This window comes from Acinetobacter thutiue (assembly GCF_030385805.1).
In the GTDB taxonomy this organism is placed as follows: domain Bacteria; phylum Pseudomonadota; class Gammaproteobacteria; order Pseudomonadales; family Moraxellaceae; genus Acinetobacter; species Acinetobacter corruptisaponis.
Genome location: NZ_JAUDZE010000011.1, coordinates 1 through 57,671 on the forward strand (window position 1 = coordinate 1; position 57,671 = coordinate 57,671).

The 57,671-nt window shown below is 42.9% G+C and carries 46 protein-coding genes, 2 tRNA genes and 1 pseudogene (1 of these 49 running past the window's edge); 19 read left to right on the forward strand and 30 right to left on the reverse strand.

Annotated elements, in window-relative coordinates; translation table 11 throughout:
* Both QTA56_RS16220 and QTA56_RS16225 read left to right on the forward strand, forming a co-directional pair.
* Nucleotides 1-110: pseudogene (locus QTA56_RS16220) on the forward strand (IS982 family transposase); the annotation flags it as partial.
* A 206-nt stretch (nt 111-316) separates the two neighbouring features.
* Nucleotides 317-508: a hypothetical protein gene (locus QTA56_RS16225; RefSeq protein ID WP_267982028.1), complete on the forward strand. Its 192-nt coding sequence runs from the start codon at nt 317-319 to the stop codon at nt 506-508.
* Nucleotides 509-953: 445 nt separating this feature from the next.
* On the opposite strand, the gene modA is transcribed toward QTA56_RS16225, so the two are convergent.
* Entirely contained in the window at nt 954-1,676 is a 723-nt protein-coding gene (gene modA / locus QTA56_RS16230) for a molybdate ABC transporter substrate-binding protein (RefSeq protein ID WP_267982105.1), read from the reverse strand.
* Between the two features lie 685 nt (nt 1,677-2,361).
* Between modA and QTA56_RS16235 the strand changes: the two genes are divergently transcribed.
* The gene (locus tag QTA56_RS16235; protein ID WP_267982029.1) at nt 2,362-7,035 is read left to right on the forward strand and encodes a molybdopterin-dependent oxidoreductase; all 4,674 of its coding nucleotides are present in this window, start codon (nt 2,362-2,364) and stop codon (nt 7,033-7,035) included.
* A 61-nt stretch (nt 7,036-7,096) separates the two neighbouring features.
* On the opposite strand, the gene QTA56_RS16240 is transcribed toward QTA56_RS16235, so the two are convergent.
* The 6 genes from QTA56_RS16240 to QTA56_RS16265 all read right to left on the reverse strand — a co-directional run bounded on the left by QTA56_RS16240 (nt 7,097) and on the right by QTA56_RS16265 (nt 14,307).
* On the reverse strand, nt 7,097-7,606 hold the full coding sequence (locus tag QTA56_RS16240) for a DUF1543 domain-containing protein (RefSeq protein ID WP_267982030.1): 510 nt from the start codon (nt 7,604-7,606) through the stop codon (nt 7,097-7,099).
* 197 nt (nt 7,607-7,803) lie between these two features.
* Complete coding sequence (locus QTA56_RS16245; protein WP_267982031.1) at nt 7,804-9,537, reverse strand: bifunctional protein-serine/threonine kinase/phosphatase; 1,734 nt, start codon at nt 9,535-9,537, stop codon at nt 7,804-7,806.
* Between the two features lie 325 nt (nt 9,538-9,862).
* Entirely contained in the window at nt 9,863-10,672 is an 810-nt protein-coding gene (locus QTA56_RS16250; RefSeq protein ID WP_267982032.1) for a formate/nitrite transporter family protein, read from the reverse strand.
* A gap of 275 nt (nt 10,673-10,947) precedes the next feature.
* Nucleotides 10,948-11,508: a phosphatase PAP2 family protein gene (locus tag QTA56_RS16255; RefSeq protein ID WP_267982033.1), complete on the reverse strand. Its 561-nt coding sequence runs from the start codon at nt 11,506-11,508 to the stop codon at nt 10,948-10,950.
* Between the two features lie 208 nt (nt 11,509-11,716).
* The gene (locus tag QTA56_RS16260) at nt 11,717-12,826 is read right to left on the reverse strand and encodes a porin (protein ID WP_267982034.1); all 1,110 of its coding nucleotides are present in this window, start codon (nt 12,824-12,826) and stop codon (nt 11,717-11,719) included.
* Between the two features lie 143 nt (nt 12,827-12,969).
* Complete coding sequence (locus tag QTA56_RS16265) at nt 12,970-14,307, reverse strand: CitMHS family transporter (protein WP_267982035.1); 1,338 nt, start codon at nt 14,305-14,307, stop codon at nt 12,970-12,972.
* A 704-nt stretch (nt 14,308-15,011) separates the two neighbouring features.
* On the opposite strand from QTA56_RS16265, the gene QTA56_RS16270 reads away from it, so the two are divergent.
* From QTA56_RS16270 to QTA56_RS16280, 3 genes are all read left to right on the forward strand, one after another.
* Complete coding sequence (locus tag QTA56_RS16270) at nt 15,012-16,472, forward strand: coniferyl aldehyde dehydrogenase (RefSeq protein WP_267982036.1); 1,461 nt, start codon at nt 15,012-15,014, stop codon at nt 16,470-16,472.
* A 485-nt stretch (nt 16,473-16,957) separates the two neighbouring features.
* Nucleotides 16,958-18,574: a long-chain fatty acid transporter gene (locus QTA56_RS16275; RefSeq protein ID WP_267982037.1), complete on the forward strand. Its 1,617-nt coding sequence runs from the start codon at nt 16,958-16,960 to the stop codon at nt 18,572-18,574.
* A gap of 284 nt (nt 18,575-18,858) precedes the next feature.
* Nucleotides 18,859-20,088, forward strand: a complete 1,230-nt coding sequence (locus QTA56_RS16280) for an OmpP1/FadL family transporter (RefSeq protein WP_267982038.1) — start codon at nt 18,859-18,861, stop codon at nt 20,086-20,088.
* An 89-nt stretch (nt 20,089-20,177) separates the two neighbouring features.
* Here QTA56_RS16280 and thrH read toward each other — a convergent pair whose 3' ends face one another.
* Complete coding sequence (thrH, locus tag QTA56_RS16285) at nt 20,178-20,795, reverse strand: bifunctional phosphoserine phosphatase/homoserine phosphotransferase ThrH (protein ID WP_267982039.1); 618 nt, start codon at nt 20,793-20,795, stop codon at nt 20,178-20,180.
* A 171-nt stretch (nt 20,796-20,966) separates the two neighbouring features.
* Between thrH and QTA56_RS16290 the strand changes: the two genes are divergently transcribed.
* Both QTA56_RS16290 and QTA56_RS16295 read left to right on the forward strand, forming a co-directional pair.
* Nucleotides 20,967-21,698, forward strand: a complete 732-nt coding sequence (locus tag QTA56_RS16290; protein ID WP_267982040.1) for a phosphoadenylyl-sulfate reductase — start codon at nt 20,967-20,969, stop codon at nt 21,696-21,698.
* 466 nt (nt 21,699-22,164) lie between these two features.
* Nucleotides 22,165-23,550, forward strand: a complete 1,386-nt coding sequence (locus tag QTA56_RS16295; RefSeq protein ID WP_267982041.1) for a WS/DGAT/MGAT family O-acyltransferase — start codon at nt 22,165-22,167, stop codon at nt 23,548-23,550.
* Between the two features lie 36 nt (nt 23,551-23,586).
* Here QTA56_RS16295 and QTA56_RS16300 read toward each other — a convergent pair whose 3' ends face one another.
* From QTA56_RS16300 to QTA56_RS16325, 6 genes are all read right to left on the reverse strand, one after another.
* Nucleotides 23,587-23,760, reverse strand: a complete 174-nt coding sequence (locus tag QTA56_RS16300) for a PA1571 family protein (protein WP_004681609.1) — start codon at nt 23,758-23,760, stop codon at nt 23,587-23,589.
* A 135-nt stretch (nt 23,761-23,895) separates the two neighbouring features.
* Complete coding sequence (rng, locus tag QTA56_RS16305; RefSeq protein ID WP_267982042.1) at nt 23,896-25,350, reverse strand: ribonuclease G; 1,455 nt, start codon at nt 25,348-25,350, stop codon at nt 23,896-23,898.
* Nucleotides 25,351-25,406: 56 nt separating this feature from the next.
* Nucleotides 25,407-25,973, reverse strand: coding sequence for a Maf-like protein (locus QTA56_RS16310; RefSeq protein ID WP_267982043.1), 567 nt, complete (start codon nt 25,971-25,973; stop codon nt 25,407-25,409).
* Nucleotides 25,961-26,452, reverse strand: coding sequence for a rod shape-determining protein MreD (gene mreD, locus QTA56_RS16315; RefSeq protein ID WP_267982044.1), 492 nt, complete (start codon nt 26,450-26,452; stop codon nt 25,961-25,963). Before mreD ends, QTA56_RS16310 begins: the two co-directional genes overlap by 13 nt.
* On the reverse strand, nt 26,439-27,296 hold the full coding sequence (gene mreC / locus QTA56_RS16320) for a rod shape-determining protein MreC (RefSeq protein WP_267982045.1): 858 nt from the start codon (nt 27,294-27,296) through the stop codon (nt 26,439-26,441). The genes mreD and mreC overlap by 14 nt, the downstream gene beginning before the upstream one ends.
* A 17-nt stretch (nt 27,297-27,313) precedes the next feature.
* The gene (locus tag QTA56_RS16325; protein ID WP_087546531.1) at nt 27,314-28,354 is read right to left on the reverse strand and encodes a rod shape-determining protein; all 1,041 of its coding nucleotides are present in this window, start codon (nt 28,352-28,354) and stop codon (nt 27,314-27,316) included.
* 133 nt (nt 28,355-28,487) lie between these two features.
* Between QTA56_RS16325 and gatC the strand changes: the two genes are divergently transcribed.
* From gatC to QTA56_RS16345, 4 genes are all read left to right on the forward strand, one after another.
* A complete protein-coding gene (gatC, locus tag QTA56_RS16330; RefSeq protein WP_267982046.1) occupies nt 28,488-28,805 on the forward strand; it encodes an Asp-tRNA(Asn)/Glu-tRNA(Gln) amidotransferase subunit GatC in 318 nt (105 codons plus the stop codon).
* 53 nt (nt 28,806-28,858) lie between these two features.
* Nucleotides 28,859-30,337, forward strand: a complete 1,479-nt coding sequence (gene gatA, locus QTA56_RS16335; RefSeq protein ID WP_267982047.1) for an Asp-tRNA(Asn)/Glu-tRNA(Gln) amidotransferase subunit GatA — start codon at nt 28,859-28,861, stop codon at nt 30,335-30,337.
* Nucleotides 30,337-31,806, forward strand: coding sequence for an Asp-tRNA(Asn)/Glu-tRNA(Gln) amidotransferase subunit GatB (gatB, locus tag QTA56_RS16340; RefSeq protein WP_267982048.1), 1,470 nt, complete (start codon nt 30,337-30,339; stop codon nt 31,804-31,806). The genes gatA and gatB overlap by 1 nt, the downstream gene beginning before the upstream one ends.
* Nucleotides 31,807-31,879: 73 nt before the next feature.
* Entirely contained in the window at nt 31,880-32,953 is a 1,074-nt protein-coding gene (locus tag QTA56_RS16345; protein WP_267982049.1) for a hypothetical protein, read from the forward strand.
* A gap of 112 nt (nt 32,954-33,065) precedes the next feature.
* On the opposite strand, the gene QTA56_RS16350 is transcribed toward QTA56_RS16345, so the two are convergent.
* The 4 genes from QTA56_RS16350 to QTA56_RS16365 form a co-directional block, all read right to left on the reverse strand.
* A complete protein-coding gene (locus QTA56_RS16350) occupies nt 33,066-33,575 on the reverse strand; it encodes a hypothetical protein (RefSeq protein WP_411956112.1) in 510 nt (169 codons plus the stop codon).
* A 140-nt stretch (nt 33,576-33,715) separates the two neighbouring features.
* Nucleotides 33,716-34,453: a hypothetical protein gene (locus QTA56_RS16355; RefSeq protein WP_411956113.1), complete on the reverse strand. Its 738-nt coding sequence runs from the start codon at nt 34,451-34,453 to the stop codon at nt 33,716-33,718.
* A 69-nt stretch (nt 34,454-34,522) separates the two neighbouring features.
* Nucleotides 34,523-35,599, reverse strand: coding sequence for a DUF1176 domain-containing protein (locus QTA56_RS16360; protein WP_267982052.1), 1,077 nt, complete (start codon nt 35,597-35,599; stop codon nt 34,523-34,525).
* 164 nt (nt 35,600-35,763) lie between these two features.
* Nucleotides 35,764-36,669, reverse strand: a complete 906-nt coding sequence (locus tag QTA56_RS16365) for a LysR family transcriptional regulator (RefSeq protein WP_267982053.1) — start codon at nt 36,667-36,669, stop codon at nt 35,764-35,766.
* Nucleotides 36,670-36,773: 104 nt separating this feature from the next.
* On the opposite strand from QTA56_RS16365, the gene QTA56_RS16370 reads away from it, so the two are divergent.
* Nucleotides 36,774-37,346 (forward strand): chromate transporter, encoded by a 573-nt coding sequence (locus QTA56_RS16370; protein WP_267982054.1) that lies wholly within the window; start codon nt 36,774-36,776, stop codon nt 37,344-37,346.
* Entirely contained in the window at nt 37,343-37,858 is a 516-nt protein-coding gene (locus tag QTA56_RS16375) for a chromate transporter (protein ID WP_267982055.1), read from the forward strand. The genes QTA56_RS16370 and QTA56_RS16375 overlap by 4 nt, the downstream gene beginning before the upstream one ends.
* A gap of 45 nt (nt 37,859-37,903) precedes the next feature.
* Here the strand turns inward: QTA56_RS16375 and sbmA are convergent, their stop codons facing one another.
* The 5 genes from sbmA to QTA56_RS16400 form a co-directional block, all read right to left on the reverse strand.
* Nucleotides 37,904-39,103 carry a peptide antibiotic transporter SbmA gene (sbmA, locus tag QTA56_RS16380; protein WP_267982056.1) on the reverse strand — a complete coding sequence of 400 codons (1,200 nt, stop codon included), beginning with the start codon at nt 39,101-39,103 and terminating at the stop codon, nt 37,904-37,906.
* Between the two features lie 489 nt (nt 39,104-39,592).
* A complete protein-coding gene (locus QTA56_RS16385; RefSeq protein ID WP_267982057.1) occupies nt 39,593-40,570 on the reverse strand; it encodes a patatin-like phospholipase family protein in 978 nt (325 codons plus the stop codon).
* A gap of 135 nt (nt 40,571-40,705) precedes the next feature.
* Nucleotides 40,706-42,181 carry an alanine/glycine:cation symporter family protein gene (locus QTA56_RS16390; RefSeq protein ID WP_267982058.1) on the reverse strand — a complete coding sequence of 492 codons (1,476 nt, stop codon included), beginning with the start codon at nt 42,179-42,181 and terminating at the stop codon, nt 40,706-40,708.
* A gap of 93 nt (nt 42,182-42,274) precedes the next feature.
* Nucleotides 42,275-43,510, reverse strand: coding sequence for a sodium/glutamate symporter (gene gltS, locus QTA56_RS16395; protein ID WP_267982059.1), 1,236 nt, complete (start codon nt 43,508-43,510; stop codon nt 42,275-42,277).
* A 17-nt stretch (nt 43,511-43,527) separates the two neighbouring features.
* Nucleotides 43,528-43,683 carry a hypothetical protein gene (locus QTA56_RS16400; RefSeq protein ID WP_267982060.1) on the reverse strand — a complete coding sequence of 52 codons (156 nt, stop codon included), beginning with the start codon at nt 43,681-43,683 and terminating at the stop codon, nt 43,528-43,530.
* 420 nt (nt 43,684-44,103) lie between these two features.
* Here QTA56_RS16400 and QTA56_RS16405 point away from each other — a divergent pair, with 420 nt between their 5' ends.
* Entirely contained in the window at nt 44,104-44,811 is a 708-nt protein-coding gene (locus QTA56_RS16405; RefSeq protein WP_267982061.1) for a nitroreductase, read from the forward strand.
* Between the two features lie 42 nt (nt 44,812-44,853).
* Here QTA56_RS16405 and QTA56_RS16410 read toward each other — a convergent pair whose 3' ends face one another.
* A complete protein-coding gene (locus QTA56_RS16410) occupies nt 44,854-46,047 on the reverse strand; it encodes a multidrug effflux MFS transporter (protein WP_267982062.1) in 1,194 nt (397 codons plus the stop codon).
* A 107-nt stretch (nt 46,048-46,154) separates the two neighbouring features.
* Between QTA56_RS16410 and yccS the strand changes: the two genes are divergently transcribed.
* Complete coding sequence (yccS, locus tag QTA56_RS16415; RefSeq protein ID WP_267982063.1) at nt 46,155-48,329, forward strand: YccS family putative transporter; 2,175 nt, start codon at nt 46,155-46,157, stop codon at nt 48,327-48,329.
* A gap of 110 nt (nt 48,330-48,439) precedes the next feature.
* Nucleotides 48,440-49,024 carry a YcxB family protein gene (locus QTA56_RS16420; RefSeq protein ID WP_267982064.1) on the forward strand — a complete coding sequence of 195 codons (585 nt, stop codon included), beginning with the start codon at nt 48,440-48,442 and terminating at the stop codon, nt 49,022-49,024.
* 65 nt (nt 49,025-49,089) lie between these two features.
* Here the strand turns inward: QTA56_RS16420 and QTA56_RS16425 are convergent, their stop codons facing one another.
* From QTA56_RS16425 to QTA56_RS16435, 3 genes are all read right to left on the reverse strand, one after another.
* A complete protein-coding gene (locus QTA56_RS16425; RefSeq protein ID WP_267982065.1) occupies nt 49,090-51,540 on the reverse strand; it encodes a TonB-dependent siderophore receptor in 2,451 nt (816 codons plus the stop codon).
* A 90-nt stretch (nt 51,541-51,630) separates the two neighbouring features.
* Nucleotides 51,631-52,572, reverse strand: coding sequence for a FecR family protein (locus QTA56_RS16430; protein ID WP_267982066.1), 942 nt, complete (start codon nt 52,570-52,572; stop codon nt 51,631-51,633).
* A 13-nt stretch (nt 52,573-52,585) separates the two neighbouring features.
* Nucleotides 52,586-53,101, reverse strand: coding sequence for a sigma-70 family RNA polymerase sigma factor (locus QTA56_RS16435; protein WP_267982067.1), 516 nt, complete (start codon nt 53,099-53,101; stop codon nt 52,586-52,588).
* Nucleotides 53,102-53,351: 250 nt separating this feature from the next.
* Between QTA56_RS16435 and QTA56_RS16440 the strand changes: the two genes are divergently transcribed.
* On the forward strand, nt 53,352-55,889 hold the full coding sequence (locus tag QTA56_RS16440) for a sulfite reductase flavoprotein subunit alpha (RefSeq protein ID WP_267982068.1): 2,538 nt from the start codon (nt 53,352-53,354) through the stop codon (nt 55,887-55,889).
* A gap of 131 nt (nt 55,890-56,020) precedes the next feature.
* Nucleotides 56,021-56,806: a YdcF family protein gene (locus QTA56_RS16445; RefSeq protein WP_267982069.1), complete on the forward strand. Its 786-nt coding sequence runs from the start codon at nt 56,021-56,023 to the stop codon at nt 56,804-56,806.
* Between the two features lie 29 nt (nt 56,807-56,835).
* Here QTA56_RS16445 and QTA56_RS16450 read toward each other — a convergent pair whose 3' ends face one another.
* The 3 genes from QTA56_RS16450 to QTA56_RS16460 all read right to left on the reverse strand — a co-directional run.
* Nucleotides 56,836-57,306 (reverse strand): DUF2750 domain-containing protein, encoded by a 471-nt coding sequence (locus QTA56_RS16450; RefSeq protein WP_267982070.1) that lies wholly within the window; start codon nt 57,304-57,306, stop codon nt 56,836-56,838.
* Between the two features lie 94 nt (nt 57,307-57,400).
* Nucleotides 57,401-57,476, reverse strand: a tRNA-Val gene (locus QTA56_RS16455).
* Between the two features lie 141 nt (nt 57,477-57,617).
* Nucleotides 57,618-57,671: transfer RNA gene (locus QTA56_RS16460), tRNA-Asp, on the reverse strand; it runs 23 nt beyond the window's last position.

Below are 57,671 nucleotides of genomic sequence, written 5' to 3' on the forward strand. Positions count from 1 at the left end.
GAGCGAGAAGTGTTGCAGGCTATTTAGCTGGTATTTATGCATCTTTATGTGCTTATCAAATATGTCATCAAAACAAGCCGATGATTCGTATTATGGAAATATCGGCTTAAACAAGATTCGGGTTATAATTAGTTTAAATTAAAAATTATATTATTCCAAGCTTTAAAACTAATAATCCATGAAATATTCATACTTATTCCTGTAAATAATGGCATTAATCCATCAATAAATCTTCATCACAACCAACTTAAGAATAGATAATACTGATAGACTGTTTTGTCAAAACAGTAATGTCCTAGCCAATGAAGCCATTGGGATGGTGCATAAAGAACGTAAATTTAGTACGCTGTCAGATGTTGAAAAAATAACCATTTCTCCAACTGAAGATTTAGCTTTTATAATGACTTTAACAGTTGAAATCGCACAAGCAGAATCAGGAATTCAAAACAATAATATAGATACTATTTCTATACTCACTACAAACTCAGATGAATCAATTAAAGGCTAGAAATGTTTTTACACTAGATCGATCAAACAAAATAAATTTCTATAAATGCGATTATTGTTTAAAAATACTTACCAATAGCTAGATAACCAACCTCGATGTAAGCATGATTATCTTAATGACATGCTATCTGACACTAGATTTGAATAGTTTAATGAGATTAAAAGAAAGATTTCGAATCTATACATCATGAAAAAAGTGACTTAAGACCCTACGAACTCCTTTTACTAGACGGATAAAAAATCTTTGTTCTATGTGCTATCATTTCATTAAATTCTTTAAATAAGCAAAAACAGGGTAATCATATAAATAGTACATATACTTTTAAGGTAAATAATGCGGTAACACCTCATTACCGCATTAATAAATTCAATGTTATAAATAACGAATTCGATTCCCACAGGGTGCACCATTATTAAAACCCTAAATCAATTTCAGAATAGACAACCTATTTATTGACAGACAACACACTAAACCCATATTTTTTAAATACGGTTTTTGCCTGACCACTTTGTAGGAATTGATAGAATTTCACTGCATTCGGATTTTTCTTGGTCAAGCCGACAGGATAAATAATCGGCGGATGGGTATTTTCAGGGAATACCCCTGCCACCACGACATCCTTGCTAATTGCGGCATCCGTTGCATAAACAATTCCCACCTGACACTCGCCACGGGCCACAAAGTTCAGTGCTGCACGGACATCTTCGGTCTCCACCAAACGTGGTTCAACCTTTTCCCACCAACCAAGTGAAGTTAAAGCCTGTTTGGCATATTTACCGACAGGAACGCTTTTAGTATCCCCTGTACAAAGTTTGCCCTGCACCACTTTGCTTGGGTCAAATTTCTGATCCATTTTAATTTTAATCGGACGGTCTTTAGGCGTAATCAATACCAGACGATTGCCCAACAAGTTAATCCGATCACCCTCTGCAACCAGTTGTTTATTCTGTAAATAATCCATCCACTGTACATCGGCAGAAATAAACACATCGGCTGGCGCGCCTGCTTCAATCTGTTTGGCCAAGGTTGAAGAACCCGCATAAGAAGTTTTAACTTCAACCTTGTTTTTCTGCTCATAAATTGCGTCAAGGTCATTAATGGCATTGGTTAAGCTGGCAGCAGCATAAACCGTCACGGCATCTGCCGCTAAAGCGTTGACACTCAGCATCAGACTGCCACTAAAAAGTGCCAGTAATAGCCCATTTTTTCTAAAGTTGATTTGCATGATTTTATCCTTTCATTTAATTCGATATATTTTTATGAATATATCGCTAGGTCGCATAATTTTGAACATCATTCATTTTTAAATGTCTTGGCTCTGCCCTTTCCTGATGCACATTATCTTGAAGTGGACAACATCTTGCGCCAGTTTTAGTGCAGGATGAGCAGTACAACGCTTTTTTGGTGCAATTTATCCATACTCCAAGCAACGATACAGCGATGAAAATCACTGCACCTCTATGTTTTCCTCTCTGCTTCAGTAGGCTTGGGTATCCATACTTTACGCTATATTTTTAAGAATATAGCGATAAAAAACATCAAATTAAAAACAAAAACGTCTATGCCTTTCATTGTTTAAATGACTGGTCATAGACGTCTTTGTCTGTGCTCTACAAAGAAATAACTCACATTGTTATTTCAGCCCAACTTAAGCAATTGACATGCCAATCCAATTAAATATTTTGATAACAACAACTTAAATTCAATGGCACATTTTTTGCTGACTTTATAGTGCTATTAAAGATATGCATCTCCATGCAGCCAACGATGCCTGCTTGCGTTTATTTGAATGGGTGAAATGAAGACACTCATTTCAAATGTTCATTCGCAATGTTGAAATAAAGGTAATGATCATGGCTGAATCAATCAAAACTGTCTGTCCCTACTGTGGTGTAGGCTGCGGCATGATTTTGCAGGTTGAAAATGGTCAGGTGGTGAAACTTGCAGGTGACAAGCAACATCCGACCAACTTTGGACGTTTATGTACCAAAGGCTCGTCGGCTGATAAAGCCTTACGCAATTCTGGGCGCATGGAAAAAGCCTATATCCGCAAGCAACGTCAGGAAGAACGTGTTGCAAGCTCGATGGATAGCGTCATTACTGAAACCGCTAAGCGTTTTCGTCAAATTATCGATCGTGATGGACCGAATGCGGTGTCATTCTACGTTTCTGGGCAAATGTCGATTGAAGCTCAATACCTGATCAATAAACTGGCCAAGGGTTTTGTCGGTACCAATAATATTGAATCCAACTCACGCCTATGTATGGCGAGTGCAGGCAGTGGCTATAAACTGTCTTTAGGTGCTGATGGCCCTCCTGGTTCATACAAGGATTTTGATCACGCCGATGTATTTTTTGTCATCGGTGCCAATATGGCAGACTGCCACCCGATTCTGTTTCTGCGCCTGATGGATCGGGTCAAGGCAGGGGCAAAACTGATTGTGGTTGACCCACGCCGTAATGCCACCGCCGATAAAGCCCATCTATTTATGCAGATCAAGCCTGGAACTGATTTGATCCTGCTCAATGGTTTACTGCATTTACTCTGGAAGAATAACCATCTCGACCATGAATTTATTCAGGATTACACCGAGGGCTGGGAACAAATGCCTGCTTTTCTGGAAGATTATCCTCCTGAATATGTCGCTGAAAAAACAGGGATTGATGAGGCTAAGATTCGTCAGGCCGCACAATGGATGGGTGAAGCCCAAGAGTTTATGACCTGCTGGACCATGGGTCTCAATCAGAGTACTCATGGCACGTGGAATACCAATGCCATCTGTAACCTGCATCTGGCAACAGGCAAAATCTGCCGTCTGGGCAGTGGTCCATTCTCCCTCACAGGTCAACCGAATGCCATGGGTGGGCGTGAAATGGGTTATATGGGACCTGGCCTCCCTGGACAACGTTCTGTATTGATTGAAAAAGATCGGGATTTTATTGAAGAATTGTGGCAAGTGCCCAAAGGCACCCTGACCACTCATCTGGGCAAAGGCACCATTGATATGTTTGAGCAGATGAAAGCGGGAGCGATTAAAGCTTGCTGGATTATCTGTACCAATCCTGTCGCGACGGTTGCCAACCGTAGTATTGTCATTGAGGGTTTGGAAAAAGCCGAGTTGGTGATTACTCAGGATGCTTTTCTGGATACTGAGACCAATAAGTATGCCGACATTATGTTACCAGGCGCACTCTGGGCAGAAGCAGAAGGCGTGATGATCAATTCTGAACGCAACATGACCCTGATGCAAAAGGCAATTGACCCACCTGGGGAGGCCTTACCTGACTGGCAAATCATTAGCCGTATTGCCTGTGAAATGGGCTATGCCCATGCCTTTACCTATAGCTCAGCATCCGACGTGTTTGATGGAATCTGTCGTTGTTCCAACCCTAAAACAGGTTATGACTTACGCGGTGCCAGCCATGCACGACTGAGGGAAACACCCCTGCAATGGCCTTGCCCACCGCTAGATACCCCACAGGGAGCCGATGACCGTCATCCAATTCGTTATTTAAATGATGGGGTCAGCCAATACCTGCTTGAAGCAGAGGAAAATAAACCCAAGCCGCGTTTAATTTTCCCAACTGAACGGGCCAAAGGCGTGTTCTTTGCACGCCCGCATTTAGACCCTGCGGAGATGCCCGACACTGATTTCCCCTTTGTCCTCAATACAGGTCGCTTGCAGCATCAATGGCATACCATGACCAAAACAGGCAAGATTGCCATGCTGAATAAGCTCAATTCAGGACCTTTTATTGAGATTCATCCTGAAGATGCGGCCAACCTGAACATTAAGGATAAACAACCTATCGAAATCCGTTCACGTCGTGGTAAGGCTGTTTTACCAGCGGTAATCACTGATCGCGTTTTGGCAGGCAACTGCTTTGCCCCTTTCCACTGGAATGATTTTTTTGGTGAAGATTTAGCGATCAATGCCGTGACCAACGATGCCATCGACCCAATCTCGCAACAGCCTGAATTTAAGATCTGTGCGGTGTCGTTAGCACCTGTTGCTGCAACAGAAACACTCCTCTTTGCAGATGCATTGAACCAGCAAAAACCGATTCCGCAAGATCAATCCACACCAGCAAACTCCATTGCAATACCTGAAATCGCACAAGGTACAGAGATGTCACAGATCAATATTTTCGCCCAAATGACGGGTATTGAGACAATCAGCACACCACCGCTCAATGATGCTGAAAAGATTTATCTGACAGGTTTTATGGCAGCGTTGCAAAACCTCCCTTCGCAGTCAGGTCATCTGCCAACCTTGCCACCCAATGCTCCGATTTCAGAACAGGGCAAGCTCTGGCTGAATGGTCTGCTGGCAGGCTTATATGTACGCGCACCACTGGACTACGCTACATCGAATCATGCAACCCCAGCATTGACCAGTTCAGATACAAGCGCGCTCAGCTTGCCTCAAAGCACTGAACCCGCAAAACCGAAAGTCACCCTAATCTGGGCTTCACAAACAGGCAATAGTGAAACACTGGCAGAAAATTTCGTCCAAAAAATCAAGCACGCTGGTTATGAGGTCAATTTTCAGGAGATGTCAAACTTTAGCGTCGATCAACTGGAAAAAACTGATCATCTGCTGTGTATCAGTAGTACCTTTGGCGATGGCGATGCGCCTGATAATGGACAGAACTTCTGGAATGATCTGAATAGTAAAGAGATTAAACTCAACCACGTGAAATACAGTGTATTGGCATTGGGTGACCCAAACTACGACCAGTTCTGTGGTCATGGCAAACGTCTGGATGAAAAGCTGGCAGCGCTGGGTGCCAACCCAATATTGGCACGTAGTGACTGCGACACCGACTTTGAGGAAAAAGCCGAACAATGGCTGAATAGCATTCTGGCAAAACTCAATAGCGCATCCACTGATACAGAACAGGAAGCACCGCCTGAAGTCACCTTGCTCTGGGCATCACAAACGGGCAATAGTGAAACACTGGCGGAATCATTTGCTGAGAAAATCAAACAAGCGGGTTGTCAGGTTAATGTTCAGGAAATGAACAGTTTCTCTATCACTGAATTAAATAAAACCCAAAACTTACTCTGTATCAGCAGTACTTTTGGCGATGGTGATGCGCCTGATAATGGGCAAAATTTCTGGAATGACTTAAGCAGTAAAGCAGACATTAAACTGGATCACCTGAATTATAGTGTGCTGGCGTTGGGTGATCCGAACTATGACCAATTCTGCGGTCATGGTAAAAAACTCGATCAAAAACTGGCAGAACTGGGCGCATCACGGATTTTTGACCGTATTGACTGCGCTACCGATTTTCAGGAAAAAGCGGAACAATGGTTAGGTACTGTTCTTGGCAAACTAGCGGAATCGGCCAAAATCAAGGCTAAACCCTCACCGCTTAAACCCCAGAAGCCAGACCTGACTGCACCAAGCAAAGCCAGTCCGTTTCAGTCTCGTCTGCTGCAAAATGTACGCCTGAATCATGAGCACTCTAACAAGGATATTCGCCTGTTTGCCTTTGATATTGAGGACTCAGGAATCAGTTATGAAGCAGGTGATGCACTCGGAGTCTGGGCAAAAAATTGCCCTGAACTGGTCAATGAACTACTCAGCGTCACCAAACTGGATGGGGATAGCCCTGTTTCGATGGTGGATTTAAAAGGCATGACATTGCGTCAAGCCCTGACCGAACGCTTTGAAATTGCCAAACCACAACTCAATGCGCTAAAACTGATTGCGACCAAAGGTGCTTATCAAAAGCTACAGGACTTGCTGGATTATCCAGATAAAAATGAACTGAAAAAATGGCTATGGGGTAAACAACTGGTTGACGTTTTATATGAATTTCCAGTCAAACTGTCGGTTAGTGGACTCATCAGTATTCTGGCTAAACTACAACCACGACTATATTCAATCGCATCCAGTCCGAAAGCCTACCCTACCCAAATCCATCTTACGGTTTCCGCAGTGCGTTATGATTATCAGGGCAATGCGCGAAAAGGAGTATCCTCAACCTTTTTGGCTGATCGTGCCGAGCAAGGTCAGATTGGAATTTTTGTACAAAAATCAGCATCGTTCCATCCACCTGCCGATGCAGACATTCCCTTGATCATGGTTGGGCCAGGTACAGGCATTGCCCCTTTCCGTGGCTTTTTACAGGAACGTCAGGCTTTAGATCAACCAAGTAAAAACTGGTTATTCTTTGGCGAGCAAAAATCCACTACCGATTTTTACTATCAGGATGAACTGACAAAATTCCAGCAAGATGGTGTGTTAACCCGTTTAGACCTTGCCTTTTCGCGTGATCAGGAACAGAAAATCTATGTGCAGGATCGGATGCGTGAGCATGGTGCGGAGTTATGGCAATGGCTGGAACAAGGCGCATACTTCTGCATCTGCGGTGATGCCAGCCGTATGGCAAAAGATGTGGATGCTGCACTAAAAGAAATCATTGTACAACATGGCAATCAGTCGGCAGAGCAAGCCAGTGAATATGTCGCCAGTATGAGCCGTGATAAACGTTATTTACGCGATGTATATTAACCCCCATTCATTTGCAAAAAGTGGAACCACCGATTCGCTTAACCCTAACTGATCTAATGTTCTAAGGGAGAATGATGTAGTCATTCATAAATGGATTTTCTAGAAATTCACCTTGCACAAATGACAGGTAATGTTGCTCGATAGATGCTATTTCCAGACAATCATCCAAATCAATGACAGCATCGGTATGTGGTTTAAACCAATGCTTTTCGATTGCCAATTTTCCCTGTGCCTTGGCATCTGCCTTGTCTTTGCCTGCAACCACCAAGTACTTATAGGTTTCGCCAAACTCAGTGGGAAGATAAGCGCCTAGATTAATTAAATAGGGTTTGAGTTCAGAGGGCGATGCCTCCTGACTGATGACAAGTTGGTAAGATTGATCGTGGTAGATCGTCCCCTGAATTTTCAACCATCCGTCAATATGCAGTCCTTGTGACTTGCCAAACCATTGTTGCTTTAGATAGGGATAAGCTTCTGTTAGATCACTGCAAATCACAGGGATGACATCATGTACCTCAACATTGGCTTGTTCATGCTTGCCACCCAGTAGTACCAGATACAATGATTTCATTTCAATATCCAAAAACAGAAAACATGATTCAATGAGTTAAATTAACCATAAGGTAAAATAATATACAATATTTTAATCTGAGTTCGAGATAAAATCCTTGATGAAATATGATACTCGAGAACGCTATTTTAATCTTTTATGCTGAGTACTGAGAGTAAAGAATAGAAATTGGCATTATGAAAAACTGATAAAAACAACTAATTGCCATGTAACAGGGAAAACAGTCCCAAAAGCAATAATAACAAGATTGCGGATACCGTTTTCCAAAATAAAATAGGGTTCTTGTCTGCAAATGATTTTCGCTGTGGCTGGATGAATTGCGGATTTGGATAATTTAGATCATAAATAAATTCTGAAATGTCAGCATAACGCTGTTCGGGATCAGGCTGAACCGCCTTTTCCAAAGCTAGATCAACCCAGACTGGAATATCTTTTCGATACTCAAAGACCGAAAAATAATGCAGCTTTCTCAAATCCTTTCTGGATTTACACTTGGCAATATTGGTCTGGTAAGGTAAATCCCCAGTCAATAAATAATAAGTCAATACGGCAAGCGAATATTGGTCTGATCGGGTTGACACAGCTTCCAGTAAAAAATATTCAGGTGCCATATAGGCTAGCGTTCCCAAGGCAGCATCCTGTATTTCCCGTTTCATTTCACGAATGCCTGCAACACGACAAGCCCCAAAATCAATGATTTTTACCGTTCCAAAGCGATCCAGCATAATATTTTCTGGGCGAATATCCTGATGCAACATTTCCAGTCGATGCATTGCCTGTAAACCCTTGGCAACCTGCGCAATAATTTGACGCACTTGATCCAGTGTAATCTGTTGTTGCTGATCAAGCATCCATTGCTTTAAGGTCTGTCCCTCAATATAGTGCATGGTATGGTAAATATAATGTCTTGGTCGGGTTTGAGGATAGGCGCTCAATACATGAGGACTATGAATCCGCTTGGCAATCCATTCTTCCAGTAAAAACTGTTCTGCTAAATAAGGGTCATGTTGCACCTCAGAGGCAGGCACTTTGATTACCAGTAACTGTTGCTGATCTATTTCATGCGCCAAATATAAAATACTACGGTGGCTGGCATGGATTTCCCGAAGCAGTTGATAACCATCAAATTGCATCGGCACGTTTAACGCTGGTACAAAAGCCAATTGTGCATATTCAGGCAGAATATCCTGTGCTTCAATTTGAGGCAGTTTTTGCACTTGAATAATCTGAATGGTCAGGTTGTCGGCACTGCCCTGCTGATAGGCATGTTCCACAATGTGCTGAGCAATTTGATCTAAACTGGTATTTGTTTGAGTTAAAAACTGAATCAGTTGCGCTTGTGGACAATATTCATACACCCCATCGGTCATCAAAATAAAAATATCGCCCTCATATAGGGCATAGTTTTGATAATCAATCTCTACCTTGGCATTGACACCCAAGGCTCGGCTTAAATAGCTTTCTTGTGATGATAACCAAATCCGATGATCTGTAGTCAGTTGTTCCAATTGACCCGATTGCAGCCGATAAATTCGACTGTCGCCGACATGAAATAAATGGGCAATCTGCCCTTTCAGCACCATGGCACTCAAGGTACAGACATAACCACGATCTTTGTCAAAACGATATTGGCTCTGTTGAGTCTGCGCATAAAGCCAGCTATTGATTGCAGTCAGCACGCGTTCCACCGAAGTTTTGACTGTCCATGTTTCAGGTGTGGAAAAGTAGTCTGATAGCAGTCCCGTGACTGCGGTTTGACTGGCAATATGACTAACGTTACTGCTGCTAATGCCATCCGCCAAGGCAAATGCCATTCCCTTATGCTGCAATAGATAGTTTTGCGGTAAAGTTGCGGCATAGAAATCTTGATTGAGCTTTTTACGACCTTGATGAGAATACTGCCCCAGTTCAACTTGTAATTGTTGTGTCATTTTTATCTCAGTATTTAGAGGTAATCCTCATGAAACTCAATACCAGATCATCTGTATCCAAACATCTCATCTGGAATATGATACGCGGAAACGTCATCCGCAACCTGCGGGGTATAAACAAAGTAATGTCTTTGCAATAACATTAAATAAATGCAAAAAGTGAACAGGTTTTGCGGATGACAATGCCTTTGGTTACTTTGGGCGAAACCAAAGTAACTTGCCAAAGGCATATCCTAAAACTTGATGAGAACTCGGCAAGACTCCGCTTTCATCTAAATGCATTTCGATAAGCTAAAAACCTAAACATGATTTATATTTTAAAAATTTAAAATGTGCGCTTTGGCGCTGTTTTTACATGCGTGGTATATAAAGCAAGACCAGTCAAAGCCAAACCACCCACTAAATTACCCAATGCGACTGGAATTTCATTCCACAGGAAATAATCCATAATTGAAAAATCACCACCCATCATCATGGCGAATGGGAACAGGAACATATTCACCACTGAATGTTCAAAGCCCATAGCAAAAAACAGCATCACAGGCATCCACATGGCAATGAATTTACCACTCACCGAAGTTGAGATCATCGCGCCAATCACCCCGAGTGAAACCATCCAGTTACACAGCATGCCGCGAATAAAAATCGTCATCCAGCCACCAAAGCCATATTCTTTATAACCAATGGTTCGATTTTCACCGATATGCGCAATTTTATTACCAATTTCATTCGGCTCAGTAGAGAACCCATAGGTATAGACGACTGCCATCAACACGGCAACGGTTAATGCACCCGCGAAATTGCCTAAAAATACCAAACCCCAATGTTTCAGGATTCTTGGAATGGTCACGCCTGGGCGCTTGTCAATCCATGCCAGTGGTGTTAACACAAAAACGCCTGTTAATAAGTCATATCCCAGTAAATACAGCATACAAAAACCAACAGGAAACAATAATGCACCAATTAAAGGCACACCCGTTTGAATCCCGATGGTGACTGCGAATACGGCAGCAATCGCTAAAATCGCCCCTGCCATATAGGCCCGAATGACCACATCTCGTGTTGCCATATGCAATTTTGATTCACCTGCATCGACAACCTTGACTGCAAACTCAGATGGCGCAATATACGACATAAACAATCCCCCTTGCTTCCTAAAAAATTCTTATAAAAAAGACCTAAAGCATGTTTCAGCTTTAGGCCCCTTTGCCTATACAACATCAGTGATTTATGAAATAGGCATCTTTGCCTGTATCTGAGTATTAAAAAGCAAATACCATGCCAAAAATTAATATAAAAACTTAAACATTCTTATTCTTTTAAGAATATCAACTCTATTCTTGGACTTGATATTTAACCAGTTAAAAAAACAGAGCTATTCAATTGCTCCGTTTTTTTAATTTATAAGAATCAATCCATCATCCCCACTGGATTGATTCTTCTTATTCTTGAGGCCAACTCTTTTAAGGCATAATTGGTTGTGATGACCAGCATAAAACCAATGATAAACGAGCCAGCCACATCAAATGGAAAATGCACACCCACAAAAACTCTTGATAGTCCGACAACCAGACTGAGTGCCAAGCCAACCATTCCAATCTTTTTAAAGCCTGCAAACCAATATGAAAAGCCAATGATCACGACAGTCAAGGTATGCTGACTTGGAAATGAAGACGTTGCTCCATGTCCAATCAGTTTATCCCCTAAACCAATTTGAAACGGTCGCGGATGATGATAAAAGAATTCAACGACATCACTTAAAATTAATGAAAATAAAACGATAACCAATGTCTTTACAAATATAAGGCTATAGGTTTTCCATTGAATGGCAACTAAAAACAGGAGAAAACTAATAAAAACCGTATTTAGGTCATCCGCTAAAAAAATGACTATTTTATCTAAAAATGGATATTCTTTAGCGAAAGAGTTAATACAGTGAAATAAAAAAATATTCAAATCTTTAAAAATCATTTCCGTTTCTATCCAGATTATCCATAATAGATGAATGCGCACAATATACAGGATAAAGATGAAAAATTTATTAATTTCTATAATACTTTCTGATTATTTTACCTAAAGTTTCAGTCCAGTTTCTTTTTGAAATCCTCCTAAGCTTATGTTCTGATAACCACAAATAAATAGGGTAAATTTACCCTATTTATTCAGATTTTCTTGATCTTTAGAATTTAAATTCCAAACCGCTTCCGACCACAGGTTGCTTGTCTTCGGCACTTTCCTGTTCAAAAGTTGAGTAGCCTGCATAAGCATAGGCTTTCACCTGTTTGCTAAATGAATAATCGCTGCCTATAAGCAACTGTCTGGCCTCAAAATCCGCTTCTCCGTTTTTAAAACTAGTGGAGTTTTCACTATATTGCGCTTTCACAACCCATTTTGATTGATGAGGGAATTTATATTCAGCCCCAATCAGCCAGCCCTGCGAATCATCAATATTGACCGCAGCATCATCATTGCCCTGCTGATCTGCAACCTTAGAAGTTTGGTATAAGGTTTTTAGGGCCAAGCCCTCTACTGGGGTTAAACGACCAATCAAACGTAGTGTATTGGCTGCTGCAAAAACCTCATCAACCTGGGTTTCAGTATCTTTGGCGTTCAGTAATCCATGGCCTAAAAAATCACTGGGTATCGCCTTATCATAGGCAATGCCGACAAGAAACAATGGATGGGCATAACTCAGCGAAGCAGACCATGCATCGCCCAGACCTCCACCAGCGGTATTCACTCCACCACGGCCATCATCCTTAATTTGACCACCCTCTCCTGTTGCAAGCAAGACACTGGTTTCCAAGTTGCCACCTTTCAGCTCAATTTCAGGAGAGTCATACACAACGACATTGTTGACACGGTTTTCACCCGTCATGATTCCTGTTACATCGGCCTTGTTGCCAATATAGTTGTTGAAGCTGTCTACTGGGCTCGACAATTCTTTTAATGGCGTATTATGTTTACCAATTTTGATGACCCCAAAACGTTCATCCTTTAATCCCACAAAACGATTACGTTGCGACCAGTCCGTTTTATCTCCATCCGCATAAAATGCCCATTCTGCCAAATAAATGGCACTGAGGTTTTTAGTTAACCTTTCCTCCCCCTTGATGCCCAGAAAGGAACTATTGCTACTCACTTTCCATACATCACGATCCGCCACATGCGCATTGTTTTCAGGTAAATAATCTAAACTTGCATCAATCTCGCCATAAATCTTTGGAGCTGCGAACGTTGAACTCGCCATAATACTCAACATTGTTGCAAAGGCAATTTTTATCTTCACTTTGTTTTTCCTAACCGTATAAAAAGTCAAAACATCCCTATTCCGTTTGCTAAAAACGAAAATGAACAGTTCAATCTGGAATAATTAAAAGAAAATGCTTTTATATGCTTAGGTCTATAAAAGCATCATGATGGATCTATGTTTTATATGTGGTAAAACGGAAACACACCAAAGACCAAGGCACTACCCATCAATACACAACAGGTAATAAACGCCCACTTTAAGGTAAATTTCTGATGATCTGCCAATTCAACCGATGCCAAACCACATAACAGATAAGTCGAGGGCACCAATGGCGACAGCAGGTGAATCGGCTGACCAATAATAGAGGCACGCGCAACCTCAACAGGACTGATGCCGTAATGGGAAGCTGCCTCGGCAAGAATCGGTAAAACACCAAAATAAAAGGCATCATTCGACATAAAGAATGTCAATGGCATGCTCAATAGCCCCGTAATCGGCGCCATATAGGGTCCCATGCTGGTTGGAATCAGGGCTACGAATTCCTTGGACATTGCCTCCACCATGCCCGTTCCAGACAAAATACCCGTAAACACACCCGCAGCAAAAATAACTCCAACCACTGCCAGCACGCTGTCCGCATGGGTAGCGATACGCTTTTTCTGCATATTGACACATGGATAATTCACGACCAGCGCGATACAGAAACCCAGCATAAATAAAATGGACATGGGTAAAAAGCCTTTCACCAAACATGCCATCAGGACTAAAGTGAGAATTGCATTAAACCAGCGTAAATGCGGACGCTGGGCCTCAACATCCTTTGAAATAGAAATGTTTTCAGCATGGCTAATATCGATCAGCTCAACAATGCCTAGACGCTTACGTTCATACATGCCATAAAGATAGGCAAGAAAGAATAGCCATGCCGCAGCAATAATCATGGATGGAATCATAGGAATAAACACTTCACTTGCATCCACCTGAAGTGCGCTGGCTGCACGTGCTGTAGGCCCGCCCCACGGGGTGAGGTTCATTACACCACTACACAACAGCATCAGGCAGGTCATGATCAGTGGATTCATCCCCACACGCTTATACAACGGCATCATTGCCGCCACACAAATCATGTAAGTGGTTGAGCCATCACCATCCAGTGACACCAAAAAGGTTAAAAACACCGTTCCCAAGGTGATCTTTAATGGATCTCCCTTTACCTTTTTCAGAATCCACCGAACGGATGGGTCAAACAGGCCCGAGTCAATCATGATTGCAAAATACAGGATTGCAAAAAGAAGCATCACACCTGTTGGAGCAAGCTTCTTGATTCCCTCCAGCATATTATTGCCAAGGTCAACCAAGTGAATATGACTTAAACTTTCGAAGTAAAAACCTAATCCCCAGGCGATAATCGCAAACAGGAATGGGATTAAAATTAATGCAACTAATGCACTAAGACGTTTTGACATGATCAAATACATAAAGCACAAGATCATGCTTATACCTAAAAAAGTAAGCATTTTAAGCAATCCTTAGCATAATAAATTATTGTGGTTGATTTCCTAAACCACGCCAGATTCTATGCGATGTAGTGCTGAACACCCCATTTAATTTAATTATACTGACACGCCAATCATTCACATGAAAAATAAAATAAATACCTATACCATCAATTATTTGATTTTTAATAAATTTTCAAAATACTAAATGAGACACCATGACTATGCATCAAAATAAAATATATAAATAATACCTATTTAAGATAAAAATGTTTCATATTCATCCCCTATAAGGTTATAAATTAAGCACAAGTATGATTATTTACTCATCAAAATCAACTTATATATGATTTTTTCAGCAACATATAAATTTAACTTTATTAAAAACTAGGAATATCACTTAAATATTTTCTTATAATAAAAACACATTATCTGGATATTATTTTTAGCTATATATTTATGGATATTTAAATAGAAATATTATTTTAGTTAAATCCTATAAACTTTATTTTTCAAACAATTATAGAATTCCCTCTGTTATAACGGATCGAATTCTGGATTTTTCACCTATCTCTAGCCTTAAATTCCATGTAATTTTGATGCGCTATCTACAGACTGTTTGGGACAACTGAAATATAATCATTCAATCATTGCTTATTGACTCGTTTTAACATTAACTCGTAAACAAAAGATTTGCCCAACAAAAAAATATGGAAAGTGCAACAATGAAATTTTCAAACCTACAGAACGATGAAAGTTCCGCCACTGAACAGATGCAACTGATCTTTAGCCAACAACGGGCAAATTTCGATGCTGAGCCTTATCCCGACCTAGAATCAAGACGCACCAAGTTATTTAAACTCAAAAAACAAATTATCCGTTATCAAGACGTCATCGCGGCAGCCATCAACACGGACTTTAGTTCACGGTCCATAGATGAATCCAAACTGCTGGACTTACTTGGTTCAGTTCTGGAAGCTGAACATGCCATACGCCACCTACGCCGCTGGATGCGTCCAAGCAAGCGCAGTACCGAATTACTGTTTTTATCCAATCGTTTACGTGTGCAATATCAGCCCAAAGGTTTGGTGGGTGTGGTTGTACCCTGGAATTTTCCCGTTTATCTGGCACTAGGTCCATTGGTTGCAGCGCTTGCCGCAGGTAATCGAGTGATGATCAAACTGCCAGAAGTGACTCCTGCCACCAATGCCGTGGTAAAGCGCATGCTGGGTGAAATTTTCAAAGAGGATGAAGTTGCCGTGTTTGGCGAGGAAATTACTGACCCAGCACAATTTACCTCATTACCATTTAACCATATTGTCTTTACAGGCTCTCCTGCAATTGGGCGTGTGGTCATGCGTGCGGCGGCAGAAAACCTAACCCCAGTTACCCTTGAGCTTGGCGGAAAGTCCCCCGCCTTGGTCAGTCGTCATTATCCTTTAGCCGATGCTGCTAAACGAGTTCTGCATGGCAAGGCAACCAACTGCGGTCAAATTTGTGTTGCGCCAGACTACGCACTGGTTCCAAAAGAGAAAATTGATGAATTTGTAGAAGAATGCAAATCCAATTTCGCCGCCATGTATGGCAACAATATCAGCAACAACACAAATTACACCTCTATCGTCAATGATCGTCATTTGCAACGTCTTCAGGAAATACTGGAAGATGCAAAACAAAACGGCGCTCAAATTATTGCCTGTGGTGAATATAATCCTGAGCAGGATGCCCGCCGCATGCCTGTGCATATTGTGCTGAACTGTACGCCACAGATGCGGATTATGAAAGAAGAACTGTTTGGCCCAATCTTACCGATCGTGGCCTATGACACACTGGACGATGCGATCAATTTTATTAAGGCGGGCGAACGACCATTGGCACTGTATTGCTTTACGCATGATGCCAATGAACGTGACCATATCCTGAAAAACACCCATTCTGGCGGTGTGACCATCAATGACTGGGGCTGGCATGTGGTGAACCATGATGCACCTTTTGGTGGTATTGGAAATTCGGGAATGGGAACCTATCATGGTGAAGAGGGTTTCCGTGAACTTTCACATGCCAAAACCGTCTTTATTCGTCACCGCTTCTTCCCGACCCAATTGTTCTACCCACCTTATGGCACCTGGGTACAAAAACTTGCCTTACGCTTCTTCCTAAAACAGGGTGATCCAAACCTAAAATAAAAGTTATTTTGCAGACGCACTCGAAAATACATGGATTTTAACATCCATGTATTTTCTACCCATCACCCAGATAAATTTTATAAGTAAAAATTGTCCCTAAATTTTATTTAGTATTTAAAATTTAACTATTCATTTAAAAATCACTTCAGATTTCTATTTTTAAAAAGCTGAAACATCAATAAAAATCCTAGTTTTTACAAAAAATCCTTGACCTTACAAAATTTTTTTTTAGTAAAAATGCAAAAAATTGACCTTACCATCTTAAAGTAATAGTTTATATTTTTCATCACATTATTAATAAAAACACAGATGTATATTAAATTTTATAGCATTTTTTTTGTCCAATTTCATGTAATCAATCGTACTGACTAGTTCATTTAGAACATTTACTCTTATTTTAATTATGGTATTTTTGTTACATGAAGTTATAGCCAATCATAGCTTCGTCAATACTTAGAATCTTGAAGTTCAAGGAAAGATTTAAAATGAAATTAAAATATCTTAGCACTGCCATGATCTTAGCGACGCTACCTGCAACTGGAGCTTTTGCAGCAGCATTGGATCGTTCAGGTCAGTCAATGTCTGCTTTTTTCCAACCAGGAAATTATTTTGAAGCTGGTATTTCGGTTCTAGATCCAACAGTAAAAGGCAAAGAAGCTGGCGAATCGCTTCAACCACACCGTGATATTGGTGATATGGCTGATGACTATTATTTTCCAAGCGCTGCCTTAAAATTACAGGTTACTGACCAGTTTTCATTTGGCTTGCTTTATGACCAGCCATTTGGTGCAAAAGCTGCTTACTCAGGTCAAAACGTTTTCGTAGGTAGTGCAGATGACAAGGTTCTACCACAAGCTCGTTTAGATGCAATGGCGACTGACAAAATCAATGGGACAGTGAATGCACTACTAGGTGACACTTTACCTGCTGGTCATCCATTGGCAGCCCAACAACAACAGATACGTGCATTACAGGCAGCAGGTACAACCCAGGCAATTCAACAATTTGCAAATACTAGCCTAGGTGGAAATACCACTTTGGCTCAGCAAATGTATGATAACAATATTGCACCTGTTGCTGGCGGTCCGACATTAAAACAGATTATTGACCCAGCAGTAGCGACTCAAGTAAAAACCAATGTAACAAGCAATGTGACCGCACAGGTTAAAGGGGCTATTGCAGGGGTAAATAAATTATTACCAGGTCAAGGTGGAACTAACGTCGAAGTTGACAGCCAGAACATTGCTTTCGTCTTTGGTTTCCAGCCAATTAAAAACATTAACCTGTTTGCAGGTGGTGTGTATCAAACCATCAAGGGCGATGTTAGCTTACGCGGTACAGCCTATAGCGTTTTTAATGGTTATGATGCACATATCAAGGAAACTGGCGGTGCAGGCTGGTTGGTTGGTGCGGCTTACCAAATTCCTGAAATTGCATTAAAGGCATCAATCACCTACCGTTCAGAAATCGACCATGATGTAAACATTAAGGAAAATATTTCTGCATTAGATGCCCTTTCTTTGTTGTATCCAACACCAGAAGCAGGTTTGGCCCGTGCCAAAGCAATTCGTGATGACAACAATAAAGACACAACCATTACCACCCCTCAATCAGTCAACCTGGATTTCCAGACAGGGATCATGGCAAACACCGTTGCCTTTGCCAACGTACGCTGGGTAAACTGGAAAGACTTCGCTATTCAACCGTATCAGTTTGGTCTATTCTCTAAAGAAGTTGGTCCTGCGGTTAGCCGTCCAAATGGTTTCAACCTAGTTGAATATTCTGATGACCAATGGTCAGTCAACGCGGGTGTTGGACGCAAGCTTAACGAACAATGGGCAGGTAACGTTTCTGTAGGCTGGGATTCTGGTGCAGGCAACCCGATCACCACTCTAGGTCCAACAGAAGGTTACTGGAACCTTGGTCTTGGTGTTCAATACAGTCCTACTCCAGCAACCTTTATTGCGGGTGGCGTGAAATATTTCTGGTTGGGTGATGCCAAGGCTCAAACAGGTGCTCAGGCGGGTGAAGATCGATATATCGCATCGTTTGAAGATAACAATGCAATCGCTTATGGCTTGAAAATTGGTTACCGTTTCTAATCAGTTTTTATGAAAAAAAAGACCGTCTTATGATGGTCTTTTTTTTCGCAAACGTTTTTCAACTTAATGATCAAAATAACATTTAAGCATTTAAATTCCATTCATGGAAATACTCTTTATCTCACACAGCTTTACCAAACAATGAATATAGGTACATATAACTCAAGTAGTTTTCATGACTTTATCAGTTCATTTATGGACATTTGTAAAAATATTTTGGTGAGCAAAAATTATGTTAATTTTCGCGCCATTCTTGTTACAAAGTGATATGAGAGAAACCATCCATGAAGCTTCATGCTATTCAAAAGGCGCTTTTACTTAGCTTAGTTCCCACTACTTCAGCTTTTGCCGCAGCTTTAGATCGTTCTGGTCAGTCAATCGCACCTTTTTTACAGCCTAACAATTATTTTGAAGCGGGTATCTCTGTTCTTGATCCAAATGTTTCTGGTCAGGACATTTCAAACAATAATACGGGTGACATGGCAAAACATTATTATTCACCCAACGCCGCATTAAAGATTCAGGCAACAGAACATTTGTCTATTGGTCTTATTTATGATCAGCCTTATGGTGCTGATGCTGAATATACAGGCAAAAGTAACTTTATCGAAAACCGCCCTGTCCCATTTAAAGGTGGTACATCAGTTACAGTAAAAACTGAAAATTTAAACCTACTTTTCGGTTATCAACCCACCCAAAACTGGAACCTGTATGCAGGTGCTGTTTATCAAACACTGGATGCCAACGTATTACTACGTGGTGCAAGCTACAGTGCCTACAGTGGCTATGACTTCAAGACAGGCCGAGATGAAGCTGTAGGCTGGCTAGCAGGTGTTGCCTATCAAATTCCTGAAATTGCCTTAAAAACCTCACTGACATACCGTGCAAAAATCAAGCATGAAATGAATGCCTATGAAAAGCATGCTATTGCGGGTCTGACAGGTAATGCTGGATTCGATGCACTCCTAAATAATATTAATAATTCTCAGGGTGAAACAGACATCACCACACCACAATCGATCAACCTCGATTTCCAGACGGGCATTATGGCAGACACGGTTGCATTTGCGAACCTACGCTGGGTGAACTGGAAAGATTTCGCTATTCGTCCTTATAAATTTGGCGCAGCCTCCATTCTCCCTCCTATTGTTGCCTCAACAGGGAAGAAAGATGGTTTTGACCTTGTAGCCTATACTGACGATCAATATTCAATTACCACGGGTGTGGGCCGTAAACTGAATGATCAATGGGCGGGCAATGTCTCTGTGGGCTGGGACTCTGGTGCAGGTAATCCTGTGACTACACTTGGTCCAACGGAAGGTTACTGGAACCTTGGCCTGGGTGTTCAATATAGCCCTACTCCAGCAACTTTCATCGCTGGTGGAGTGAAATACTTCTGGTTAGGTGATGCAAAAGCCCAGTCAGGCTCTCAGTTCAACACACCAGGTTATGTGGCTGACTTTAAAAATAATGATGCAATCGCGTACGGTTTAAAAATTGGTTATAAATTCTAATTTTGACCGATCAAAACAAAGGGTACATGATGTGCCCTTTGTTTTATCCAGTTTTCTGTTATTAAAATTAAAAACAGAAAATCTCAGGTTTATTCTGGAATATTACGCTGAGATACTGAACGAATCGCCTGCTTTAATGCTTCATAACCATGCAGTGGTGGAAACTGTGGAAATTCAGCAATCACATTTTCTGGCGCATCAAACAGGAAACCGTGATCAGCCTCACCCAACATGGTTGTGTCGTTGTAGGAATCACCAGCAGCAATCACGCGGAAATTCAAACCATGTAGTGCTTTTACAGCTTGACGCTTTTGATCTGGTTGACGCAGTTTATAGGCAGTAATCATGCCATTTTCATCTGTCTCAAGCTTATGACAGAAAATTGTTGGCCAGCCTAACTGCTTCATCAATGGATGGGCAAATTCATAGAATGTATCAGATAAAATAATCAGTTGAAAATGAGTGCGCACCCATTCAACAAATTCTCTTGCACCCTCAAAAGGCCCCATGTCTGCAATAACGTCCTGAATATCATTTAAACCCAAACCATGTTGTTTAAGGATGTTTAAACGCTGGGTCATTAATACATCGTAATCTGGAATATCACGAGTTGTTGCCTCGAGTTCTTTAATGCCAGTTTTCTTTGCAAAATTAATCCAGATTTCTGGAACCAAAACCCCTTCAAGATCTAGGCAGACGATTTCCATGAATGCTTCCAATGTTGGTTAAAAATTGCTGTATCATACCATTAACATTTTCAATTTTGCGCTGTTGTTGAATAAAACGGTTTTATTCTGCAAGATTAAAACCACAAGCAGGCCAACAGCTTTGCTTATAATGATTTACAATTGTGCCCAAGCCTATCGCCAGGAACATTCATGACTGTTATTCCTACTATTGACCTTGTAGATGCGCTCGCTGCTGAATACGCAGACAAATCGCCACGAGAAATTTTAGAACTCGCACTTAGCCAGCAAGGTGAGATTGCAATTTCATTTTCGGGTGCGGAAGATGTTGTGCTGATTGATATTGCCTCACGTCTTGGCAAACCCTTTCGCGTGTTTAGTCTGGATACAGGTCGTTTGCATGCGGAAACCTATCAATTTATTGAAACGGTCCGTAAGCACTATAATATCAATATTGAAATCTGCTTCCCTGAATCCGCAGCAGTACAACAACTGGTTAATGAAAAAGGGTTGTTTAGCTTTTTTGAAGATGGGCATCAGGAATGTTGTGGTGTTCGAAAAGTGCAGCCTTTGCGTAAGAAACTTGCCACTTTAGATGGCTGGATTACAGGGCAACGTAAGGACCAGAGTCCAACCCGCAGTGATGTTCCCGTGGTTCAGGCCGATGTCGGTTTCTCTGGTGAGGGTAAACAACTGATTAAATACAATCCGCTTGCCAACTGGAGCAGCGCGGACGTATGGAGCTACATCCGCATGATGGAGATTCCATACAACCCACTGCATGAACGTGGATTTATTTCAATTGGCTGTGAACCATGTACCCGCCCAGTGCTGCCAAACCAGCATGAGCGTGAAGGCCGCTGGTGGTGGGAAGAGGCAACCCATAAGGAATGTGGCTTGCATGCGGGCAATCTTAAAAAATAAGCTATAACAGATTTGGTATATAAAAGCCACTGATTCATCAGTGGTTTTATTTTTTCTGACTACTGTGTACAAAGTCATATTTTAACCAGAACAAACCGTATATACTTCACACAACGGTTCAATAATTCTAATAAGAATTATAGGGTCTGCTGACATTTCACCTTGCGAGCTTTCAGCTCTCATTGCGACAGAGGACATTTTTTAGACGGTACAAGGCATGACTTATGAGATTTAGCTATTCTAAATAAATAAGGCATAACGCAGTAGCGGCAAAAAATGTCCCTGTCCCGCAGGGTTATGGCTAAAACTGCCCCAAACTTCGTTATGAAACTTGACAAGGGTATCGCCATTGCCTGCATTTCATGCCTCGTTTGTGTGGTTTTAGCCTATAACGCAAGGCATGGTTGAAACGTCATCAGACCCTACAAGTATCTTATAAAAAATGCAATGAGAGGCTATATCTGCTATGCGCCCATTACACCCAATCGATTTCATTTTTCTTTCCTTAGAGAAAAGACAGCAACCTATGCATGTAGGTGGCTTGTTTTTATTTGAGATTCCAGAAAATGCATCGCCTACTTTCGTTCATGACCTGGTTCAAGATATCCGCCAATCAAAAAGTATTCCTGTTCCACCATTCAACAACCAGCTCAATGGGCTGTTTTGGGGAGAGGATGAAGAGTTCGATATTGACCACCATTTCCGCCATATTGCCTTGCCAAACCCAGGCCGTATCCGTGAATTGCTGGTTTATATTTCACAACAGCATAGCTCACTGATTGACCGTGCCAAACCGTTATGGACCTGCGACATTATTGAGGGAATTGAAGGCAACCGCTTTGCCATGTACTTCAAGATCCATCATGCGATGGTGGATGGTGTTGCAGGTATGCGCCTGATTGAGAAATCACTTTCCAAAGATCCAAATGAAAAGCATGTCGTACCATTATGGTGCGTTGAAGGAAAGCGAACTAAACGCTTGAAAGCACCTAAAGCCCCTGCTGTCAGTAAAATCAGGGGAGTTCTGGATACCATAAAATCCCAGTGTGAAGTTGCGCCTAAAGTGATGCAGGAACTTTCACAAACGCTGTTTAAGGAAATTGGTAAGAACCCTGACTATGTGTCAACATTTCAGGCCCCACCGTCAATTTTAAACCAACGTGTCAGCTCTTCCCGTCGTTTTGCTGCACAGTCTTTTGAGCTGGAACGTTTCCGCCGTATTGCCAAAACACTGGGCGTTACCCTTAATGATGTGGTATTGGCGGTATGTTCTGGTGCATTACGTGACTATTTGATCAGCCATGACAGCCTGCCGAAAAAACCTTTAATTGCGATGGTGCCTGCTTCTTTACGTACTGATGATTCTGATGTCAGCAACCGTATCACCATGATTCTGGCTAACCTTGCGACCCACATTGCAGACCCGATTGAACGTTTAGAGATTATTCGCCGTAGCGTGCAGAACTCAAAACAGCGTTTTAGCCGCATGACTGCAAATGAAATCCTGAACTATAGTGCGGTGGTATATGGACCAGCAGGTTTAAATATCGCATCAGGAATGCTCCCAAAACGTCAGGCATTTAACCTTGTGATTTCAAATGTTCCAGGCCCACGCGAACCTTTATACTGGAATGGTGCAAAACTTGATGCACTTTACCCTGCTTCCATCGTGATGGACGGTCAGGCACTCAACATCACCATGACCAGTTATCTGGACAAACTGGAAGTTGGCTTACTTGCGTGTCGTAATGCATTGCCTAAGATGCAAAATCTTCTAACCCATTTGGAGGAAGAGATTCAGCGTTTTGAACAGGCGATTCAGGACCTGCCAGAACAGAAAGTTGCGAATTAAGTTCGCAGAAAAAATTAAGGGGCTTTACATAGCCCCTTATTTTTTAATTGCACGACAACGTTGTAAAAGCTGATGACAGGCGGAACGGATCATGGCCGTGGTAATCTGGACCTCTTTACCTTGGCTATCAACCATATAGCACGTATTTACAGGGTTACTGTCCAAAACATGCTTAAAACCGTGATTCACTAATCTTTCACTGACATTCATAGTTATATACCTCTTATATTTTGCTAAGACACCCAATAGTGCCTATGGCTCATTTTATTGTTCTAGTATTTAAAATTTGTGATCGAAAGTAAAATTTCAGTTGTAACAAGGCTTAAGCGAAATATTGTTACAACTTTAGCTTAAAATGATATCGTATTGCTCTTGCGTATACAAATTTTCAACCTGAAATTTAATCACGCGATTGATGAAATGTTCCAGATCCGCCACGGCTGGGGCTTCTGCTGTGAGCAGCCGATCAATGACTGCTGGATGCGCAACGACAGTAAAGCCACCCTTGGAATCAAATGCACGGGCATAGCGCAGGATTTCTCGAAATATTTCGTAACATACTGTCTCCGCGGTCTTCACATAACCACGCCCCTGACAGGTTGGGCATGATTCACACAGTAAATGTTCCAGAGACTCGCGGGTACGTTTGCGGGTCATTTCAACCAGACCAAGTTCCGAAACCTGAGTAATCTTGGTCTTGGCATGATCCCGTTCCAGCATCTTTTCAAACTGACGCATCACCTCATCACGATGTTCGGCTTCCTGCATATCAATGAAGTCGATAATGATAATTCCGCCAAGATTACGCAGACGCAGTTGTCTTGCAATGACCTGTGTGGCTTCCATATTGGTCTTAAACACAGTGTCCTCAAGACTCCGTCCACCAACATAGGACCCCGTATTGACATCAATCGTGGTCATGGCTTCGGTCTGGTCAATCATCAGGTAACCACCAGACTTGAGTGCCACACGCGTTTGCAAAGCTTTCTGTAGATCATCCTCAACGTTGTATAAGTCAAACAGTGGTTTTTCGCCAGGATAATGAATCAGCCGATCCTGCATACTTGGCATAAATTCATCGATGAACTCTTGTAGCTTGCCATAGATTTCCCGCGAATCGACATAAATCTTGGCGGTTTGTTCACTGGCCAAGTCACGCACCACCCGACGTGGTAAAGGTAATTCCTCAAAGATCAGGGATGGAACAATAGTACTTTGTTGGGTACGTTGAATATATTCCCAAAGCTTGGCGAGATAGCACATATCCTGCACAATCGCCGCTTCATCCACTCCCTCTGCGGCGGTTCTAACAATCACACTACCTGGCAGTTGATGCTCCGCCTGAATACGCTCAATCATGCTGCGTAAACGGTCACGTTCCTCTTCGGACTCAATGCGCTGGGAAACCCCAATATGGTTGCCAAAAGGCATCATCACCAAATAACGTGATGGAATGGAAAGATCTGTGCTGAGTCGGGCACCTTTAGTGCCAAGCATGTCTTTCATGACTTGAACCGTCAGGATTTGCCCTGGGTGTAGCAACTCAAAAACGTTGGGGGTTGGCTGTGAACGCGGCCACACCATATCATTGATATGTAAAAAAGCGGTACGGGATAAACCAATATCAACAAAGGCAGCCTGCATTCCTGGCAGTACCCGCACCACCTTGCCCTTGTAAATATTACCCACTAAACCGCGCTTTACCGTACGCTCAACGAATAATTCATTAACCGTTCCATTTTCAATCAAGGCCACGCGACATTCCATCGGCGTGACGTTAATCAGCAATTCTTCTGCCATAACCAACTCAAAATTTTATAAAAATTCTTATATCCGAAAGTATCAGCCTGGTAATTTTATACTGAGGCCTTAACGCTTTCTAATAACTGTACTGTCTCATATAAGGGTAAGCCTACAACATTACTATAACTTCCCCGAATCTGTGGAATATATTGTGCGGCAATTCCCTGTATCGCATAGGCACCTGCTTTCCCTATCGGTTCGCCAGTGGCCCAGTATTTTTCCATTTCTGCATGACTCAAACGCTGGAACTCAACCTGGGTACGCACTACGGTGCTCAAGATTTTCGAGCTGCTTGCCACACAGATTCCAGAGTAGACATCATGCCATTGTCCAGAAAATGCTGACCAGATTTCAAAGGCATGCTGCTTTGACTCTGGCTTTCCAATAATTTCTCCAGCAAAACTTAAACTGGTGTCTGCCGCAATCACAATCGCTTCAGGGTACTGGTTTAAAACAACCTGAGCCTTGTCCCTCGCCAAACGTTCAACATACTGTTCAACAGTTTCACCATCCTGCACAGACTCATCAACATCTGGACTATAAATATCAAAGTCCAGACCGAGTTGCCTTAAAAGCTCCTGCCGACGGGGTGAGCTTGATGCGAGAATTATATGCGCCATTTATGTAAACAATAATAAACCAGAGGCCACGTCACGATACTGGTCAGCACGGGCTGCCAATGACGCGCAATCGAAAAATGTGTCCCTGCAATGGTCTGGCTGATCCACAAAAAAATGATATGCGTCACAATGGCAATCACCGCAATCACCCATGAATTTCCAAAAGTGAGGATACGGCGTTCACGAATAAAATAACGTGTCGCAAAGGTAATGAATACAAAACTCAGTGCATTTAAACCGAAAGGTGCATCCAGCAGCAAATCAACAAACAGTCCCATGCCGAATGCAAACCAGACCCCACACCAGACAGGCTGATAAAGAATCCAGAACAGCATGATCATCAGCATCACTGATGGGCGCCAGCCTGAAGCTTCATAGGCCATTGGGTAGACCATCAGGATTGATCCGATCACGATGGAAATGATGATCATCCAAAGCGGGTCTTTGCGCTTCTCATAATTCAGCTTAGCGATCGGCATAAGGCTGCTCCTGCGCCAAGGATTCAGAGAACAGCACCACCACATGATGACCACTTGCAAGCTGGGCCGCTGGTGTCACATCAATTTCGGCAAACTCACCCGAAGTATGACGGCTCACCTTAGACACAGTTCCCACTAAATAACCCGCTGGAAAATGTTCGCCCAAGCCTGAACTAAACACCTTGTCGCCCACCTGAATATTGGCACTGGTGGGTACATACTCCATTTTGAGCTGTCCCAAATCACCTGTACCCGAGACGATTGCACGCATCCCCGTACGCTCCAAACGTACAGAGAGGGAGTGTTCCTTATCAGACAGCAACATCACCCGAGAACTGTGCGGATAGACACTAATCAACTGCCCCATAATGCCTTTATCATCCAGAACAGTCTGGCCCACCTTTAAATGGTCCAATGAACCACGGTTGATAATGATGATATGGCGTAAAGGGTCAGCATCGGTTCCAATCACTTCCGCAATCTGCATACGGCCATCAATAATCAATGGCGTATCCAAAAGCCCCCTTAAACGGTTATTTTCCGCAGAGAGTTCTGAAAGTTTTTGTAGACGAACCTGTGCCTGTAAGAGTTCAGCCTGCATCGCGGTATTTTCACGGCGCAACTGGGTTTCAGATTTGGTCTGTTGGTTCAGCCATTCTCGCGACAGTACAGGATAGCTCGCCAGCGCATAAATCGGATTATACGCGGCGTACAAAACATCCCTTGCAGGTTGAATTACATAAGGCATGCGCCAGTCAAAGAAAAGCACCACCAGGCATGTAATGACCGCAATGATAAACGAGCGAAAAGATGGCGGTTGTCTTGAAAAAAGATTCGGTTGCACCGCCTAGTCCTTATGGTTTAACCAACGAAAAGCATGTCATGGTTTGGGTTGTCAAAGAACTCTAAGACTTTACCGCCACCACGGGTGACGCAGGTTAAAGGATCATCCGCAACAATCACAGGCAAACCCGTTTCCTGGGCAAGCAGTTTATCGAGGTTACGCAACAACGCACCACCACCCGTCAACACAATACCACGCTCTGCAATATCCGAAGACAGTTCAGGCGGGGTTTGTTCAAGCGCGGATTTCACTGCACTCACAATACTTTGCAAAGGATCAGAAATCGCCTGGGTGATTTCATCAGAAGTTACGGTAATCGCACGAGGTACCCCCTCTGCCAGATTACGACCACGCACTTCAATTTCAAGGGTCTTGCCATCAGCAATCGCCATGCCCACTTCTTTCTTGATCACTTCGGCTGTGGTTTCCCCGATCACACAACCGTGCGCCTTACGAACGTAGTTGATGATCTGCTCATCAAATACATCACCACCGATACGAAGTGAATCTGCATAGACACAACCCTGTAATGAAATGATTGCAATCTCGGTCGTACCACCACCCACATCCACCACCATCGAACCACATGCCTGTTCAACTGGCATACCCGCACCAATTGCGGCAGCCATCGGCTCTTCGATCAAACGCACATCACGCGCGCCTGCATTGAACACAGCCTCACGAATTGCACGACGCTCAACCAATGTTGATTTACATGGCACACACACCACCACACGCGGTGCTGGTGGAAATAAACGCTTTTCGTGCACCTTACCAATAAACTGGTTCAACATGGTCTCGGTGACTTCAAAATCGGCAATCACACCGTCTTTCATTGGACGAATCGCTGAAATATTCGCTGGTGTACGGCCTAACATTTGTTTAGCATCAATTCCTACAGCCGCCACAATTTTTTGTGAGCCACTGTGACGAATGGCCACAACTGTTGGTTCATTTAATATAATGCCACGGCCTGGTGCATAAATAAGGGTATTTGCAGTACCTAAATCAATGGCTAAATCCGGCGAAAACAAGCCAATTAGTCGTTTTAGAATCACGGGGGCGTTCTCAATTAAACTTTGTGTGAATACAAGGTGGCAACTTTAACGAAATGTGATGCTTTGAACAAGTCAATCGCTTATTATAACGCACGATATTTTGCAATTTTTTGATACTGAATTAGGTAAAGTTATGTCTACATCATCAGATGCTCAGCAGACGACGGACTTAAATGCACAAACCGTTTCAGGGATTGCGCATCTTGCCCGTTTATCCCTAGATGAAACGCAATCTGCTGAATATGCTCAAAGTTTAAATAAAATTCTTGGCATGATGGAAAGCTTGAAAAACATTAATACCGATGATGTTGAGCCTTTAAAAAGCCCATTTGACAATCCACAGCCTTTACGCACCGATGTGGTGAGTGAAAGTAATCACCGTGATGAATATCAGGCGGTCGCCCCTGCAACAGAAGCAGGTTTATACCTTGTACCTCGCGTAATTGAATAAGATTTATTCGATTAGTCAATATTTTATATTTAGAATGTAAAGAAATTTTTCATATGACAGATTTACATCGCTTATCAATCCGTGAACTTTCCGAGGGCTTAAAACAGGCCCAGTTTTCATCACGTGAATTGACCGAACATTATTTAAAACGTATTGCCCATATTGACCCAAAAGTAAAAAGTTATGTGACGGTCACAGCAGAACAGGCACTTGCAGAAGCTGATGCGGCTGATGCGGTGCTAAAGTCAGGCAATGCACATGCACTAGCTGGTATTCCACTGGCACATAAAGACATTTTTTGTACCCAAGGCATCAAAACCACTGCGGGTTCAAAAATGCTGGATAACTTCATTTCACCTTATGATGCAACTGTGGTTGCCAAAGCCAAGGCTGCGGGTCTTGTGACTTTAGGCAAGGTGAACATGGATGAATTCGCCATGGGTTCAACCTCTGAAAACTCTTACTTCGGTGCAACCTCCAACCCTTGGGCGCTTGATCGTGTTCCAGGGGGATCGTCTGGTGGTTCTGCTGCGGCTGTGGCTGCGGATTTAGCACCGATTGCGACAGGAACGGATACTGGTGGTTCAATTCGCCAACCTGCCTCATTCTGTGGCTTAACGGGCTTAAAACCGACCTATGGTCGTGTGTCTCGCTTTGGTATGATTGCCTATGCATCATCACTGGATCAGGGTGGTCCAATGGCACGTTCTGCCGAAGACTGTGCTTATTTGATGAATGTGATTGCAGGTCATGATGCCAAAGACTCAACTTCAATCAACAAAGAAGTGGATGATTATGTTGCCAACTTAAATGGCACAGCTGTGAAAGGCTTACGCATTGGTATTCCAAAACAATACTTCAATGTTGCTGGTTTAGATGCAGATGTAAAAGCACGCGTTGAAGAGTCATTGAAAAAGTTAGAGGAAATGGGCGCAACCTTGGTTGAGATTGATCTCAACATGACTGAAGCCTATGTGCCGACTTATTACCTCATTGCTCCTGCGGAAGCATCTTCCAACCTGTCTCGTTACGATGGCGTTCGTTATGGCTATCGCTGTGACAATCCAAAAGACATTTTAGACCTGTATAAACGCTCACGCTCTGAGGGTTTTGGTGCGGAAGTGCAACGCCGTATCCTGATTGGGACTTATGCCCTTTCTGCGGGTTATTACGATGCCTATTATGTCAAGGCACAAAAAGTACGTCGCCTGATCCAGCAAGATTTCCTTAAAGCATTTGAAAATGTTGATGTGATTGCTGCACCATCCGCACCAACCACGGCGTACAAAATCGGTGCCAACCTCAGCCCGACTGAAATGTATTTAGGCGATATCTATACGCTTGCGGTGAACCTGGCAGGTCTACCAGCGATCAACGCTCCTGTTGGTTTTGATCAAGACAGCTTGCCTGTGGGCTTACAGTTGATTGGTAACTATTGGTCAGAATCACAATTGCTTTCAATTGTGCATCAATATCAACAACATACAGACTGGCACACCAAACGTGCGGCAATTGCTGAGGAGAATGCATAATGGCTGAAGCTCAAAAGTTAAAGTTAATTGACGGTTGGGAAGTCGTTATCGGGATTGAAATCCACACTCAGTTGGCGACAAAATCAAAAATCTTCTCAGGTTCATCGACTGAATTTGGTCAAGACCCAAACACCCAAGCCAGCCTTGTTGATTTGGCAATGCCAGGTGTCTTGCCAGTATTAAATGCAGAAGTGGTTGATCTTGCGATTCGTTTTGGTTTGGGTATTGATGCCTATATCGACCAAGCGTCTGTGTTTGCACGTAAGAACTACTTCTATCCTGACTCTCCGAAAGGCTACCAGATCAGCCAGATGGACAATCCAATTGTTGGCTTGGGTCATATCGACATCCAGCTCGAAGATGGCACAACCAAACGTATTGGCGTGACCCGTGCCCATCTTGAAGAAGATGCAGGTAAATCGGTCCATGACCAATTCGAGGGCATGTCGGGTATCGACCTGAACCGTGCTGGCACGCCTTTACTTGAAATCGTGTCTGAACCTGATATGCGCTCGGTTGAAGAAGCGGTTGCCTATATCAAGGCGATTCACACGCTTGTGCGTTGGTTAGGTATTTCTGACGGCAACATGGCTGAAGGCTCATTCCGTGCCGACTGTAACGTGTCATTACGTCGTCCAGGTCAACCTTTCGGTACTCGTTGCGAATTAAAAAACCTCAACTCATTCCGTTTCATTGAGCAAGCGATCAACGTCGAAATTGAACGTCAAATGGAAATTTTGGAATACGGCGGCGAGATTGATCAGGAAACCCGTTTGTTCGATCCGAACAAGATGGAAACCCGTTCGATGCGTTCGAAAGAAGAAGCGAACGACTATCGTTACTTCCCTGATCCAGATTTGTTGCCAGTCATTATTGCCGATGAACAGATTGAAGCTGCTCGTGCTGCGCTTCCAGAGTTGCCTGCTGCGCGCCGTGCCCGTTTTATGGCTGACTTTGGCGTAACGGAATATGATGCGCATGTATTGACGCTGTCCCGTGAAATGGCGGACTTTTATGAAGCGGTTGTGGCTGCTTCTGGTGGTGCCGCTCAAGGTAAAGTGTCTGCAAACTGGGTGATGGGTGAATTCTCAGGTGCTTTAAACAAGGCAGGCTTAGAATTGACAAACTCTCCTGTTTCTGCTGAGCAATTGGGCGGCATGATTGCGCGTATTGTCGATAACACCATTAACGGTAAAATTGCCAAGCAAGTGTTTGGCTTTATGTGGGAAGCAGAAGGAAAATCTGCGGATGACATTATTGCTGAAAAAGGCCTGAAACAGGAAACTGATACAGGTGCGATTGAAGCGATTATCAAAGAAGTGCTTGCAGCCAATGAAAAAATGGTTGAAGAGTACAAGTCTGGTAAAGAAAAAGCCTTTAACGGTCTGGTTGGTCAAGTCATGAAAGCTGCAAAAGGTAAAGCCAACCCAGCTCAAGTGAATGAATTAATGAAGAAATTGATTGGTTAATGATTGACTAACCAAATTCCTTTATGCGATAAAACCTCATAGAAATATGGGGTTTTTTATTTATTGAGACAATATGAAAATACAATTATTTTTTAAAGAAAATAGTGAAACAAATATTCCTGATTTATCTATATACACAAATTACCTAATAGTTTTATCCCATAACCGTTGGGATGATTATGGTTTTAAAGTAACATTTGACATACAAATTATAGACTATTCCTCGAATCCACCATTACGTCTAAAGATAGGGTCTATAAAACTAGGATACAGAGGTCAGACAGAATCTAATCCTATTTCCTCTCATTCATTTTTTAATGATTATTTTTCTAAAGAAGAAAAGGATCGTTTACTTGACTCACTACCTGATAGTTTTTTCTCTCTTCCAGAATATGACTCATATTATTCTGATATCAACAATATTTTCTCTAACAACACAATATTAATAAATCAATATTTTAAAATTATTAAAGATGTCTTAGTTAATAAGCTCCAAGAAAGAATATTGACAGAAGAAGTTTTTAAAAAAGCATTTCAAAGAACTATGTGTTTCTCTTCACATGAAGAATTTCAGTGGCTTTACTTACGATCAAAACCTCTTGATATTTTTTCCTCACAAATAGAAAGAGCAAATAAAATATTGAATGCAGATTATCAAGATTCTCTTGAAGATGAAATTTATATAATGTTGCATGGTTTTTTGATTGCAACATTAGAAAACTACTTATCTAACACCTTTATTAAAACAGTTATGTCTTCAGATGATCTTATTTTAGAGCAAGCTAGTAAAGATGGAAAAATTAAAGATAAAAAATTCAAAATTTATGATTTAGTAAAAGGTAAAGACTTACTCAAACAAGAAGTATTACAAGCATTACAAGAAATGTCTTTCCATAACGTTGAAACTGTTATTCCAATGTTTAAAGATATTCTTAAATGCCATTTACAAGATTTAACTTGGTTAAAAGAGGCTGTTGAAATTAGACATGATTGTGCTCATCGCGCAGGATATACTAAAGATCAGAAAAAGATCATAATCCCCAAAGAAAACCTAGAGAATTTAATTGAAAACATAGTTAAATTTGTTAGGGAGATTCAAGAACAAGTTTATGTCGATCCAAAGTATTTAAATGATGTTATGGATTAATTCATAAAAAACACATGTCTTCTCTAAACTTAAAAACTTAAGTTAGATTAACATTCAAAGCTATTTTTATATATGACTTTACCTCCCCCTCCTAGGGAAAGGTAAAGTCAAGTTACTTCACCACACCCAGCTTATTCCAAATATCAGGTGTTAAAAAAGTCGTGACTAACTTATTTAAATCAATATAACGCAATGTGCCTTGCAACTGCTGTCTGACCGCTGGGTCTTTGACAATATCCTGCCCTGCACTCTGACCTAATTGCTGAAAAGCCTCACCAACCGCTTGAATCCCCTCAGTCTGAATCACGGCTTTGGTCTGTGTCGAACACTGCTCCACAATCACACGCTGTAAAACCTGCGCCAATTTCTGGTCTAACTGATCTTTTTGCTCAGGCGTGACATTACTAAAAGACTTTAAATCAGGATGCGCAGCCAAAGCGGTAAAAGTCCATTGCAAAACCGTAGTTTTATCGGCTGCTGTCGTTGCCTTAACCAAACAATCACTGAGTTGATCGACTGTTGGCCCTGCCATTGCCACTTGGCTTGTACCCCACAAACCTACAGCCATCAACACAAAACGGCTCAAATGAGAAAATTTACGAAAGGCAGAAATATAAGACATCAGCAAAGTTCCAAAAACACAATCATTGTTCTTGTACCACGGCAGCTATCTAATTACCTGTTCATCTCTGTAATTTTCAGCCCTTAAAACTTTGGCAAAATGTAAAAATAGCCAACCATTTCATCTCAATGCTCTGAAACTTACTCCTGACCTGTATAATCCCAATTCACAGGAATATTCGGCTGTTTAGGCACTTTATTCAGATCAATATTCAAGTTGCGGCTGCCCTGATAGGATTTCTCATTTGAATCCGAAGCTGGTGATACATCCAGACGATAATGATAGCGAAATTGCCATAACATAGGTTTAAGTGGACGTATATCCAGACTCAAACCATCCTCATCATGGCACTTACCTTTTGAACTTTCATAATCCTGCTCAGAAAAACAAGCCCGTATCATGCGACTAAAACTGAATGGATAATTCTCAATAAACCGATGCTCATCGCCCGAATCCTTGAGTTCATAAAAACTGGCCCGTTCTATATTTGCCCCACCACCCGAATACATTTCAGAAAACTGGTCTATTATTGCAATTGCATAACGCTGTTGAGTGAGTGGAAAAAGTTTGGGAAATATATATTGATTATGATGACCATCTTCAGTTGCGACTGTCACAATATTCCATTTTCTGACCAATTTAAATCCCAAAGCTGTAGGCTTAAACTGTGCAATATCATTACGGCTCGATAAAATCCATAAATTCTGGTCTGGAGTTTTTAGGCTACGCCATTGCACATCTTGCTGGCATAAATCTTTGGCCTGTTTACAGAGTTGATCTTGCTCAGTTTGGCTGAATTGCGCTTTTTTAAATTCCAGAATCTGTAAAGGTGCAGCAAAAGCCGAGGTCGCCAGACAGCCCAAAATCCCTGCAAGCATGATATAGCCAAATATCGTTTTATTTTTAATCATAGGAAAATTTCCTGTGTGCTTTATCATTCGGCCATTTTATTTAACCACACTTTCAATCAAATCCAGTTCCCAAACCCCACCTGCCGCCAAGCCCTTGCACATGCCTGTCCACATATCTTTGGTATGTACAAATTTCTGCCCATCCCAAAGCCATTCATCACTTGACCAGCAGTCTCCAATCCCCCGTCCTTTTTGTGAGCTACTGATTATCCCATCCCCAAAACCTGAGGCATGTTCAGTCACAAAGGCCGCTTTTCCTGCTAAAGACTCATCCAACACCCAGGCTCCATACCCCTCATTATATGCTCCACGCCAGCATAGGGTCATTGCCAATACTTTTTTATTGCTTAATTTGTAAAGTTCAATCGACTGAGTTTTTATGCCATCACTAGTATAAACTCCCTCACAAAAACCATCTTCTTTGGGTCCGGGTTGTGCTGCCATCAATGATTTATACACTGACTGATACTGCTTATTATTAGGTTGTAGGGTTAAATAAGGTTTGCTGGCTGTTTTAACCTGTTTCACCACCAATTTCGGTTGGGCCGCTAAAACTTTTGCTTCGTTTATTTTTCCTTTCCTGACCAATGCCCCTGTCGTTCCAACACGTTTCTGAAAATCATCCATTTTCAATAATGTTGCGGTCATACCCGCATCCGAAATATTCCATTGCAGTCGGTTGTTTTTAAATACTATGTCTGCTTTTCCACTAGCCTGTTGCAACAATCCATTCATCTGTGCTGCGGTCAATCTACCCATAAGTGGAAATTCAGTGCCATCCAACAAGACAGGCCCTAAATCCTTGCCACTGACATAAAAATGAATATTTTTAAGCTGATTTTTTGGAATGGGCGGTTCGATAAAACCATCACCTAGCGCAAACTCACCTGTGACTTGCTGAGCTTTGCCCGCCTGACGTGTCAATAAGATTGATGCTGGATAATCATCACTGGATTCATTGTGATAGCCCGCAGCTCGACAGGTTCCTGTATTGCTACAGTAAATTTCCCATTCCTGATGACTAAAGGAAATGCCTTTGATTTCCTGGGCAAAAGCCATAGAGCTCATGGCAAGCAAATAGCACAGTGGCAATATCTTTTTCATGGCTTTCATTTCCCTATTCAATTTATTATGCAATGTTAGAATTTTAAACAAGTTAGATCGTATGTTCTTGTATGAAAGCGTATGTTATTTTAGGGAAATTAAAGTCACACTGGACAAATCTTAGCAGCATCTGGCTGGAACAATTTTAAACTTCTATCATTTTACCCATTAAATCATGTGGTTTGAGATTTTTGGCTTTCCTTGAGCAAATTCAGGAAATGCTCTATTCGAATATTGTTTTCCTTGGCTCGGTAAATGGCATAAATCGGGGCAATACATGGTTTTTTCGCTTCCAGCGTTCGATAGACAATCTGCTTATTCCAGAAGTCCTGAATAGAGGCAGGTACGATTGAAAGTCCAATGCCAGCCGCAATCAGGTTTAGGCTTGAGGTTAAACGCGGTGCCTCCTGTACAATGTTGGGATTAAAACCCGCCTGATAGCAATTTGCCAGAATATTATCAAACAGGTCCTGTCCTGCCAAACGTCGATAAAGCACAAATTCATAAGGTTCCAAATCTACCAGACGGATTGCGCCCTCCTGACTCGCCAATGGATGATTATTGGGCAGGGCTACAATCAGGGGTTCATCCAGCACATGCAGGCTTTGTACTTCGGCATGAATGGGTGCAGGTTTGCGTAAAAACACAATGTCCAGTTTTTCATTGATTACTGCATCGGTTAATGCACTGCTGCTATCCTCTTCCAGATGAATGGCAACTGCTGGAAATTGTTCACGGAACTGGCGTAACACCGCAGGTAGAAATGGATGCAGACCTGCCGAGTTGGTAAAACCAATATTGAGTTGCCCCTCCAAACCTTGTGCAATATTTTTTACCCTTTTTGGTATTGACTGGGCATGAGCCAGAATGGTGATCGCTTCCTGATATAGCACCTTGCCCGCTTCTGTTACCTCAACCCCACGTGGCAAGCGTTTCAGCAAAGTGGTGTCCAGTTCCTCTTCCAGACTTTTAATCAGTCGGGTTAGTGGCGGTTGCTGCATGTGTAAGCGAACAGCAGCCCTAGAAATATTACTTTCCTCAACCACTGCAACGAAAGCATTCAGCTTATGGATGTCCATTTCATATACTCAAAAAGTATGGTTTATGCAGAAAATAGCATTTGTGAATATAGCATAAATCTTCCATGCTATTTCCAGAATAGATGAAAAGTCAGGTAAATCCAATGAAAGTCCAAACCCTATCAATAGAGCGTGAACCATTCGCAAATGCTCCTGATTACAAGGCACTTTTTATGGGTTTTATGAAGTTAGGCTTGATGGGTTTTGGTGGTGTTCTACCATTGGCACACCGCATTATTGTTGAAGAGCATAATTGGCTGGATGAAAGTCAATTTACCGACCTGCTGGGCGTGTGTCAGTTATTGCCTGGGGGTAATATCATTAATATGTCCGTTGCGATTGGCATGGAGTTTCAGGGCATAAAAGGTGCGATCAGCTCGGTACTTGGCTTAATCTCGGCACCCACTGCAATCGTGCTGATCCTCTATCAGGTGTACGAATACTTCCAGTATTTACCTGCGGTCAAGCATATGATTCAGGGGCTGGCAGCCGCAGCAGCAGGGTTGTTGTTTGCGACTGGCCTTAAAATGCTCAGGCCAATTTTAAAAAGCTATTTGACCTTTTTTACCATTCTACTGACCTTTGTATTTATGCTCTGGATCAAGCTTCCACTGGCACTGACCTTATTTATTTTGCTTGCAATGAACATGCTGGTATTGGGAGTGAAAAAGTCATGATTTTGCTGTCACTTGCAATCGTATTTACTCAACTGTCACTGCTTGCTTTTGGTGGTGGCAATGCCATTCTTCCTGAAATGCAGCATCAGGTGGTAGCAGTTCACCACTGGATGACGGCGGAACAGTTTAGTTCACTGTTTGCCATGGCACAGGCGGCACCTGGACCAAACATGATGATTGTGCCTTTGGTGGGATGGCATGTGGCAGGTACAGCAGGTTTGCTTGTCACCTCACTCGCCAAGTTTGGCCCCTCTTCCATTATTACGATTTATGCACTTAGGTTTTGGCAACGTTTTAAGGCACATCCTTTACGGGCACGTTTTGAGAAAGCCCTTAAACCAATTACTGTCGGTTTGGTTCTGGTCAGTGCATGGCTGATTGCAGATGCCTCCGCACAAAACCTGCTACTGGTGATAATCGTAATTGTGACCGCGATTCTCGGGATGTTTAAAAAAGTTCATCCGCTCTGGGTTATGGCACTGGGTGCTGGACTTGGGATGTGCTTGCTGTAGTCATAAAAAAACCTGCTGATGCAGGTTTTTTTATTATTGAATGACTTAATCTTTATCAAGAATAGATTCAAATGCTTTTAAACGCTTGTGAATGGATAAAAGCTCAATAATGGTTTTCCATGAGCTGATTAAGTATTGGAAAGATTCACGCACTTTATCAAAGATGTTACTGATCTGGTTAATCAGGCCCAGTGTCATTTTACCCGCAGCAATCGCAGGGAATAACACCACTAAGCTATATAAAATATCCAGTTGCTTATACCAGATTGCGACTAGGTTAAAATAGGCATAATGGAAATAAAGCTTGAAATAGTTATATCGGACACGGCTAAACAATTCTTTCAAGGTAAGCGGGTCAGCACGATTTTCATGGTCTTCACCATAGACCAACTCTTTACGGTAAGCCGCCTCAACCTTTTGATTATTAAATTGTAGGCCTGGTAATTTCTGACCTACGATCATTAACACTACAGTTCCGACCACAGCCCAGACAATTGCCGCCCATACCAGTGAATGTTCAATCTCACCCACAATTGGAAGCACTGGCACTTTTTCAGAGATTTTAAATAATAACGGCAGGAACGCGATCAGCACCATCACCGACTTAATCAGTTCAACCCCCAGATCTTCCATAATGGTGGCAAAACGCATGGTATCCTCCTGAATACGTTGCGAAGCCCCCTCGACATGGCGAAGCTGATCCCAGTTTGCAGTGTAGTATTCATTCATGGCGGTACGCCAACGGAATACATAATGGCTGGTAAAGAATGCATTGATCACCGCAAATGTGACAGCAATCATCGCGATATAAAGGAATGTCAACGTTCCTGTATAAAGGTCATTAATATCACCGCCGCCATCACTCAGCATCTTTTGGATCATGTCCCAGAATGGACCATACCATGCATTGATCGCAACGCTGACCTGTACCCCAAACCAGATATTAAACAGGATAAAGGCTGAACCCCAGATTGACCACTTCTGCCATTTGTTATCAGAAAGGAATCGCCAGAACCCTGCAAACAAGGCGGTTGAAAGCAGAAACCAGAGATAGAACCAAATAAATGCAGGCGACCAGAAACGGCTCACCCCAATTGGCAACTCTGCTTCAGCATAGCCCTTGGGGAACCCCAGATATTCACCCCATCCATGACCACCTGTGTACCAGAGCAGCATGTTCAGGGCCAACCATACCACCACCGAAATAAAAAATGGACGTGGGTTAGGAAAAAATGATTTAAACATCGTGCTTAACAATCCTTGTTGTGTTGCAATTGACGCAAGTACGTCATCCTATAACCTCAAACTTAACTTTGTCTGATAGAAAGTTTAATGAATTTCAGGGTCTATTAACATTTCATCTATATCTTGCGTTATAGGCTAAAACCACTCAAACAAGACATGAAACGTAGGCAATGGCGGCCCCCTTGTCAAGTTTCATAACGAAGTTTGAGGCAGTTTTAGCCATAACCCTACGGGACAGGGACATTTTTTGCCGCTACAGCGTTATGTCTTGCTCACTTAGAATCACTAAGTTTCGCAAAACAGCCTTGTACCGCCTAAAAAATGTCCTCTGTCGCAATGAGAGCTGAAAGCTCGCAAGATGAGATGTCAATAGACCCTACTTATTTACCTTCTTTCTCAATTTTTTCATAGCTTTTTGACGAGTATTTACAATTTGTTTAAGTCAACGAAACAATTTTGAGCCTGTTACTCTCTGTGACTATATAAACCTTAGGGATTTAATGGACTAGTCTTTAAGGCAAAATCTTGCTGAGCAAATTGTGCAGCGTTTTTCTTACTTTGAATGGCGAGCTCAATTTCAGAAAGCTTTGACTGAGCCGCATCAATACCTGCCTGCATGGTCATTTCACGTCCCTTAATATCAAAAATATGGGCCTTTTCACGCAAGTCAGGTTGAATCACCACATCCGCATCTTTCAGCTCTTCTTCAGCCAGACGGCCCTGCATAATATTAATATTCTGGTTAAACAAGCCCCAGACATTGGTGGTTTCCGTGTGGATCGGCTGGGCCAGAATATCCACCGCAATCACTACATCCGCCCCTAGGTCACGTGCAACCTGAACAGGCACAGGACTCACCAGCCCGCCATCAACATATTCAACATCATGAATTTTGGTGGGTACAAACATGCTGGGGATTGAGGCCGAGGCACGAACCGCCTGTCCAGTATTGCCATAGTTAAATACTGTTCTGCTGCCATCCTTAAGTTCGGTTGCCACCACATACATTGGAATCTTGAGCTTCTGCAAGGGCGTGTTATGTACCTGCTGGTTGATATAGTCCTCAACCTTTTTACCGTTAAAAAACCCTTTTAAGCTGACATTGACATCACGAACGTCATTGGCTTTCAGCTTTAGGGCAATGTCACGCAACTCGGCGGCGGTTTTGCCACTGGCATAGATTGAACCAACGATACTTCCAGCACTCGTACCAACAATAAAGTCTGGACGAATCCCCTGTTGTTCCAGCACCTCTATCACCCCAATATGGGCATAGCCACGTGCGCCACCACTCCCCAAAACCAAAGCGATCACGGGACGTTTTTGCTGTTGTTTGATATAGCTATAAGGCTGGCTCACCACTTGTGCCTGGGCATCTTCAATCGCTGGACGTAAATGTGAGGTTGTTTGGCAACCTGTTAAAATGATTATTGAAAGTCCAAGTATGCATGATTTAAGCCGTTTCATATGCAGTTATTGCCATATTTACTGTGTTTCCAGCTTAAATTTTAGCTCTGCCCAGCCTGAAATGCTGTATCAGTTTTTTTGCTGCTGTGACTGGCAATTCATAAAAAAGCCCCTCGAAAGGAGCTTCTATCAAAATCACCAGATATCTGAACCAACTTTTTTCTTTAGTTCAGGATATTGATCAATCTTGAACTCTGGTTCCTTAATACCTTTCTTAAGCTGAGAGGTATAGTCTTTCAGTAAAGTGCGTGCCATTGGCGTTAACAGCAGGATTGCCACAAGGTTGATGGTCGCCATGATACCCATAAACAAGTCCGCCATCGACCAAACCAATGGAACACTGCCAATCGCACCGAAATACACCATCACCAACACAAAAATGCGGAAGATGAACATCACTTTTGGGCTGTTATTGATAAACTGCACATTGCTTTCCGCATAGGCATAGTTACCTAGCACGGCTGAATAACAGAATAGGAACAGCAGGATCGCAAGGAAGTCACCACCCCAGCTTCCCACCTGAGATTCCAAGGCACGCTGGGTCAGTTCAACACCAACAAAGCCTGCATCGTGGTAGACACCCGACACCAGAATGATGATTGCGGTACTGGTACATACAATAAAGGTATCAACAAAAACACCCAGCATTTGCACAAGACCTTGGTTCACAGGATGCTTTACATCAGATGCCGCTGCCGCATTTGGTGCAGAACCCATACCTGCTTCGTTTGAGAACAGGCCACGCTTGATTCCCTGCATCATGGCCATAGAGATCATGGCACCAAAGAAGCCACCTGCCGCCGCATTAAACTGGAATGCTTCAGTGAAGATCAGCCTAAAAATACCTGGCAGCAATTCATAGTTGCTTATGGCAATGTACAGGGCAACCGCTAAATAAAGACCAGCTTTTAAAGGTACAAACATTTCCGCAAATTTGGCGATACGCTTGATTCCCCCAAAGATTGCAATTGCGACCATTACCACCAGCGCCAGCCCTACCCATGAGATTTCCAGATCAACAGCACCTAGATGGGCAATTGGGTTGGCCTTGTCCCAGCCCCATGCATGGGAAGAAGCATTGGCAATCGCATTGATCTGAACTGAGTTAAATACAAAACCGTAGGTAAAGATCAGTGCAAGCGCAAACACAACACCAAAGGCCTTACTGCGTAACCCTTTGGTAATGTAGTAGGCTGGCCCTCCCCGAAACTGCTGGGTATTGTTGTCCCTGACCTTAAATAGCTGAGCCAGTGATGATTCAATAAAAGCGGAACTCATACCCAGTATTGCAGTAAACCACATCCAGAATACGGCACCTGGCCCACCAACAGCGATTGCAATTGCAACACCCGCGATATTTCCTACGCCGACACGACTTGCCAGGCCCGTTACAAAGGCCTGAAACGGTGTCAGGCCATGCATATCCTTTTCCGCCTTACGGCTTCCTTTCATCACCTTGATGCTATGAAAGAACATTCGGATCTGTACGGCTTTGGTTGCCACTGTATAAAAGATACCCACTGCCAGTAGAAAAATAACCAGGAAATCCCATAGGGGATCATTGAAAAAACTAACCCAGGCCATCAGGGTGTCATTTAATTTTTCATTCATCACTTATTCGCTTTAGATATTTTATGTACGACCGTACATATACGATAACAATGGATGAATCAAAAAAGCCCCATATGGGGCTTTTGATCCGAATTAGACAAAGAATTTTAAAATGAGTTGAATGACAGTTGCATTGATCAAGTCAACAAAGAACGCGCCACACAGCGGCACAATCAGGAATGCTTTATGGGACGGGCCATACATATTGGTAATCGCCTGCATGTTTGCAACCGCAGTGGGTGTTGCTCCCATACCAAAACCACAATGACCTGCCGCCAACACGGCAGCATCATAGTTTTTACCCATGACACGGAACGTCACGAACGCGGCATATAGCGCCATGGTGAGGGTTTGCGCACCAAGAATCACCACTAAAGGCCCAGCCAAATCTGCCAGTTGCCATAATTTGAGTGAAAGCAGGGCCATGGCCAAATAAAGGGATAATGAGGCATTCCCAAAAACATCAATTGCACGGTCAAAAATATCAACCTTTAATATGCTTTCCAGAATGTTGCGCAAAACAACACCACCGCCCAATGCCCAGACAAAAGTTGGCAGCTCAAACCAGGTGCCTTTGCTATAACCTGTCATAAACTCGGCAAATGCCAGACATGCAGCAAACAGACCCAGTGTGGTAATGGCATTATCCGCAGTAATCAAACGGACTTGATGTGGATTTTCAAATGGCGCAAGTTCATCAGGATGCTGGTCGAGATGGGTATCACGATTCTTGATCTCGGAAGAGGTTTTTGCATGGGCAAGGCTATAACGGTTAATCAGCAGCTTGGCCAATGGACCGCCGATAATCCCACCAATAATCAAACCAAATGTCGCACTCGCCATACCCAATGCCAAAGCGCCTTGGATACCATGCTGCGTCTCAAGAATTTCGCCCCAAGCACCCGCAGTACCGTGCCCACCTGTCAGTGTGATTGAACCTGCAATCAAACCAATCAGAGGATCAATACCTAACAACGATGCAAGACTCATCCCGACAACATCTTGTACGATGATGAATGTAGCGACACAGACCAGAAAAATGACTAATCCAATACCACCCTCTTTGAGCTTCATAAAGTTGGCACTTAGACCAATGGAAGCAAAGAAGATCAGCATAAAACTAGTCTGTAATTCGGTACTGAATACAATACTGTAGCCCCAGAGTGAATGCACCAGCAGGGAAACCACTGCTGCCACCAAACCGCCTGCGACAGGTTCAGGAATATTGTAGCGTCTTAAGAAATCAATTTTGTTGACCAGTAAACGTCCCAATAACAGAACGATCACTGCCGAAATTAGCGTGTAGAAACCATTAAAAGTAAATTCCATATTTTATTCCATTTATTCTATTTGTTATGTAGATGAACAAGCGCTGTAACGATGGCGCGAAAGTGCTGCATCTGTTCTTGCCCACTGGCAGCATAGGCATTGTTCATCATGGAAGTTGCAACGGTTATTGCCAAGTCCTGAATAAATGGCTTACGGATGAGAGGTAAACTCATGAGAAGCTCCTGTATCTGGTGTATATTTCAACATTTTCCACAGGCATAAAATTGGATAAATTCGATATGCCTGAGCTAGAAAATTCCCCTCACCGTGTTAGCAAGGAAAGCCTAATCAATTTTAAAAAAGGGCGTATTATGCATAAATTTAGAATATTGTGTGTATTTTTTTATTCTAGGGGCAATCACAGCCCTAATATATATCAATAAATATTACTTCTATTTCATTGTGTTACAAATACATTTAATTTTCACATAAAGAAACAAAAGAATAAAAATATATCTGTTTTTATAAGGCAGACCTCATTTAGATATTTTTTAGCCAAAATCCAATCTACGACTAAAAAGTCATCTGCAAAACTCATTTATTACTTTATAGTCTCATTCCATGAGAAAGACCATAAAAGATGAGGAATTTTTATGAACACGGAACAAGTCCGCCACGTCGATGATGCCATTACATCCCGCCATTCAGTACGTGCGTTTCTGGATACCCCTGTCGAAACCCAAACCATTAAGGATATTTTGGCGGTTGCCAGCCGAGCACCGTCTGGTACAAATACACAGCCGTGGAAAGTGTATGTGGTGACAGGTAAAAAACGAGCTGAAATGATTGACCGTGTTTGTAACGCACAAATGGAAATGTTTCAAAAGCCAGAACTCGCTGGGCAGTATCAGGAAACCTTTGCCTATTATCCTGAAACCTGGATTTCACCTTTTATTGACCGTCGACGTGAAAATGGCTGGGGTCTCTATGGTTTGCTGGGGATTCAAAAAGGGGAAAAGGAAAAAATGGCGGCACAGCAATTGCGTAACTACCAGTTGTTTGATGCACCTGTTGCCCTGTATTTCACCGTGAACAAGGCAATGGGCATTGGTTCAAAAATGGATATTTCCATGATGATCCAGAATGTTATGGTTGCAGCTAAAGCACGCGGTTTAGATACCTGTCCTCAAGCCGCATGGAATCATTTCCATCCAATAGTACTGGATGTGCTTGGCGCACCTGACGATGAAGAATTGGTGTGCACTGTTGCCTTGGGCTATGCAGACCCTGACCACATCGTAAATACCTTTATTACACCACGCGAGGCTGTTGAAAACTTTACTGTATTTTTAGATGAGTAATTCATTTATTGGGCAGTATCTCTAGCCAGAGATACTGTCTTGCTATTTTCCAACCTTAAAAATTGCAAACAATCCCGCACTGGTAAACATCAACATCATCAATCCCATATTGAATGATGCTTTCCAAAACAGGAAGTTTAAGATTACCCCACCCAGCAAACCGCAGGCGAATTGCATACTGCCCATAATGGCACTGGCTGTTCCTGCCCTTGCACCCTGTTTCGACATGGCCAATGCCATTGCATTGGGTCCAGTTAAACCAATCCCAGAAACAACTAGAAATAAACCTGACATTAACAGCCAAAGTGGCGCGTGATTCATCAAGCCAGCACTGACTACAATCAATGCACCAAAACATTGAATTGTTCCACCTAAGCGCAAACGTGGAAAAATGTCCATGCGGGTATTGAGATGTTTATTCAGTGAGGACATCAGCATAATTCCGCCTGCATTCAGTGCAAAGGCATAGGAAAATTGCTGCTGTGACAACCCATACTGTCCCATAAACACCGCAGAGGCAGAGCTGATGTAACAGAACAATGCCGCCCCAGTCAGACAACCTGCAAACATCGGTCTTCTAAAACTTTCATCTTTTAAGATTGCGGCATAAAGGGTCGTTACCTGATAAAGAGACAAATTTAAACGGCGTTCTACAGGCAAGGATTCCTTAAAGAAGAAATGTACACACAACCAGCAGATTACCCCAATCACCGCCAAAGTGATAAAAATAGCTTGCCACGGGAAAAATGTTAGAATCCATGCGCCAAACATAGGTGCAAGAATCGGTGCCAGTCCCATCACAATCATCATGCTGGAAAAGGCCTGCGCAGACCCCTGCATATCCAGACGATCACGGATGGCGGCCCTGGCAATCACCACCCCGACACAGCCACCCAAAGCCTGAAAAATACGTGCGGCGATCAAGGCCCATTCATTGGTCACAAAAACACAGGCCAAACTGGCAACCACATACAAGGCCAAGCCAAAATACAACGGGGTCTTGCGTCCAATGCGGTCACTCACAGGCCCATAAATCAGTTGCCCAATCGCCAGTCCAAGAAAATATGCAGGTAAAGTATTGGCAATCATCTGCATGCTTACCCCAAACTCATCTGCCATTTGTGGCAGTGCGGGTAAATACATATCAATGGATAACGGCCCCAAAGCGGTCAATAAAGCCAGCAATAATATCCATGCTGTTGAATATTGACGCTGACGGGGTTGCTCTGCCTGCATAATACTGTACTTTTCATGTTAATCATGTTTGCAAGCTTAGCATCCTTACTGTATTTGTGCATAATATGAGTGATAAAATCGATTGAAGAATACAAAAAGGATCAACCTTGAATCCCTGGTTCGGACGTTTAAAACAGGCAACCTACAACACCACGTTTATGTATAACGTGCGTATGCTCATTGCCTTTACAGGCACGGCTTTTGTTCCCTATCTGCTCAATTTCCAACTTGCCACCATTCCGCTGACACTGGGTGTGGTTGCCGCAGGTATCAGTGACATTGATGACCGTTTTTCCGTGCGGATCATGAACCTGATTTATACCTATATCGGTTTCTTTATCACTGCGGCATCGGTTCAGTTACTATTTCCCTATCCTGCCGCCTTTGCAATCGGGTTGATTGTTTCCTGTATCGGCTGGATTTTACTGGGTTCGCTGGGTCGGCGTTATGCCACCATTGCCTATGGCTGTCTGGTGGTTTCAGTCTACTCAATGCTGGGTGTACACCTGTTCGAACAATGGTATCTACAACCAGCCTTATTGGTGGCTGGCGCAGCCTGGTACGGGCTGCTTTCCACCATTAGCTTTTTGCTGTTCCCTGTGCGCAAATTACAGGACCAGCTCTCTGCGTCCTATCATGCGCTGGGTAGCTTTTTATTTGCCAAATCCAATCTGTTCGATGTCGATATGACCCCATCAAGCTATCAACAAAGCATGATTGATCTGGCGTTGGAAAATGGCAAGCTGATCTCCATCTTCAATGACATGCGTATGGCCCTGCTGACCCGCCTCAAGGGGGATCGGGGCCAGAAAGATACACGGCGTAGCTTACAGTATTATTTTGTTGCACAGGATATTCATGAGCGGGCAGATTCAGCTCATATTGACTATCAGAAACTGGCAAAGATTTTTCAACACAGTGATATTTTATTTCGATTCCAGCGTATCCTGACCATTCAGGGCAAAGCCTGTCAGGACTTGGCGAACTGTATTTTAACCCGTACCCGCTATGTACATAACAAACGCTTTAAGCACAGCTTTGAAAATTTAAGGCTGTCGCTGGAAAAGTTGCATGCAGACCAAGTCTATGATCAGGTGCGGATTAATGCCCTGTTTGCACTTTATCAAAACTTAAAGTCAATTGATGCCCAGCTCCAGAATCTGGAGACTGAACGCAACATTCAACTGATCAATGCCCAGCAGGCGGAAAACCAGCTCAAGGATGATGACCTGAAAGGCTGGAATGACATGATGGTACGGGTCAAGCAGCACCTGACACCTGAATCAGTGTTATTCCGCCATGCGGTGCGTCTGTCCATTGTCCTGTTTATCGGTTATATCTTCATTCAGTTAACCCATATTGCCTATGGTTACTGGATTCTACTGACAGCCCTGTTTGTCTGTCAGCCAAACTTTAATGCGACCAAACGCCGCCTGTATTTACGAATTATCGGCACCCTGATTGGAATTATTGTCGGTCTGGCGATTATTTACTTTATTCCGTCACTTCAGGGACAACTGGTCATGTTGGTGCTCAGTGGTGTTTTATTTTTCGAGTTGCGTAGTAAACAGTATGCCCAGGCAACCGCCTTTATCACCATTCTGGCCTTGATCAACTTCAATCTGGATGGTTCCGCCTTTGCCGCAGGTTTGCCACGCCTGATTGACACCATCATTGGCTGTGCACTGGCATGGTTTGGGGTCAGCTTTATCTGGCCCGACTGGAAGTTCCGCCGCCTGCCACGCACCATTCAACGTTCACTGCAAGCCCAATGTAAATATCTGGCGGAAGTGGTGACGCAATATCATGAAGGGCGTAATAATGCCCTGAACTATCGCGTGGTCAGACGGGCGGCGCATAACAATGATGCGGAAGTTGCATCACTCATTTCCACCCTTGCAACCGAACCCAATATTGATCCCACCCAGAAAGCACAGGCGTTTGAGTTTCTCTGTTTAAGTCATACCTTTCTCAGTTATATCGCGGCCTTGGGTGCGCACCGTGAACGTATTGATGAGCCTGCGATATTAAGCCTGTTGGATCAGGCACTGGATGATATTCAGGGCGCACTGTTACGAGATGAAGTGCCTGATCTTTCTTCACAAAATATGTTGCAAAGCATACGGGAACGCCTGAGCCGCAATGATGAAAATGACCAGAAGTCGCTGATTATTTTACAGCAGCTTTCCCTGATCCTGAGTATTTTGACCCGTTTAAGTATGTTGAAACAGAGTTTAAGCCATGAACCCCATGAGGATGGCACCGAGTTTGCCTCACTTTAGGGATTATTGGTATTTTAATCGTCCCTATGATTCGCTATTGGCCTAATATCTTTGCATGCCAATCAATGGTAAACTTAACCCAGTTCAGTTCTAAACTCATTTTTTAAACTATGACCGCCAAAACGCTATACGCTTATACGCTACAACCCGTTCCTTACGAAGTTTCTGAACAAGAACAACGTCAAGCCCAACTCATGATTTGGCGTGGCACCAATAAGTTCAGCCGCAAGGCCTGGCTGATTATGATTGCACTTGTGGTGCTTTCACTGGTTGCAGCAGGCCTGATCAAGTATTACTCCACCTATTCAACCGCGATTTGCTGGGTGGTGATCATTGGTGTGGTGCTGTTCTACCTCATCAAGAAGTTTGGTCTGGAATGGTATGTGAAACGTAAAATGAACGAGTTCCCTGTGCAGGAAATCAAGGGGATTCGTTTAGGTGTACAACCCCACGGGATTGTGATGCGTCAGAAAATGGGACTTCAGGAAGGTACGGCGACCATCGGTTGGAAAGATATTTACGAATGGTACAATACCCCTGATTTTATTTTGGTTAATTTCAAGGTAAAAACACCAAAAGGTGAAGAGCAGCAGGGTGCCTACATCTTGCCAAAGCGCATGGATTCAAAGAATTTCTCATTTAATACGGTACGCAAGCACTTAAATGAGACGGTTGGTGCGGCTAAACCGCTGTAATCAGATCCAGCACTAAGCCGTATATAAAAGAACCCAGCCTAAGCTGGGTTTTTTCTTATTGCCATCTACCAGTTTACCTTTAAAGACACAACGCCATTGATGGCTTCACCAATGCTTGCCCAGGTTCCACTCGAAGCCCAATATTTTTTATTCAACAGATTGTTAATGTTTCCATTCACCACCGCATCATGCCCATTCAGTTTAAACTTATAGGAGAGGCCTGTATTTACAAGTGTATAGGCAGGCACCTGTATGCTATTGTCTGAACTAATATAGGAAGAACCATTATAACGCACATTGCCATGCAGGCTTAGTCCATCAATTGCCTGAATTGCATATTCAGCATTGGCAACACCCGACCATTTGGCAAGGCCTGCGGGCACTTTACCCTCAATCGCCTTATTGGCTTCTGCAACCTCATCAATACTGGCATCCAGATACATCATCCCCAATCCAAGTTTTAATGCATTGGTTGGCTTATATGTCCCACTCAGCTCCAACCCCTGATAATTGGTTAAACCATCCTGAGTTAAATATTTTAAGCCATCTTGAATGCTGTCCATTGTTGCGGCCCTTTGCATTTTAAACAGAGCGGCGGTTATACCAAATGGATTGACATCATATTTCACACCCAGTTCATATTGCTTACTTATTGTGGCTGGCAATACCTCACCTGCATTGGCATATTTCTCACCAACCCTAGAACCCGCCTCCAAACTCTCAACATAACTCGCATACAGGGTGGCTTCAGGTACAAATTTATAAAGTAAGGCAATTGTTGGTGTGGTCTCCTTAGTGTTATATCCCGAATCAACTGTTGGATCGTGATCCACATCCTCCTGGTCATAGTAGGTATGCCGTAATCCTAAAATAGCCTGCCACTGTTCATTCAGCTTAATCGTATCACTTAAGAAAGCATAACTCTGAGCGGTCTGACTACCTATATCTGGTTCCAAACTAAAATCTGGCGTATTGGCAATTCTAAAAGAGGTTGGCGAATACAGGTTCGCTGTATAATCCGTAGACCAATACCATTGCTTAGACCATCTGTCAGTACTTTTGGTATAGCCTCCCCCTGCGACCAACTCATGCTGAATCTTGCCCGTGGCAAAATTTCCAGTCAGCATTGCCTGATTCATTAGCGTTTCAGATACACCTGCGAACTGGTATATGGTTCCGTCATAATCCCCAGCAGTATTTAATAAACTGGCAAAGGTGAGATTGGATTCATGTAGTTTTCGGGTATAGCCAAACTGGTATTTAACATTCCAGTCCTCATTGATCTCCCAGCCCAACCCTGTAGAAGCAGTAAAGGTATTGGTTTTATAAAAGGAATTATCAACCGTCAAATTATCATAGTCATAAGTTACCTTAGGCAATTTTTCGGTTATAGCGGAAAAGTCAAATACTGGGGGTTCATGCTCGGTTTTATTATTTTCATAAGTAAAATTGGCGGTCCACATTAAATGATCCGTAATTTTTTTATCCAGCGCCAAAGATGTCACAAAGCGGTTCTGTTCAGCGTCATTATAGGCTTTGCCCTGATCCCCACCTACAACAAAACGATATCCCAAATCGACGGCATCAAGATAGTTGCTGGTATCAATTAAAGCTGAAAATGTACTTGGGTTGCGATAACTGACTTCAACACTGGTTTCTGGACTGTCTTTAGGTCGTTTAAGTTGGTAACTAATTGCTCCGCCAGGGGAACCGAAGCCATACATAAAGCCTGTTAAGCCTTTTAACACAGTGACACTTTCAGCCGCTTCGGATGGAAAATCCCCGCCCCAATTCAAGGCCATTGGAAAACCATCAACATAGTAATTGCTGACTCCAAGCCCACGAACTGATGTTCCCCACCAGTCCGTTGCCATCGCAGCACTTTGACTATAAACAGCAGGGTCATTGATAAAAATCTGCCCTAAGGTTTTCGCACCACGTTTTGCAATGTCGTTACTTTCAATCACCGTTACAGAAAAAGGGGTGTCTAAAATGGATTTATTGCCAAGAACGCCTGACTGTGTCCGCTTTTTTAATCCGACAGGCTGATCATCCGCCGCAACCTTAATCACGGGAAGCTGTGACGCATTGCCATCAACCGCCGATTGCGCCACACCATTCACCGCAATGCTGTTGAGTTGCCCCACCTCACGAACTGGTTTTGATCGCTGTGGTGTGCTTTTAATTTTTTCAATGCTCCAGCCACCGTGGTCACGCTGTACCAATTGTAGTTGAGTACCCTTTAGAAGCTGTTCAAACCCATCGGCAATACTGTAGGAACCACTCAGCCCCTGTGTATTCATCCCCTTGGTGAGTGCTGGGTCAAATGACAATGCCACACCTGACTGCATGGCAAAACTGGATAATGCCTGTCCCAGTTGTCCTGATTTAATCTCATAATGCTGCTGTGCTTGCTCATTGGCAGCATAGGCGGTGACTGAAATACCCAATGCGGTACTGAGCACAGCAATCCGTATTGCCTGTGCAAGCACGTTTTTCCCCTGTTGAGCGTACATATTCCCCCCTGATCAATATTCATGATACGTTCCTGATCTATGCCAGTTGAAAATAAAAATCAGCTCAGGAAAAAACAGATTTTTTTGTTTTTATTTTGCCTGCTGCACGACTGTCCAATAGCCACCTGCATACTGCTCAATCTCCAGACCATAGGTTTGGAGCAGCATTGCATAGACTTTTTCCAGATCATCAATTGGGTAGCTGCCTGATATCTTTATATTTTCAATTTCGCTATCCACCCGAATCATCCCTTTTTGATAAAGTTGCAAACGTTCAGCAAAATCTTTTAATGTCATTTCATTAACCATTAAAAAGCCTTTGGTCCAGGCAATATTGCTCTCCTCAAAAGGTCTGACCTTACTGATATGCCTTGCATCAAAGCTTAGCTGTTGCTGGGTTTCAACGATCTGCTGCTGTTGTGATTGATACGGCGACACCCGCACCCGCCCCTGTGTCACTGTCACCTGTGAATATTCAGGCATCACTTTCACCAGATATTTTGTCCCCAATGCCTGTGCTGTACCCTGTTGGGTACTGACAAAAAATGGACGCTTCAACGGGTCATGCTGGGTTTCTATCCAGATTTCGCCCTTGCGTAACACCACTGTACGTTGCCGATCGGTATACTCCACATCAATTGCGGAAGATGCATTGAGCAGCACCATTCCGCCATCAGGCAACACAACACGTTTTCGCTCACCTACCCCACTACGATAATCAGCCAACCATTGCTGTTGCTCGCTGGCAAGATACAGGCCTGAACAGAGTGGCAAAAATGCCAGTAACCACAGATATGTTTTATAAGATTGTATGGAGGAATATCCAACTTTTTGCATCACAGGAATGGCAATGTCCAGCGGCACATCTGAAAATTTTGTTTGCAGCAATAAGGCCTTTTGCCAGATTTTTTGATGCAGTGGGCTTTGTTGCTGCCATTGCTGTAACTGTTCAAGCTCCTCTAAAGAAAGTTCACTTTCTTGTAGTCGCATGAGCCATGTACTGGCTTCAGCTAAAACTTGCTGCTTATTCACACTTGGCATCAGCTTAAATGTTCTCGGCGGCCAGCATAAGGTCCAGACAATGCATATAGGCACGCTGAATATTGCGTTTCACTGTACTGACCGAAATTTCCAGTCGATCCGCAATGTCCTGATACTTGAGTTGCTCCAGTTGGGCATACAGAAATGTTAAGCGTACGGTATCAGGGAGTTCAGCCAACAATTCCACAATTTCAGTTAATGTTTCAATAATCAGGATTTGGCGCTCTGGTGATGGATGCTCCTGTTCAGGTTGCTGTGCCAGCACCTCCAGATAAGCCCGTTCAATCTCCTTGCGCTGCAACCAGTTCACCATCAGGCCTTTTGCAACATTGACCAGATAAGCCCGTGGCTGCTGAAGTTCCAGTTGTTGCTGTCGTGCCAAAATCCGAACAAAGGTATCCTGTGCAAGGTCAGCAGCATCGGCTGAACTTCCCAATTTTTTATAGAGCCAGTGATAAATCCAGGTATGGTGTTGCTGATAGAGTGTTGAAAACTGCTGGTTGAGCGAGGAAGATGACATGGAATAGGCATTCCATTATACAAATAATAATTATTATCATTTAATTTTCTTATAAATTCAATTGCAGTTTATCGCCAAACTTTAACCCTTTTCCAAGTGTTACCAGCCCTCTTCCTACTTATTTTATATGAAGTTTATTAACCCATACTTGAAAATAAGAATCAAAATCAATATTATCTACAAAATCCATATTCTATTCTTATTGTTGGGTTATATTTACAGAAATTCCATTATCTTTCCATTTTTGCCCATGTTTAAGAAAACTCTTTTCCAGATTCATTGGTTTCTCGGAATCAGCGCTGGCTTGATCCTCTCCATCATGGGAGTGACAGGAGCCATTTACTCCTACGATCAACAAATCTTAAAAATGATCAATCAGCAAAGTTATGTGGTACAAGCCGCAGCGACTCCCAAGCTAACACCAGCGCAACTTTATCAGCATTTCAACCAGCAACAACCTGGAATTGAGATCAACAGCATTACCCTCTCTTCCGATCCAACCGCCTCCTCTACAGTCAATATCAGGAAAGAAGGTGAACGGCGTGGCTATAACATGATGGTCAATCCCTATACTGCCGAGGTTCTGCCTGAGATCAAGGGGCGGGAATTTTTTCAGTTTATTCAGCGTTTGCACCGTTATCTGACGATGGGTGATTTTGGTAAACAGTTGACAGGTGCTTCTGCGCTGATGCTGATTTTCTTTGTATTGAGTGGACTTTATCTACGTTTTCCGAAGAAACATTCATTTAAACAATGGTTCTTTATCAAGCCCAAGCTAAAAGGTCGCAACTTGATCTGGGATTTACATGCGGTGGTTGGAACCTGGATGGTTGTATTCTACCTGTTGTTTGCATGTACAGGTTTATACTGGTCCTATGACTGGTGGCGTGCAGGTATGTTCAAGGTCATGGGGGTCGAACAGCCCCAACGCAATGAGCACAATAATGAGCGCGGCCAGGCCAAACAGCCTGAATTATCCCAGCAACAGGTCAGCAGCATTCTTGACCAGACATGGACAAACGTCAATGCACAGATTGGCGGAAAATACTCTGCCCTCACCCTAAACATTCCCAAGCATGATGACGCAAAGCTAGAGCTATCATTCGTTGACAATATTCCACAGCATGAACGCGCACGCAATCAGGCTGTCTATAACTATCAGCAGCAAAAAATTGAAAAACTAGAATTATATGAAGATAAAAAGCTCAATGAGAAAATCATGAGCAGCATGCTGCCTGTGCATCGTGGCAGTTTCTTTGGTTCAACCTACCAGTTCATTGCCTTGCTTGCCTCACTAGCAATGCCTCTGTTCTTTGTGACAGGCTGGATGCTGTACCTCAAACGCCGTAAACAGAAGAAAATGACGCTGGCAGCACGCCAATCGCTTAACTCACAACAGATTGATCCAAATGCAGTTCCTTGGTTGATTACTTATGCGTCTCAAACAGGTGTAGCTGAGCAACTGGCCTGGCGCACGGCCACCAGCCTACAGGAGGCACAGCAACCGACTGTGGTAAAACCCATTCAGCAACTCACTGAACAGGATTTACAGCAGGCACAGCAGGTTCTATTCGTGGTCAGCACCTATGGCACAGGTGAAGCGCCCGACCTGGCAGCAGGATTCTGTAAAAAGCTCATGCAACAGACGCCTGACCTCAGTCACATGCAATATGCGGTATTGGCGCTCGGTTCCAGAGAATATCCAGACAGTTACTGTAGTTTTGGTTATGCGGTTGATAAGTGGTTAAAAAAATGTCATGCACAGGCACTTTTCGAGTTAATCGAAGTGGACAATGCAAATGCCAATGACATTCAACGCTGGAATCAGGCCTTGTCTGTGGTAACTCAACATGAACTGCATGCCATGAATATTGAAAAGGTCTTCGATCAATGGACACTCAGTGAACGCCATGTACTTAATCCAAATAGTTTGGGACAGGCAGCCTATAATATTGAACTGACAGCACCTTATGACATTAGCTGGCATGCGGGAGATATTGCCGAGATTCAACCAGCCAATAGTATGGCTGAGATTGAAGCCTTTCTGATCAAGCATCAAATTCCTGCCAACAGTCAGGTCGCCTCACTCAAACAACCTATTGAACAATTGCTGTGGGATAAAAACCTACGCACTGAGATTCAACCATTTACCAAGCTTGAGGAACTGCTGCAACAACTTTCTACCCTGCCTACACGGGAATACTCGATTGCCAGCATCCCGTCACAGCAAGTTCTACGACTGGTGGTGCGTCAACAATGTGATGAAAATGGCCAATTAGGACTGGGTTCAGGTTGGCTTACCGAGTTTGCATCCTTAAAACAAACGATTGCCTTACGCATTCGTAGCAATCAATCTTTCCATTTGATTGATGACAACCGCCCTATTATCTGTATCGGCAACGGTACAGGCATTGCGGGATTAATGAGCCTGTTACAGCAGCGTAACCGTCAGGATTACACCGCCAACTGGCTGATCTTTGGTGAACGCCAACGCGAACATGATTTCTTCTATCAGGAAACGATTGAAGCATGGAAAAATATGGGCACGCTCAAACGTCTTGATCTGGCCTTTTCCAGAGATCAGGCGCAGCGCATCTATGTGCAGGATGTCTTACGTGAACAGGCTGGTGAGTTAATTAGCTGGATAGACCAAGGGGCGGTCATTTATGTCTGTGGCAGTATTGATGGCATGGCTTCAGGTGTAGATCAGGCACTTATTGATATCCTAGGTGAAGAAAAAGTGGATGCACTTCGTCAGGCAGGACGTTATCGTCGGGATGTCTATTAACTCGTAGTTCACTTTCCTCCAATAACAACGGGTGTGAAAACACCCGTTTTTTTATACAACAGCATCAAAATTTGCCTTTCGCCTAAATTTGCATACACTTAGCACGATTCAAATCGACTACTATTCAAATTATGCAACTCAGTTCATGGCTTCGTCTCTTATTCGCCCTTGTCGGTTCAGTCCTGTTCATTGATGGTGCGGTGCTGATCGCATTTAAAAAGATTCATATTGGGACAGTGCTTCCACTGCTGCTTGGCCTTTTTTTCTGTCTATATGCATTCTTTTATTATCATATTGAACGTTTCTTTTTCTATCATTTCCGCCTACATTCCATTTGGCGCTTTGGCTGGTTATGCTTCTGGATTTGGTTGATTAGCTTAGGCTATTTTTTTAATTATCTGGCAGAGAACAATTCAAAAACCCAGACCATACCACCAGTACGGGCAATTATTGTGTTGGGTAGTGGCGTAGAAAATGGACAGCCATCCGCCACCCTTGCCAAGCGACTGGACCGAGCTGCTCCAGTGGCCCTGGCCCAACCTGATGCCAAACTGGTTTTGACAGGAGGTATTGATTTTGGTGAAACCCAAAGTGAGGCTGAGGTGATGTCCAGCTATCTACAGCAGAAGCACCATATTCCCGCTTCGCAAATACTTTTGGAGGATAAAAGCACCAGCACTGAGCTGAATCTTAAAAATAGTCAGCCTTTGTTGCAGGCACAACACATTAATATCCAGCAACCAATTGCAATCGTGACCAGTGATTTCCATACACTGCGGGCGGCTGCAATTGCGCGAAAACAGGGATATAATCATATCAGCATGCTGGGTGCAACCACACCTTTAGCCACACGTTATAATGCATGGCTAAGAGAGTATTTTGCCTACGCAAGTGGCTGGTTACTGGATGAGTATTGACAGGGTGATCCCTATCAATATCTTAATGCTTATTGATGCAGACGAATGTCCCGAGGTAACGGCAGCTTCAACTCAGCAAAAACTTCTGGGCGCTGCAAATAGATCTGATACAGAAAATTCTTAATATCCAATAATAATGAATCAGGGCTAACCAGTAGGTTATTTCCTTCAGGCGTTAGATCCAGAGAAAGTATGGTGTTATTTTCCTTTAAAAAAGGAATCATCTTTTCAATGAATGTCATCAAGGGCAATTCCTGAACCTCGTAATTGGCCCAATTATCCTTGATCAGTAACTTTGCCATTCCCTTGTTCTGCCAAATGGACATCGCATGCTGCCCTGTTGGCGTTGCACATAGTGCCCAACCCTCATGATACAGGGCAACCACATGACGCTGGACAATAATATTCTCAATGAACTGGCGATAAAGTTGTTTAGGCGGTGAATTGGATATTGTGGTTTGAGATTTCGACGCAGCCTTGCGTTGATATGGATTTTTCATAATAAATGACTTCAATATTAGAATGATTATCGTGGCACATAATAAATCAAGCTTGAAGTGATTACAATCAATTGATTTTTAAGATGATGGGATATGGTGGGCGCTGACGGGATCGAACCGCCGACATTCTGCTTGTAAGGCAGACGCTCTACCAACTGAGCTAAGCGCCCTGAACGAGGATAAACAAAGCGAAGCTTTGTCCGAGTGCAAGAGAAAAATCTTTGATTTTTCTAATTAACTCTCGTTTCAGAGAAGCAAGTATAAACATACTTGTTAAAATAAACATTTTCTTAAACAGGGAATCAAGAAAATGGCGCAGCGGACGGGGCTCGAACCCGCGACCCTCGGCGTGACAGGCCGATATT

Bases quoted from the DNA above. Each gene is read 5' to 3' on its own strand.
- QTA56_RS16225 (WP_267982028.1), top strand. From the start codon at position 317: ATGGTGCATAAAGAACGTAAATTTAGTACGCTGTCAGATGTTGAAAAA.
- modA (WP_267982105.1), bottom strand. From the start codon at position 1,676: ATGCTGAGTGTCAACGCTTTAGCGGCAGATGCCGTGACGGTTTATGCT.
- QTA56_RS16235 (WP_267982029.1), top strand. From the start codon at position 2,362: ATGGCTGAATCAATCAAAACTGTCTGTCCCTACTGTGGTGTAGGCTGC.
- QTA56_RS16240 (WP_267982030.1), bottom strand. From the start codon at position 7,606: ATGAAATCATTGTATCTGGTACTACTGGGTGGCAAGCATGAACAAGCC.
- QTA56_RS16245 (WP_267982031.1), bottom strand. From the start codon at position 9,537: ATGACACAACAATTACAAGTTGAACTGGGGCAGTATTCTCATCAAGGT.
- QTA56_RS16250 (WP_267982032.1), bottom strand. From the start codon at position 10,672: ATGTCGTATATTGCGCCATCTGAGTTTGCAGTCAAGGTTGTCGATGCA.
- QTA56_RS16255 (WP_267982033.1), bottom strand. From the start codon at position 11,508: ATGATTTTTAAAGATTTGAATATTTTTTTATTTCACTGTATTAACTCT.
- QTA56_RS16265 (WP_267982035.1), bottom strand. From the start codon at position 14,307: ATGCTTACTTTTTTAGGTATAAGCATGATCTTGTGCTTTATGTATTTG.
- QTA56_RS16270 (WP_267982036.1), top strand. From the start codon at position 15,012: ATGAAATTTTCAAACCTACAGAACGATGAAAGTTCCGCCACTGAACAG.
- QTA56_RS16275 (WP_267982037.1), top strand. From the start codon at position 16,958: ATGAAATTAAAATATCTTAGCACTGCCATGATCTTAGCGACGCTACCT.
- QTA56_RS16280 (WP_267982038.1), top strand. From the start codon at position 18,859: ATGAAGCTTCATGCTATTCAAAAGGCGCTTTTACTTAGCTTAGTTCCC.
- thrH (WP_267982039.1), bottom strand. From the start codon at position 20,795: ATGGAAATCGTCTGCCTAGATCTTGAAGGGGTTTTGGTTCCAGAAATC.
- QTA56_RS16290 (WP_267982040.1), top strand. From the start codon at position 20,967: ATGACTGTTATTCCTACTATTGACCTTGTAGATGCGCTCGCTGCTGAA.
- QTA56_RS16295 (WP_267982041.1), top strand. From the start codon at position 22,165: ATGCGCCCATTACACCCAATCGATTTCATTTTTCTTTCCTTAGAGAAA.
- QTA56_RS16300 (WP_004681609.1), bottom strand. From the start codon at position 23,760: ATGAATGTCAGTGAAAGATTAGTGAATCACGGTTTTAAGCATGTTTTG.
- rng (WP_267982042.1), bottom strand. From the start codon at position 25,350: ATGGCAGAAGAATTGCTGATTAACGTCACGCCGATGGAATGTCGCGTG.
- QTA56_RS16310 (WP_267982043.1), bottom strand. From the start codon at position 25,973: ATGGCGCATATAATTCTCGCATCAAGCTCACCCCGTCGGCAGGAGCTT.
- mreD (WP_267982044.1), bottom strand. From the start codon at position 26,452: ATGCCGATCGCTAAGCTGAATTATGAGAAGCGCAAAGACCCGCTTTGG.
- gatC (WP_267982046.1), top strand. From the start codon at position 28,488: ATGTCTACATCATCAGATGCTCAGCAGACGACGGACTTAAATGCACAA.
- gatA (WP_267982047.1), top strand. From the start codon at position 28,859: ATGACAGATTTACATCGCTTATCAATCCGTGAACTTTCCGAGGGCTTA.
- gatB (WP_267982048.1), top strand. From the start codon at position 30,337: ATGGCTGAAGCTCAAAAGTTAAAGTTAATTGACGGTTGGGAAGTCGTT.
- QTA56_RS16345 (WP_267982049.1), top strand. From the start codon at position 31,880: ATGAAAATACAATTATTTTTTAAAGAAAATAGTGAAACAAATATTCCT.
- QTA56_RS16350 (WP_411956112.1), bottom strand. From the start codon at position 33,575: ATGTCTTATATTTCTGCCTTTCGTAAATTTTCTCATTTGAGCCGTTTT.
- QTA56_RS16355 (WP_411956113.1), bottom strand. From the start codon at position 34,453: ATGCTTGCAGGGATTTTGGGCTGTCTGGCGACCTCGGCTTTTGCTGCA.
- QTA56_RS16360 (WP_267982052.1), bottom strand. From the start codon at position 35,599: ATGAAAGCCATGAAAAAGATATTGCCACTGTGCTATTTGCTTGCCATG.
- QTA56_RS16365 (WP_267982053.1), bottom strand. From the start codon at position 36,669: ATGGACATCCATAAGCTGAATGCTTTCGTTGCAGTGGTTGAGGAAAGT.
- QTA56_RS16370 (WP_267982054.1), top strand. From the start codon at position 36,774: ATGAAAGTCCAAACCCTATCAATAGAGCGTGAACCATTCGCAAATGCT.
- QTA56_RS16375 (WP_267982055.1), top strand. From the start codon at position 37,343: ATGATTTTGCTGTCACTTGCAATCGTATTTACTCAACTGTCACTGCTT.
- sbmA (WP_267982056.1), bottom strand. From the start codon at position 39,103: ATGTTTAAATCATTTTTTCCTAACCCACGTCCATTTTTTATTTCGGTG.
- QTA56_RS16385 (WP_267982057.1), bottom strand. From the start codon at position 40,570: ATGAAACGGCTTAAATCATGCATACTTGGACTTTCAATAATCATTTTA.
- QTA56_RS16390 (WP_267982058.1), bottom strand. From the start codon at position 42,181: ATGAATGAAAAATTAAATGACACCCTGATGGCCTGGGTTAGTTTTTTC.
- gltS (WP_267982059.1), bottom strand. From the start codon at position 43,510: ATGGAATTTACTTTTAATGGTTTCTACACGCTAATTTCGGCAGTGATC.
- QTA56_RS16400 (WP_267982060.1), bottom strand. From the start codon at position 43,683: ATGAGTTTACCTCTCATCCGTAAGCCATTTATTCAGGACTTGGCAATA.
- QTA56_RS16405 (WP_267982061.1), top strand. From the start codon at position 44,104: ATGAACACGGAACAAGTCCGCCACGTCGATGATGCCATTACATCCCGC.
- QTA56_RS16410 (WP_267982062.1), bottom strand. From the start codon at position 46,047: ATGCAGGCAGAGCAACCCCGTCAGCGTCAATATTCAACAGCATGGATA.
- QTA56_RS16420 (WP_267982064.1), top strand. From the start codon at position 48,440: ATGACCGCCAAAACGCTATACGCTTATACGCTACAACCCGTTCCTTAC.
- QTA56_RS16425 (WP_267982065.1), bottom strand. From the start codon at position 51,540: ATGTACGCTCAACAGGGGAAAAACGTGCTTGCACAGGCAATACGGATT.
- QTA56_RS16435 (WP_267982067.1), bottom strand. From the start codon at position 53,101: ATGTCATCTTCCTCGCTCAACCAGCAGTTTTCAACACTCTATCAGCAA.
- QTA56_RS16440 (WP_267982068.1), top strand. From the start codon at position 53,352: ATGTTTAAGAAAACTCTTTTCCAGATTCATTGGTTTCTCGGAATCAGC.
- QTA56_RS16445 (WP_267982069.1), top strand. From the start codon at position 56,021: ATGCAACTCAGTTCATGGCTTCGTCTCTTATTCGCCCTTGTCGGTTCA.
- QTA56_RS16450 (WP_267982070.1), bottom strand. From the start codon at position 57,306: ATGAAAAATCCATATCAACGCAAGGCTGCGTCGAAATCTCAAACCACA.